This window comes from Klebsiella sp. CN_Kp100, assembly GCF_040065315.1.
Lineage (GTDB): Bacteria > Pseudomonadota > Gammaproteobacteria > Enterobacterales > Enterobacteriaceae > Klebsiella > Klebsiella oxytoca.
Genome location: NZ_JBEAIJ010000050.1, coordinates 1 through 56284, shown reverse-complemented (window position 1 = coordinate 56284; position 56284 = coordinate 1). Strand labels below are relative to the sequence as shown.

Here is a 56284-nt window from a genome sequence, read left to right as displayed (position 1 = left end):
CCACAGACTACCATTGCGGTTAGTCACAAAAGTACGCTCGCCATCGGCGGTGACCAGCCCCACATTAATGGAGGTATCGATTTCGCCATCCTGCTTCAGGCTGTGGATATCAATATTCTCCCGGCGACAGTGTGCAAGAATAAAATGTCCCGCCGCGTCGTCCCCTACCCGACTCATTAATGCCGTTCGATGACCGAGTCGGGAAATAATGGTTGCCTCGTTAATTGCGTCCCCCCCGGTGGTCATGGCGATGCGTTCTAAGGGATATGAGTCAACATCAAAGATATTTTTGCTCACCGGCTGCAGGGGAATATCAACAATGGCCGCGCCTATACAAATAACCTCGATATTATCCATGTTGTCATTCCGCTTTACCGTCAGAGCCAAACAGTTTGATTTTCTCCAGCGCGCGCGTTTTGACCGCTTTGCGCACTTCGCGCTCAACGTGCAGGAACGGTTGATTCTGGTTCTCCTGCACTGCCGCCATCGCCGCCTGGCACAGTTCGGTATGAATGTTAATTTTGGAAATACCCAGCGAAATAGCCTGCTTAATATCCGCGTCGCTAATGCCGGATGCGCCGTGCAGTACCAGCGGAACGGATACCGCCTCGCGCACGCGTTTCACCACCTCAAAGTTGAGTTTCGGCTCTGAGGTATAGACCCCGTGCTGGTTACCAATCGCTACCGCCAGGGAATCGCAGCCGGTGCGCTCGACGAATTCCGCCGCTTGATCCGGATCGGTATAGTGATAGCCCGCCAGCGCTTCTTCGTAGACCGTTTCATTGCCCACGTGTCCCAGCTCCGCTTCGATCGGAATGCCCAGCGGGTGGAAGAAGTCCACCGCTTCTTTGGTCAGACGAATATTCTCTTCGAAATCAAAGGCGGAAGCGTCGCGCATCAGGGAGTTCATGCCATGGGCCCACGCATTGTGGATAATTTCCATGCTGCGTCCGTGGTCCCAGTGCGCAATCACCGGTACCGAGGCCTTTTTGGCCATTGAAACCATCATATGCGAAAAATCTTCAAACGAGGTATTGCCCACAAATCCAGTGCCGAAAGAGATAATCACCGGCGATGTTGACTCTTCCGCGGCATCGATAACGCCCATCAGCATTTCGGCATTCCACACGTTAAAGTGGGCAATGGCATAATGTTTATTTAGCGCATCATTTTCCCAATATTTAATATCAGCCAGCATAGTTGTTTCTCCCTTTTTAATAAATTAATGGTTAACTCTAATAACGCCTTTAATCATCTCGCGTTTGTTATTAACAGATTCCTCAAACGCGCGCTGAACATCCTCGTAGTCGTAAATGTGCGTCACCATCGACTTCACATCGAAACGGCCGGAGGAGATAGCTTCAATAGTCACCGGGTAGCGGTTGGCATAGCGGAAAACGGTCTGAATCGATACTTCGCGGTTAATTTTCAGGAAGTTAATTGCCGAATCCCCGGGGACCGTACCGACGATCATGATTTTCCCTCCACGCATGACCAGATACGGTGCCTGCTTAACGGTGATGGCCGAACCGGCGGTTTCGAATACGATATCAGCCCCCATGTCGCCGGATAACTGCTGGCAGCGCGCGACGGTGTCCTCTTTTGCGCCGTTGATAACGACTTTGGCCCCGAGCTGTTCGGCCATGGCCAGGCGTTTTTCCAGCACATCAACCACCGTGATATCAGTAGCCCCCAGGCAAAGGCATGCCTGCAGGGTCATTAAACCAATACAGCCTGCGCCAAGAATGACGATTTTCTTGCCAGGCTTGACGTCCGCCAGCATTGCGGCATGCATGCCGACCGCCGCAGGCTCCACCAGCGCGCCTTCCATCGTGTCCATATTGTCGGGCAGCTTATAGGTGAAGCTCTCCGGATGGCACAGGTAGTGGGTTAACGCGCCGCGATAATTTGGCTGCGTGGCCATGAAATCAACGTCAGGACAGATATTGTATTTCCCCTCCAGACAGTAGCGGCAGTGGCCGCACGGCACCCCGGGTTCAATATTCACCCGGTCGCCGGGTTTAAATTTGCTCACGCGGTTTCCCACCGCGACCACCGTACCGGCGCATTCGTGCCCCAGACCAATTTCCTGATTGGGATCTTTCGGCGGAATAAAGGGACCTGATTCGAAACCGTGAACATCTGAACCGCAAATACCAACGTATTCAATTTTGATCAGCACTTCATGTTCTTTGGGTACCGGAATATCAGCAGCGATGATTTTCATCATACCCGGCGTTTTTAAAATCGCTTTTGAATTATTCATTTTATTTTCCGTCAATATTATTTGCTGGTAACGGCATCAATACCGAGACTTTCGACAGAGACGCCTTTAGTTTCAATTCCGATTGTGGCGATAGCGACCGCAACAATAATGGAGACGGCCCCCAGCAGCACAAATACCCCGGTTACGCCATAGCCGTTAAGTAATACCGCCACCGCATAGGGCGCGGCGATACCGCTGATGCGCCCCACCGCGTTCGCCAGGCCTGAACCACGAAGCTTCGCTTCGGTCGGCCATATTTCCGGCACATAGACCGCTGAGGCGTAGCAAACGTACATATAGACAAACGTAATCAGGAAGAAGCCAATTAATGTGATGAGCAGCATACTGGTTTGCAGAGAATAGATATATCCCAGCACGGCGATTAATACCAATAAGCCCACACCCATAGTTTTCCGCGGTATTTTATCCATCACCAGCATGGCGATGAAAATGCCAAACGGCGCGCCGAACATACTCATGGTGTTTAAAACAATGGAGTCTTTCAGATTAATGCCCTGGGTCATAAATATCGTCGGCAGCCAGTTAATTAAGGTATACTGGACGACATTCATGGCAATCAGGACGAAGGAGCCTAAAATAACCCGCTTGAGTAATACGCCGGTTAATAAGGCTGAATAAGGAACCGCGCGCGGCGCTTTACCATCATCTTCTATTACCACTGGCGGCAATGGCTTACCGGTTTGCTGCACGACCCTCTCTTCAATGGCCCGCATCACCTTTTCCGCTTCCGCGTAACGTCCGCGAGACTCCAGCCAGCGTGGCGATTCAGGGAAACTGCGCCAGGCAATAACGGTAGCAATTAGCGACAGCACCGCCGGGATCAGCAGCTGTACGCGCCAGTTCCATTCCGCGCTGATTAACGGCGTTAATCCCATCGCAATCAGCGAACAGAGCGGATAAGACCAGTTGCCGATAAACGAGACCCGACTGGACCAGGTGCCGCGATTTCTGCCGGGCATATATTCGGTGAATCCGGCAAATAAGGTCACCAGCAGCGCGCCTAACCCTACCCCCATGATAAAACGACAGGCAATCAGAAAGATCATATTCGGCGAAAACGCCCCAATGACCATGGCAATAATATGAATCGCTTCATACAGGATGAACGCATTTTTACGCCCGATCTTATCGCCGATAATGCCGCCACCGAGCGCGCCAAGAAACATTCCCGCCGTGGTAATGGCAGAAAACGTAGCGGTCGTGGAATTATCGGTCCAGCCCAGGTCTTTTAGCTGCGCGAGTATTAACCCGCCTACGGCATTACTCCAGCAGACAAGTAATCCGAAAGCGACCATGGCAAACATTGAAGCGTGCCAGCGGCAGTCGGGCAGGCGATCGAGCCTGGCGCCGCAGTGCGGTTTTGCTATCTGTTCCATCCGGGAACCTTCCTTTAATAAATGAATTATTCATCAAAGTCGTAAGTCATGATGACCTTAATCGCGGTTTTATCGACCATGGCATCAAAACCTTCGCGCCACTGCGACAGGCCAATGCGATGAGTAATCATTGGTTTGACTTTGATCGCGCCGCTGGCGAGCAGTCGAATGGCGTTGCGCCAGGAGGTGGAGTCGTAAGCCATATGGCCGATGATGCTTTTGTTCCAGGCAGTGATGTCGTTGATGGAGAAGTCCAGCGGTTTGAAGCCCATCCCCACGCGGACCACTTCACCGTTGGGGCGCAGCATTTCGATAGACTGTTTGAGGGCAATGTTGGCGCCTGAACATTCGATAACCAGACCGAGATTATCTTTGCCGCAAATTTCCTGACAGCGCGCAACTACATCTTCGCTCGAACCGTTGACCACCGCCGTCGCGCCCAACGCTTTAGCGATGGGGAAACGCACCGCGACGTCCTCTTCCAGCCCGACCATCACGATATTGACGGCCCCCATGATGCGCGCCATCTGTACGGCAAAGAGCCCTAGCGGACCGGTACCGAAGACCACCACGTCCTGACCGGGGAGAAATTGGGATTGTTGAGCGATAGATTTATAGGCGTTACAGATAGGATCCAGCACCGCCGCTTCTTCGTAATCAACGCCCGGCGGGATTTCCCACAGCGCGTGGCGATGAATTTTGAGGATCTCCCCCGGCACCAGGCAGTATTTCGAAAATCCGCCGCCCCAGGTATTGTTATCAAGACCTAAATTAACTTTTTCTGTACAACACAGAAAATCACCTTGTTCGCAGGCCGGACACACGCCGCAGACGTGCCCGCTATTATCAGAAACCACCCGCTGGCCCACTTTCCAGTCCTTAACCTTTTCGCCGACCCGGACGATTTCACCGGCAAATTCGTGGCCGCGAATGGAGTTGAATTGGTCGGATCCGCTATCGACGTTGTAGTGCTTCATATCCGCGCCGCAAATGGCTGCCGCCTTGATTTCAATCACGACATCATCCGGACCGCAGACCGGTTCCGGAACATCAATCATCTTATAGCCGCCAAAGGCCTTACCAAATCTTGCCAGTGCTTTCATTGCGTCTTCCTTTGTTTGTGGTTTTGCATCAGTGGGAGCAATACTTAACCACGAAATCTTTAAGGTCAACATTAAATCTTTAAAACACAGATATTGATCTGCATTTCACAACTTAGATCACAAATACGGCAAAATGGATGGCGGGGAGAGATGTGAAGGAAAGCTTATGGCGTTGGCATGGCGCGGCTTCGCTGATGCAGCGTGAACCCCTTCGCAGTTTTGCGCAATGGAAGATGCTAGCCTGCACGAGCTGTTTTTTCGCCACGCCATTTCCGTGGCGTGTTTGTTTTACTAAGTCACTTTTCTGTCAAAGAGGATTTGCTATGAAACTTTTGCCTTTACTGGCAGCTTTACCCCTGCTCTGCGCGAGCGTCGTTTCTGCTAATACCCTGATGTCCGTCGGCTACTTTAACGGCGGCGGCGACGTCACTGCCGGACCTGGCGGCAATATCGATAAACTTGACGTCCGGCAGATTACCCATCTCAACTACTCGTTTGGTCTGATCTATAACGACGAAAAAGGTGAAACCAACGCGGCCCTGAAAGACCCCGGCAGGCTGCATCAAATCTGGCTGTCGCCAAAAGTGCAGGCTGATTTGCAGAAAATCCCGCATCTGCGCCAGCAGAATCCGAACCTGAAAGTTTTGCTTTCCGTCGGCGGCTGGGGAGCGCGCGGATTCTCCGGCGCGGCGGCGACAAAAGAAACCCGAGCGCTGTTTATTCAGTCGGCGCAGGAGATCATTGAAAAATATGGTCTTGATGGTATCGATCTGGACTGGGAGTATCCGGTCAACGGCGCATGGGGACTGGTCGACAGCCAACCGGCCGATCGCGATAATTTTACCGCCCTGCTGAAAGAGCTGCGCGCGGCGGTGGGCAATAAAAAACTGGTGACCATCGCCGTGGGCGCTAACGCGGAGAGTCCGAAGAGCTGGGTGGATGTCAAAGCGATAGCCCCCTCGCTAGACTACATCAACCTGATGACCTACGACATGGCTTACGGCACCCAGTACTTCAATTCCAACCTGTACGACTCCTCTCAATGGCCGACGGTCGCAGAAGCCGATAAGTACAGCGCTGATTTCGTGGTCAACAACTATCTTGCGGCGGGTTTGAAGCCCAGCCAGATGAACCTGGGGATTGGTTTCTATGGGCGGGTACCGAAACGCGCCGTCGAGCCGGGCATTGACTGGAGCAAACCGGATGCGCAGAAAAATCCGGCAACGCAGCCTTATTTTGAGCCGCAGCAGGTCGAGCTGTTCAAAACGCTAGGCGTCGATCTGTCAAAAGATACCTACGTGAAATATAACGATATCGTGGCGAAGTTCATCAACGATCCGCAGAAGCGCTTTACTCAGCATTGGGATGATGAAGCGAAAGTGCCGTGGCTGTCGGTAACTTCTTCCGACGGTAAAGCGCTCTTTGCCCTCTCCTACGAGAACCCGCGCTCGGTGGCGATCAAAGCCGACTATATCAAGAGCAAAGGACTGGGAGGCGCGATGTTTTGGGAGTACGGCGCCGATGATCAAAACCAGCTAGCGAAACAGCTGGCCGAATCCCTGGGGATCAAACGCTGATCTGCGCGATGTCACCGCCTGCACAATAGGTTATGATAAGCACATTCCGCTGCGCCAGCTCCGGCGCAGCTTTTCATTTGCAACAGAAGGCATGGGTATTATGGCTTATATCCCGAAAAACTACGCCCGTCTGGAAGTCGGATATCGCGAAAAAGCGCTGAAGCTCTTCCCCTGGGTCTGCGGACGCTGCTCGCGTGAGTTTGTCTATTCGAATCTGCGTGAACTGACGGTACATCATATCGACCACGACCACTCCAATAACCCGGAAGATGGTAGCAACTGGGAGATGCTGTGCCTCTACTGCCACGATCATGAACACTCAAAATACACCGAGGCCGATCAGTATGGTTCAACGGTGGTGGCCGGCGAAGATGCGCAGAAAAGCGTCGGCGAAGCGAAATATAACCCTTTCGCCGATCTAAAAGCGATGATGAACAAGAAATAACGCTCAGCTGACGCTAAGCCCGGCGTTCAATTGGCCGGGCCGTTCAGGCTCAGGATTTAAACGTCGCGATAGGTTGCGGCGAAATACCGAAGTCCACTTTCAACTGCTGTTTACTCTTCATCACCATCTGTCCGTTGGTGTCGATGGTCATATGCTGCGCGTCAACGTTATATCGGGCCTGCCAGAGCATCACCAGCTGCAGACAGTTCTCTTTCTGCTCGGCTGTTAACGCCACGCCGTCGGGCCATTTTCCCAGCTCCACCGCCGTCGCCAGACGCTGATACACCTCCGGCGTCATGCCGTCGATAATCCGTTCAATTTCCATCGTTCTCCCGCCCCGTGTTGGAATAATTTGCTGAATCGTTTTTTCAACCCTTGGTTTGCTCACCATTTTCATCATTGGTGAAGCTTAAAGAGGCCGAATTAACACAAAAACGCTCACCGGTAGGCTGCGGGCCATCCGGGAAGACGTGTCCAAGGTGAGCATCGCAGTTTCCGCAGCGAATTTCCGTGCGCTGCATACCGTGGGAGTAATCGTTAAGATAGCGAATAGCATCATCGCTTACCGGCTCATAAAAGCTCGGCCAACCGCAGCCTGAATCATACTTGGATTGCGAGTTAAACAGCGGCGCGTCGCATACCAGGCAGTGGTAGACGCCATCGCGTTTGTTGTGGAGTAGCCGCCCGGTGAACGGCGGTTCAGTACCGTGATTCTGCGTCACGTAAAACTGCATCTCGCTCAAATTTTTTTTGAGCTCGTCCGAAGAGGGTTTATTCGACATTGGCTTGCTTCTCGCTGTGAAAGGACAACTTTTTCGGCTTAATTCTAACAAAATATTAACAATGAAGCGTGCACTTTTGTTCTAAACTTAGGCGACGCCAAAAGGCAGCCACACAATTGTGATGAATATCACATTTTTATCTCAAATGACCTTTAAAATTCCGGGCGCAGCCCCCATATGGAATTGGGCTCAAAGGGAAAGTGGGATAAATCAACCGCGCAAAGGCATGCTCCGGATTGATTTGTCGCAATGATTGACACGATTCCGCTTGACGCTGCGTAAGGTTTTTGTAATTTTACAGGCAACCTTTTATTCACTAACAAATAGCTGGTGGAATATATGACTATCAAAGTAGGTATCAACGGTTTTGGCCGTATCGGTCGCATTGTTTTCCGTGCTGCTCAGGAACGTTCTGACATCGAGATCGTTGCAATCAACGACCTGTTAGACGCTGACTACATGGCTTACATGCTGAAGTATGACTCCACTCACGGCCGTTTCAACGGTACCGTTGAAGTGAAAGACGGTCATCTGATCGTTAACGGTAAAAAAATCCGTGTTACCGCTGAGCGTGACCCGGCTAACCTGAAGTGGGACGAAGTGGGTGTTGACGTTGTTGCTGAAGCAACCGGTATCTTCCTGACCGACGAAACCGCTCGTAAGCACATCACCGCTGGCGCGAAAAAAGTCGTTCTGACTGGCCCGTCCAAAGACAACACTCCGATGTTTGTTAAAGGTGCTAACTTTGACAAATACGAAGGCCAGGACATCGTTTCCAACGCTTCCTGCACCACCAACTGCCTGGCTCCGCTGGCAAAAGTTATCAACGACAACTTCGGCATCATCGAAGGTCTGATGACTACTGTTCACGCCACTACCGCTACTCAGAAAACCGTTGATGGCCCGTCTCATAAAGACTGGCGCGGCGGCCGCGGCGCAGCTCAGAACATCATCCCGTCCTCTACCGGCGCTGCTAAAGCTGTAGGTAAAGTACTGCCAGAACTGAATGGCAAACTGACCGGTATGGCGTTCCGCGTTCCGACTCCGAACGTATCCGTTGTTGACCTGACCGTTCGTCTGGAAAAAGCTGCTTCTTATGAAGAAATTAAGAAAGCAATCAAAGCTGCTTCCGAAGGCGCAATGAAAGGCGTTCTGGGCTACACCGAAGACGACGTTGTCTCTACCGATTTCAACGGCGAAGTTTGCACTTCCGTATTCGATGCTAAAGCGGGTATCGCTCTGAACGACAACTTTGTGAAACTGGTTTCCTGGTACGATAACGAAACTGGTTACTCCAACAAGGTTCTGGACCTGATTGCTCACATCTCCAAATAAGTTGAGATGAGACCGTAATCTGTAAGAGCGACTCCGGTCGCTCTTTTTTTTGCCTAAAAATATACCCGTCATACTTCAAGTTACAGGTGTGTTGGCTACGCTCGCTCACCCGAATCACTTACTACGGTAAGCTCATCGGGATGAATCAGGGACATCCATGTCCCTGACCGAAGGCCATCTTCGGTTGTTCAAATTCGTTCCTGACGAATTTGTCGTTCACTTGCCACCTTCCTGCAACTCGAATTATTTAGGGTAAAAAGGATTGCGTAATGATTAATAAAATTTTTGCCCTCCCGGTTATCGAACAGCTTACCCCTGTCCTTTCCCGTCGCCAGCTTGATGACCTGGAACTGATCGTGGTTGATCATCCGCAGGTTAAAGCTTCCGTGGCTTTCCAGGGCGCTCACCTGCTCTCCTGGAAGCCCGCAGGCGAAGAAGAGGTCCTGTGGCTCAGCGGCAATACCCCATTCAAAAATGGCGTTGCCCTGCGCGGCGGCGTGCCGATTTGCTGGCCATGGTTTGGCCCATCAGCTCAGCAGGGTCTGCCGTCGCACGGTTTTGCCCGCAATCTGCCGTGGGCCCTGAAAGGCCACGATGAAGACGATAACGGCGTGGTGCTGACCTTTGAACTAAAAAGCAGCGATGCCACTCGCCAGTACTGGCCGCATGAGTTCACCCTGTTAGCGCGTTTCAAACTGGGTAAAACCTGCGAAATTGAGCTGGAAGCGCACGGCGAATTTGAAACCACTTCCGCCCTTCACACCTATTTCAACGTCGGTGACATTGCGGCAGTGAAGGTCAGCGGTCTGGGCGACCGTTATATTGATAAAGTGAAAAATGCCGAAGAAGGCGTATTAAGCAACGGCACTGAAACCTTCCCGGATCGTACCGACCGCGTCTATCTGAATGCAGAAACCTGCAGCTTCATTCACGATGATGCGCTCAGCCGCAACATCGATGTCGTCCATCATCACAACAGCAACGTGGTTGGCTGGAACCCGGGACCGGCCCTTTCCGTCAGCATGGGCGATATGCCCGATGATGGCTACAAAACCTTCGTTTGCGTAGAAACTTGCTGCGTAACCGAATCGCAGAAGGCCAGCGAAGAGAAACCTTCGCGCCTGGCGCAAACCATTCGCGTGGTGAACCGCTAACGCACTGAAAGAGCGCATACGGGTTAAAATCTAGTGCGCGTATTTCTACCGGGCGGCAGCTGACGCTTTGCCCGGCCTGACGCATTGATTGCGATCGTATTCATGCCTGGTGGCAGCTCGCGACCGGAGCCCCGCAGAGTCGGGGCTTTTCTTTATACCCTATTCAGACCATATCCAGCGGTGTTTTTCTTCCCGGTGCCGGGTAAGCTTTTTCCAGCAGCGCCCTCTCTTCAGCGGTTAGCTCGATGTCCAGCGCCGCAGCATTTTGCTCAACATGTTCGATACTCGATGCTTTCGGAATTGCCAGTACCCCCTGATGGCTGATAACCCATGCCAGAAGCACCTGCGCGGCGGTTACGCCCCGGGCCTGCGCAATATTTTTCACAACGGTATGATTTAAAAGTCCATTGCGCAGACGGCCGGCCTGGGCCAGCGGACAGTAGGCCATCACCGGCAGCCGCTGCTGCTGGCACCATGGCAACAAATCATGTTCAATACCGCGAGAAGCCAGGTGATAGAGTACCTGGTCAGTTGCGCACTGCTCGCCGCCGTCAACCTGCCAGAGTTCTTGCATATCAGCGTAATCAAGATTCGATACGCCCCAGCGACGAATTTTGCCCTGCGCAACGAGCGCTTCCATACCTGCCACCGTCTCCTGCAATGCGTAGTCGCCGCGCCAGTGCAGAAGGTAGAGATCGAGATAGTCGGTCTTCAGGCGGCGCAGGCTGGCTTCGCAGGCGCTGGCTATTTTGCGACCGCCAGCGTTCCACGGATACACTTTAGACACCAGCACCACGCGCTCGCGCTGGCCGCGAATGGCTTCGCCGACAACCTCTTCGGCGCCGCCGTCAGCATACATTTCCGCCGTATCGATCGCCGTGAGCCCAAGATCGATGCCCGCGCGTAGTGCAGCAGACTCCTGAGTGCGCAGCGCCGGGTTTTCGCCCATGTACCAGGTCCCCTGCCCTATGACGGGAACCGCTGGATGCTCGCCAAAACTGATTGTCCTTTGTGCCATGACTACCTCCTGTCGTTTGATTGCACCACCGTAATGCAAAACAGGGCATTACGCCCTGTTTTGATGCACAAATTGCTCTGTAATAAAGCACTATCAGAAGGAGTAAGTGATCCCGGTTGAAATCAGACCGCTCCAGGATTTGTCCACCATCGGACTATCGGTGATTTCGTCAGACAAGCGGGTGTAGCGGGCCACGCCGTATACGCTCCAGTCGCCGAGGAAACGATAGTTTGCCGACAGCTCGAGGTACGGGTTCCAGCTGCTGTCCGGATCGTAGCTGCGCATGCCGCTGCGATTCGACTCATGTTTCGAAACACCATAGTAGTACTCGTTCTGATTATCGCTATTCCATTCAACGCCAATACCCGGCGTAAGCGTCAGATTGCCGTTGGTGTAGCGATATAGCCAGGCCAGATCCCATACGATACCGTTGCTGTTATCCAGGGTGTCCCCTGACAGCGCGGTGCGCAGGAAACCGTACTGCGTATAATGTTCGTACGCAAGTCCTGCCATCACCGTGGATTTACGTTTATCCAGACGGCGCATCTGCTCGCTATCGCTGTCGCCTGGCTTAAAGTACATCGGCGACCAGTAGGCGGTCACGGAAAGCTTATCGTTGGTATCATTCCACAGGTAAAGACCACCGCCTAAACCACGAAACCAGAAGTTATCGCTCTCGTAATTGATCACCGGCACCGGGTAAACATCAGCATCATACTGCTTGTACGGATGTTCAACGACGCCTACACCCGCCCCTAAAGTGAACTTCCCTTCAGCGTGTACGGCGGATGCTGAAGTCGCAATCAACACACCAAGTGCCAGAAGTTTGATTTTAGTCACGATCCATATTCCTGTTGTCAAATTATTAGCGCAGGCAGTTTAACGTTGTATACGTCATGCCTCAAATTCTTTACCAGTCATTACACTGAATTCACCAGATTCTCATCCTCAGATGACCATTCGCTGACAGCCGAATGACAGCGTCATGACGGCGTGAAACCAGAAGTGGAAATGAGAGGCTGCTTTTCCGGATGAGTTGTTGATAAGTCATTGAAATTGATTTTCCACGCCATGCAAGTTTTCCAAATGCATCTACGCTTTAATTTAGAAGAAGTAAATGCGGGGCACGTTATCCCGAGACTTCGCCAACCTGGCATAAGGGTTGCTGGAGAATCAGAGAGCGCTGTGCAGCTTACCTCTTCCGGGGGCTCCCACTATTCATATGAACGGCTCTCAACCTGTGCTAAAAACGAAAGGACGGCATGCCATGAATATATTCGATCACTATCGCCAGCGCTATGAAGCTGCCAAGGACGAAGAGTTCACACTGCAGGAGTTTCTTACCATCTGTCGGCAAGATCGCAGTGCTTATGCTAACGCAGCAGAAAGATTGCTGATGGCCATCGGTGAGCCGGTCATGGTCGATACGGCCCTGGAACCCAGGCTATCCCGTCTCTTTTCAAACCGGGTCGTTGCGCGCTATCCGGCATTTGAAGAGTTTTACGGTATGGAAGATGCCATCGAGCAAATTGTTTCTTACTTAAAGCACGCCGCTCAGGGGCTTGAAGAGAAGAAACAGATTCTGTATCTGCTGGGCCCCGTGGGCGGCGGTAAATCATCGCTTGCCGAACGCCTTAAGTCCTTAATGCAGCGCGTGCCTATCTATGTGCTTAGCGCAAACGGAGAGCGTAGCCCGGTCAACGACCATCCGCTATGTCTGTTTAACCCGCAAGAGGATGCGCAAATTCTCGAAAAAGAGTACGGCATTCCAAACCGCTATCTGGGAACAATTATGTCGCCGTGGGCGGCCAAGCGTCTGCAGGAATTCGGCGGCGACATTACTAAGTTCCGCGTGGTGAAAGTGTGGCCGTCAATCCTGGCGCAGATTGCCATCGCCAAAACCGAGCCCGGCGACGAAAACAACCAGGACATCTCGGCGCTGGTGGGTAAAGTGGATATCCGTAAACTGGAACACTATGCGCAGAACGATCCGGATGCCTACGGATATTCCGGCGCCCTGTGCCGCGCCAACCAGGGGCTGATGGAATTTGTAGAGATGTTTAAAGCGCCTATTAAGGTGCTGCATCCGCTGCTGACCGCGACGCAGGAAGGAAACTATAACGGTACTGAAGGGATCTCCGCCCTGCCGTTTAACGGGATTATCCTCGCCCACTCCAACGAATCGGAATGGGTTACCTTCCGCAATAACAAGAACAATGAGGCCTTCCTCGACCGCGTGTACATCGTCAAGGTGCCTTATTGCCTGCGCATCTCGGAAGAGATCCGCATCTATGAAAAACTGCTCAATAACAGCGAACTGACTCACGCGCCCTGCGCGCCGGGAACCCTGGAAACGCTGTCGCGCTTCTCGATTCTGTCGCGCCTGAAAGAGCCGGAAAACTCGAGCATCTATTCGAAAATGCGCGTCTATGACGGTGAAAGCCTGAAAGATACCGACCCGAAAGCGAAATCCTATCAGGAGTATCGCGATTATGCCGGCGTTGATGAAGGGATGAACGGCTTGTCTACCCGCTTCGCGTTCAAAATTCTGTCGCGGGTATTTAACTTTGATCACGCCGAAGTCGCCGCGAACCCGGTGCATCTGTTCTACGTCCTGGAGCAGCAAATTGAGCGTGAACAGTTCCCGCAGGAGCAGTCCGAACGTTACCTGGAGTTCCTCAAAGGTTATCTGATCCCGAAATACGCCGAGTTTATCGGGAAAGAGATCCAGACCGCCTACCTTGAGTCCTACTCGGAATACGGGCAGAACATTTTTGACCGTTATGTGACCTACGCCGATTTCTGGATTCAGGATCAGGAGTATCGCGACCCGGATACCGGCCAGCTGTTTGATCGCGAGTCGCTGAATGCGGAGCTGGAAAAAATCGAGAAGCCGGCCGGGATCAGTAATCCGAAAGACTTCCGCAACGAGATTGTCAACTTCGTGCTGCGCGCCAGAGCGCACAACAGCGGACGCAATCCAAACTGGACCAGCTACGAGAAACTGCGCACGGTTATTGAGAAGAAAATGTTCTCCAATACCGAAGAGCTGTTGCCGGTGATCTCGTTCAACACCAAAACGTCAACCGATGAGCAGAAAAAACACGATGACTTTGTCGACCGCATGATGGAGAAAGGCTATACCCGCAAGCAGGTTCGCCTGCTGTGCGAATGGTATCTGCGGGTACGTAAATCATCCTGATAGACCAGCCCGGCAGGCAACTGCTGCCGGGCGAATAATAACTGCGAAGACCCAATGACATTCAGCGCCAGGCACATTCCGGCGCTTGAATGGCCGGGGCATAGTTGGCAAATGCAGTACAGGAGGGCATATGACCTGGTTCATAGACCGACGCCTGAACGGGAAAAATAAAAGCGCCGTCAACCGGCAGCGCTTTCTGCGCCGCTACAAAGCGCAGATAAAGCAGTCGATCTCCGAGGCCATAAACAAGCGCTCGGTGACCGATATTCAGAGCGGAGAGTCCGTCTCCATCCCAACGGACGATATCAACGAACCGATGTTTCATCAGGGGCGCGGCGGCCTGCGCAATCGCGTTCATCCCGGTAACGATCACTTCGTGCAGAATGACCGTATTGAACGTCCTCAGGGCGGCGGAGGCGGTGGAGGAAGCGGTCAGGGGCAAGCCAGCGCCGATGGCGAAGGCCAGGATGAGTTTGTTTTTCAGATCTCGAAAGATGAGTATCTGGATCTGTTATTCGAAGATCTTGCCCTGCCGAATCTGAAGAGAAATCAGCATCGGCAGCTGACGGAATTCAAAACCCATCGCGCAGGCTACACCGCTAACGGGGTTCCCGCCAACATCAGCGTCGTTCGCTCGCTGCAAAACTCGTTGGCGCGGCGCACGGCGATGACCGCCGGTAAGCGCCGGGAGCTGCATGCTCTGGAAGAAGATCTGGAGAGTATTAGCAAAAGCGAACCGGCGCAGCTGCTGGAGGAGGAGCGGCTGCGCAAAGAGATTGCCGAGCTACGGGCGAAAATCGACCGCGTGCCGTTTATCGATACTTTCGATCTGCGCTACAAGAACTACGAAAAACGGCCAGAACCCTCAAGTCAGGCGGTGATGTTTTGCCTGATGGACGTCTCCGGCTCGATGGATCAGGCGACAAAGGATATGGCAAAACGCTTTTACATCCTGCTGTATCTGTTCCTCAGCCGGACCTATAAAAACGTTGATGTGGTTTATATCCGCCACCATACGCAGGCAAAAGAGGTCGACGAACACGAATTCTTTTATTCGCAGGAGACCGGCGGCACCATTGTCTCCAGCGCTCTGAAACTGATGGACGAAGTCGTTAAAGAGCGCTATGACCCGGCGCAGTGGAATATCTACGCCGCTCAGGCATCGGACGGCGATAACTGGGCGGACGATTCACCGCTGTGTCACGAGCTGCTGGCGAAGAAAATCCTGCCCGTGGTCCGCTACTACAGCTATATCGAGATAACCCGTCGTGCGCACCAGACGCTGTGGCGGGAGTATGAACACCTGCAGTCGACCTTTGAAAACTTTGCCATGCAGCATATTCGCGACCCGGAAGATATTTATCCGGTGTTCCGGGAACTGTTTCACAAGCAAACCTCAAAAGCGGACGGTTAATCTCTCCCGGACAGCCAGCCTTCACAGCTGGCTGTTTTTTCCGCTTTATCCGGCCCGGGTCTGCTGTAGAGTGCCAGGGTCAATCTCCGCCATTATCAGGTCGGGCAAGCTCTCCAGCTGGTGCACCTTACCGCACTTAACGATGATCTGCCGGGCCCTATCATATCCCGGCGCCCACAGCCGATTATTCATGCGCACATCCTTATACACTGCGACCAGCGGTTTTTTCCACGCAGCCGCCATATGTACCACCGAGGTATCCGGCGAGATAACCAAATCGGCCTGCGCAATCAGCGCCATGCAGTGGTGCAGCGTTTTAAACGGATTCACGCTGACCTTCTCCGGCAGAGAAAGACGAATTTCATTGCGGTGGTCGAGCAATATAATATTGATAGCGGGATACTCTTCGCGCAGTCGGGTGAGAAGCGTGGCCAGCTGCTCCTGCGACATGCTGCGGTCCTGATGGCCGGCAAAAATATTAATGACCACATTTCGTCCACTTTTAGCCGCCAGATAATCACGCACCTCGTGCTCGACATTCTCGGGAATATGCAAGTCATAAGACTGCAGATATTTTTTGTCCAGCTGGAGATAATCGGCAATGAGCGTAAAGGTCTTGCTGACGTGCCAGTTTGCACAGTCAAAATCAAAAGAGCGGGTATAGTGATTAATAGAAGGCCATTTATTAAACCCCAGCACCGAGCGCGCTTTTATCTGCCGTAACAGCAGCATCCGGTGCACCGGAATATCAAACAGCGAGGGGTCAATAACAATATCATACTTATTATTCGCAAGCTCATTAATAACGGACTGAGGAACGTTATGGGTAAACTTACGCAGATAAGCCGCCGAGTCGACATTCTCAGCTTCATAAATATGGCGAATATGTGGATTATCACGCATGACCTGGCTGTTCGATTTCGTTAACAGAAAATCAACAGTCATACCTGCCTTATGGAGGCATTTAACCAGCGCAGAATCAACGACAACGTCGCCTATCGCGCCTTCATTGCGCATAAGCAGTACCGTTTTGGCGGACGTTAAATCTGCTTCGCGACGCGCGCGACTATCCCACAACGCTTTTGCGATATAAACCCGCAGAATATTGCGTAATTTCTTAAAAAAATAATTGCGGCGCCGGTTGAGCTCTCTTATTTTTTTAAACTTCCGGGGAGCTACCTGCACCGCTGCGTTTTCCATCATCATAACCTCGTCACCACAATCAACAACACCTCTGCTAGTCATCCTAATGACTAATGAAAATAAGAAAAGTTCTCTTGTTATATAAAATTATCCTGTTTTTGGCGCAGGGCGAATAGTAATACGTTTCGTTATTGCAGCATATCTTAATGCATGCAAAATGAGGGAAAGGTGAAGTTAATGTGGATAAAAAGGGTATAAAAGCCTACAATTAGCGTGCTTATAGTTTGCATGAATTCTGGTTTCATTTTTCACATCGCTATCGGGATCGCCATACACAAGTGAACTCTTTCTCCATTCAACACGTAATGTGGCTAAACATGCACACGCTTTTGCTAGAATCTACCGGTGACAACTGCTTAAGTTTTATCACAGCGTATCCTGATTTTTCCCCTTCATGACATGAATAGACCGTGCGCAGGTAAACTGACCTTAACGATCTGGTGAACTAACGTAATGAAATTAAAGAATAAATTACTTCGTCATTTGATTTCGGCTGGGGTAGTGGTCCTGACCTCTTCATTCCTGGTCTATGAGTTAGTCGTCAGCCATCGGGATATGTCGGAATATATGCACTATATTGTCGAAAAAGGCGAGTACGCTTTTCTCTACGATAAATATCAAAATCAGCTGGTTATCTCCCAGATCGCCCGCAAGTTAGATACCCTACCTTCTGCTGAAGTCGCTCAACAGGCATGCGACAGCGTACAAACAAAAGGCAGCGTTAGCGGTCTGAATATTACGGAGTACACCTTTCCCCTGCTTAGCGGCACGCTCAGTGCGAATCAGTCTTCCTGCCTGGCGTGGGTTAACGATCTGCCCGCGCTGCAGGCCTTTGATACCATTATCGACCATAACAGAACCCACCATGGCCAGGAAACCGGTCCTTATAAATCCGACAACAAATTACGTTACTTCATTGATTTTAAAAATAAATATGTGTATTTCCATACTCAAGTCGAGATTAAAAACCGCGCACTGGACAACTGGAACTTTCTCCACGACGGCAAATTAGGTATTACCCAGACTAACCTGAACAGCTTACTGCGCGGCCGCACGCTGATGTCCAGCATCTACGTGGACGCGGTAACCGGGCAAAATATTCTCTCGTTTTTGTCCCCGGTGTATCACCACGAAGGGCTTAAAGGGGTCGTCATGGTCGATGTCAGCCGTAAAGATATCGAAGAGCTCCTGTATACCGCTGACCGCCCGCTGGTGTGGCGTTATCTCGACATCACATTAACGGATTCGGACTCAACCTCAGAAATCATTGTTCACCGCAGCAAAACGCATCTTTTTAGCTATGCCCATTATCAACATGCGGTAGCCACAAACCTGCAGATCTCGCTGTCGCTGGACGTGATGTATTTCCTGCTCAGCTCCTGGAAGCTCTTCCTGTTTTACCTGATTTCTACCGGCGTGCTGCTTCATCTTGTTCGCATGCATTTTCGTTTGTATATCGATGTTTTTAAAGAAAATATTAGTGATTCATTAACCGGTCTTTACAACCGTAAAATTCTCTCCTCGCTGCTGGAATCGCGCATGCAAAAGCTGACGGAACAGGGGGTGAATATTGTGTTTATGGCGCTGGACTGCGACCGGCTTAAATACATTAATGATACCTTTGGGCATAACGAAGGCGACCGCGCAATTGTGATGCTTGCTCAGTCCATATCCGCCGCCATACGCAAAAGCGATTACGGTATCCGGTTGGGTGGCGATGAGTTCTTTCTGATACTGATTGATTACGCCGAAGAAGACGCCAAAAATATTACCGAGCGTATCCGCCAGCATCTGCGAACGATTGACGTCAACAAGCGCGTTAACTTCTCATGGGGCGCCTGTAGCATGGCGCCGGGAGATAGCCTGGCCGATACCATGCAAATCGCCGATGCCCGGCTGTACGAAAATAAAAAACAAAAAAAGCACGTCCATCCAGGGCGAGAGGATTAATCTTTAGCTTTAAATTTTTAAGGAACCATCAGCATGAACGCGTCTGCAGGACTCAACATTCATCAGCAGCTGATCGCGCTGCTTAACCGCTCCCATGCCCGCTACCGGGTTGTGGAACATGAAGCCGTCGGGAAATGTGAAGCGGTGTCGAAGATCCGCGGTACCGCGCTGGGTCAGGGAGCCAAAGCGCTGGTATGCAAAATTAAAGGTCATGGCGTAAATCAGCACGTTCTGGCGATTCTTGCCGCCGACCTGCAGGCGGACTTAGCCCGTCTGGCCGAGTATATCGGCGGCAGTAAAGCCTCCCTCGCCAGCCCGGCGGAAGTGGACTCCCTGACCGCCTGCGTGTTTGGCGCGATTCCTCCCTTTAGTTTCCACCCGGCGTTGCGGCTGGTTGCCGATCCGGTCCTGTTCGAGCGTTTCCCGGAAATCGCCTTTAACGCCGGGCAGCTTGATAAATCGATCATCCTGGATACCGCCGACTATCTGCGCATTGCTCGGCCGGAATTGGCGGCTTTTCATCGCCAGCCCTGAGTCTGCTCCCGCCGTCTGCAGCCCATTTCCGCTTTTTTGCGAGCTTCGCGGCGGGAAGATCGCCATCGGGCAGATGCCTGAAAACATCATTCTGAGATAAAAAAAGCCTGTTTAGTCACGCAATTATGCGTAGAGTAAACGGGCTTCTCTTTTTTGTTTTCTGGCAAGGACCTCTGCACATGCTCGACACCACCCTGTTAATACTGCTGGGCCTGGCGGCGCTCGGCTTTGTTAGCCATAACACAACCGTGGCTATTTCTATCCTGGTGTTAATTATCGTTCGCGTCACCCCGCTTAACGCTTTCTTTCCGTGGATAGAAAAGCAGGGGCTGACCATCGGTATAATTATTCTCACCATTGGCGTGATGGCGCCAATCGCCAGCGGTACGCTCCCGCCTTCAACGCTGCTGCATTCCTTCGTTAACTGGAAATCGCTGCTGGCCATCGCGGTAGGCGTTTTTGTTTCCTGGCTTGGCGGGCGCGGCGTGGCGCTGATGGGCTCGCAGCCGCAGCTGGTTGCCGGGCTGCTGGTCGGCACCGTGCTCGGCGTCGCCCTCTTCCGCGGCGTACCGGTCGGCCCGTTGATCGCCGCCGGGATAATTTCGCTGTTTATTGGGAAGTCGTAGCCAGGCTGGCAAGATAGCGTCCCGGCGTCTGCCCAAGGCCCTTTTTAAACATAGTAATAAAAGCGGTGGTGGAGTCGTAGCCCAGGCTCTGCGCCGTCTGCTGTACCGTTTGCCCGCGAATCAGCATCTGCAGGGAGAGAATAAGCTGCAGCTGATGCCGCCAGCGCCGAAAGCTCAGCCCCGTCTCGCGCACCACCAGCCGCGCCAGATTGCGTTCACTCATGGCAAACTCCGCCGCCCACTGCGCCAGGGTTTGCCAGCGGGCCGGGTCGACGGCCATCATTTCCGCCATTTGACGAATTTTGGCATGTCCGGAGACCGGTAGCTGCAGATGCTCCTGCGGCTGCTGCGGTAGCTCATCAAACAGCACCTGCACCAGCCGGTCCATCTCCGGTTTACCGAGCCAGGCCCTGCCGCGCTGGGCCATCGCGAGGATCAGCTCGCGCACCAGCGGCGAAATCTTTAACGTACAGCAGAAATCCGGCATCGGCGCCGCATCGGGTTCGATAAATAAGAAGCAGATTTGCGCCTCCGGCGTCGCGCGATTACTGTGCGGTACCTGCCCGGGCACCCACACCGCGTACTGCGGCGGCACCATCCACATGGCGTTCTCGACTTCACAGGTTAGCGCCCCGTGAAGGGCCAGTATGAGTTGCCCTTTACGATGCTGATGGCGCGGAATGTACTGTTCATCCGCGACAACCTGAATACGAAAAGCCAGCGCCGCCTCGTGGCCGCTGTCCGGGTCGTAGCCGTCCAGGCCGAGTCCGATCATAAAATTGTCCGATTTTAGCGATAATCTGTCATTTTAGCTTGATTTAAACATCCCACAAACAGGCTATTGTGAACGCCTCGTATTCTTGTTTGAGATCGCCATGAATTCTGTTTTACCTTCTGCCGGCCGCCGTCCTCTTTTGTTGATTGCCGGTATTCTGCTTATCGCCACGACCTTACGCGTGGCATTTACCGGCGCCGCGCCGCTGCTCGACGCCATTCGCAGCGAATATGGCCTCACTACCGCGCAAACCGGGCTGTTAACGACGCTGCCGCTGCTGGCCTTCGGCCTGGTGTCACCGCTGGCTGCGGGAGTCGCTCGCCGCTTCGGCATTGAACGCAGCCTGCTGCTGGCGATGATCCTGATTTGCCTCGGAATTGGTCTGCGCTCCCTGCCCTTCGTCTCGCTACTGTTTATCGGCACCGCGGTGATCGGCTGCGGTATCGCGCTGGGGAACGTACTGCTGCCGGGGTTAATCAAACGCGACTTTTCGCAGCACGTCGCCAAAATGACCGGCGCTTACTCTCTCACCATGGGTGGCGCGGCGGCATTGGGCTCGGCCATGGTGGTACCGCTGGCGCTTGCCGGACTTGGCTGGCGCGGCGCGCTATTGACGCTGATGGTTTTTCCACTGCTGGCGCTGTTTGTCTGGCTGCCGCAGTCGCGCAGACAGGCTACCGCGCCGCTGACCGGTTCGGGAGCCATCCATAACCGCGGTATCTGGCGTTCTGCGTTAGCCTGGCAGGTGACGCTATTTCTTGGCATTAACTCGCTGGTCTATTACGTTATCATCGGCTGGCTGCCGGCCATTTTGCAAAGTATTGGCTACAGCGAAGCGCAGGCGGGTTCCCTGCACGGGTTGCTGCAGCTGGCGACCGCCGCGCCGGGACTGGCGATTCCCTTAATCCTTCATCGGTTAAAAGATCAGCGCGGTATTGCGGTGCTGGTTGCCATGATGTGCGCGGTCAGCGCGCTCGGATTATGGTTTCTCCCGGGCCAGGCGGTAATGTGGACGCTTATCTTCGGCTTTGGCTCCGGCGCGACCATGATTCTGGGGCTGACCTTTATCGGACTGCGCGCCAGCTCAGCCCATCAGGCCGCTGCGCTGTCGGGAATGGCGCAGGCGGTGGGCTATCTGCTGGCCGCCTGCGGGCCGCCGGTGATGGGTAAAATTCATGACGCCTCGGGCGACTGGCATATTCCGCTGATCGCCGTGGCGCTAATTTCTGTCGTGATGGCGGTCTTCGGCGCGCTGGCTGGCCGCGATCGGGAAATTCAAGGCTAGAGGCACTCTCGCCCGGCAAACGCTGCCGGGCTTTTATTTAACGGCTCGCGGCGTGTAAAAACGCGTGAACCAGCGGCGCGGGCCGCCCCTCCAGCGCATTGCGCTCGTGCTGGAACAGCGTGGCGACAAAGAATGGATGCGTAACCAGCTCGACCGCACGAATCTCGCCGTCATCGTCCCAGCCGGTCACCCGCAGATCGCCCTGCTCCAGTTCGCGAGCAAAATCGTCGGCAATCCCATAATTACAGTGGTATCCCTCCTGAATGCTATCGCGACCGTAAGCGCGCGCGATAAGCGTATTGGCGCGCAGCTCAATATTATCCGTCTTTTCAACCAGCGAGCAGCTTAGCGGCGCGATGACCATCCGGCCTTCGGTATCGGTTTCCGCATGCGCGGCATCCTGCCAGCCCATAACGTTGCGCGCATACTCAATAATGGCGTGCTGAAACCCACCGCAGGTACCGAGGAACGGTATGCTGTTTTCACGGGCGTGGCGAATGGCGATAAATGCGCCCGCGGCGTTTTTATAGGGGCTGGCGGGTACCACCCAAATAGCATCGTAGTCAGCAAGATCCTCAGTAGATTTTATCTCACTGGTTGCCAGCCAGTCATAGCGCAACGAAAGCTCGAGGACGGCTGCAGCATCATCTATTGCCAGGGGAATCGCTTTGTGGGCGACAACATCGGGGTTGTAATCACCAACCAGGGCAATACGCAGGGGGGAGTTCATAGCAGGATCCTTATGTCAGAGCGATTATCAGGCAACACAAGGAACCTCAGATTAGCGATCTCACATGCAGAAAACAATCCTTATTTTCTCTGCGCCTGAAGACGGGCATTTTGCGCCGACTGGCGGTATGGTATAGGACAGAAGAATGGCTATGGATACACGATGAAGAGCAAAATTCTGGTTAGCGCCTGCCTGATGGGCTTTCAGGTTCGCTATAACGGCAGCCACAAGGCCCGCTTGACTGACGCATTGACTCGCTGGCAGCGTGAGGGACGGCTGGTCACCCACTGTCCGGAGCTGGCGGCCGGATTGCCTGTACCGCGACTACCGGCTGAGATCCTCAACGCCCAGGGCGCAGAGGTGATGCAAAATCGCGGGCAAATTGTTGAAAGCGACGGCAAGGATGTCACTGCTCATTACCAGTTGGCCGCCTGGCTGGCGCTAAAAGCGGCGCAAGAAGAAGGGTGCGCTGCGGCTCTGCTTACCGATGGTAGCCCCACCTGCGGCAGCCAGTTTATCTATGATGGTACCTTTAAAGGCCAGCGCAAACCCGGTGCTGGTGTTGCCGCAGCCCTGCTTCGTGAGCACGGCATTAAGGTATTTTCTGAGCAGCAGCTCCCGCAGCTGCTGGCGTGGATGGAACAAAGGGAGGGCAATGATGATTCAGTGTAAACGCGTTTATGACCCGCAGGAAACGAGCGACGGCTACCGGATACTGGTCGACCGTCTGTGGCCGCGCGGGATAAAAAAAGAAGCGCTGAACTACGATGAGTGGTGTAAAACGCTGACGCCATCAGCAGATTTACGCAAGGCTTTTCACAGCGAGACCATCGATTTCGCCCACTTTAGCCAACTCTATCGCCAGGAGCTTGAGGCTCAACGGGAGGAAGGCAAACGCCTGGCTGCCCTGGCCAGTCAACAGCCGCTGACGTTACTCTATGCGGCGAAAAACACCCGGCAAAACCATGCGCAGGTGCTGGCTGACTGGCTAAAATCGCTACAATAAACGCTACGGCTTATTCGGGTGATCGCGCCGCCAGAGCGCCCATTCATCTAACGTTTCCCCGCTGGGCAGCTTACATTCAGTGCGTACGCCCTGCGGGCTTTGGATGGGAACCTGCGTGCCGCCGAGCTGCTGACAGTAAACCGAAGCCGGGTTAGCCATCCCCACCGGATGCGCAGGTTGCGTCGGCTGAGTCTGCGTACATCCGGTCATCGCCAGAGGCAACATAGCTATCATCCACTTCATTTCTACTCCTTAATTGATCAAAACGGACTTTCGCCCTGAATCTCCACCTTTTCTCCATTTTAGCTGCACTTTTGCATCGTAGAGTAGCCCTGTTCTCGAACTGACCAGAGAACAGATCATTCCATAATCAATGAGTTTTTCCCCGTCGCCCCCGACGGGGCTTTTTTCCCACCCTCGATGCAGGTATTCTCCCGACAGATGTGTTAAATTTTGTGTATCTCTGTTAATTCTGCGCTAATTGTCGTTTCGCATAGCTTGCCGGTAGTTACGATTAGCGTTCGGGAGCCGTATTCCTCATGTCCGATTTTCTCCTCGCTCGCGTTTCGCAAACGCTCGCCAATGAACACACCCTGGAAACATTGGTTCGACAGCTGCTTGAGATGCTGGAGCTTGTTACCCGAATGGAATCTACCTACCTGACTCGTATTGACTTCGAGGCGCAGCGCCAGCAGATTATGTACGCGCACAATAGCAGCGAAATGCAGATCCCTGAAGGTTTCTCCGTTCCCTGGAATGACTCCCTGTGTAAACGTGCGCTGGACGACCGCTGCATATTCAGCAACGATGTCGCCGAGCGCTGGCGTTCGTGTATCGCCGCCCAGGATTTGGGTATCGCTACCTTTTTCAGCATCCCCGTGCGCCTGACCGATGGCTCATTATTCGGCACGCTCTGCGCCACCAGCCGGGAAAGACAACCCTATAACATTGAGGGTGAGCAGGTGATGAATCTGTTTGCCAACCTCATTTCGCACTATGTTGAGAAAGAGACCCTGGTGCAGCAGCTTCGGGCAGCAAACGTCGCGCTGGAGATGCACTCGTACACCGATGAGCTCACCGGTTTGCCGAATCGCCGCTCGTTGTTCAAGCATCTTGCCGCACAGTTTGCGCAGGCCAGAGAACGCCAGCGCAGCGTACTGCTCATTTTTATCGATCTCGATGATTTCAAGGCAATCAACGACCGATTCGGTCACCCCTGCGGTGACAGCTTTCTGATTCAGGTTGGAGAACGCCTGTTGGCCCGCGCCCGCCGCGGCGATATTGTTGGCCGCCTGGGCGGCGATGAATTTTTACTGGTTGGCCTATGTTCCGAAGCGGAGGAACAACAGGAGTATATTGCCGCTTTACGTAAAGAGCTAACGGGGATCTATTTCCTTGGCGCGCACCGAATTAACTATCCCGGCGCCAGCTTTGGCGTGATTGAAGCCGACCCACAGGCAATGGACGTTGAGCAAGCGCTACGAAGCGCCGACGACGCGATGTATCAGGATAAAAAGTCACGTCGCCAGGGAACATTTTTTCATATTGACTAATATACGGTGAAATCCCGTATCATATTAAGCACGATTCGCACCTACAGGGGCTCAATAATGAGACTGGGTATTCTATTTCCGGTGGCTATTTTTATCGTCGCCGTTGTTTTTCTGGGCTGGTTTTTTGTCGGCGGCTATGCGGCACCGGGCGGGGCGTAATGAAGAAAAGCACCATTATTATGCTTATTGTCGCAATTGTGGCCGTGGCGGGTACGCAGCTGGGCTGGTGGTAAAACCAGGAATATTCGCCCTTCAGACTGGCAAACATTGCAGAATTTTCTTATCTACTCAATAACTTAAAAGAATAGACTCACTTCATCAGCCGTTTGCGCTTGTCGCCGTTCGCGGACAGATTTAACTGGAGAAGTGAGAAATGAAAAAATCGATCGTGTTGCCGTTAGTGCTCGCGCTTTGCACGCTATTATCGGGATGTATCGTCGACAGAGGCTATCACCACGGGCACCGTCATCATCATCACGACGACAGAGGCTGGCGATAAAGCGCAAAACATCACAAGGCGAACTTCGGTTCGCCTTGTCGCATACGATTAGTCCCGGCGGTCGGAGCCCAAAAAAAGGAATCCCAGCGGAATGGAGAACAGCAGCGTAAACACGATGCTATAAACCGTCACCATCGCCCCTTGCAGGAAAAACATTGAAGTCGTCCACTCTGAGTACGGCATATTGTACTCGCTCACCACGCCGCCAAAGGTTGCACGTCCTACCACGATAAGCGCGATGGCAAATATCGCCGCTATCGACATAAAGAACTTCTTGCTGTTTTTATTGCTGGTGAGTTTCTGCAGAATCATCCGGGTTCCCTTTTTTCTGAGCGATAATCGGCTGTATATGTAACACCAATGCAATCAAAATTGAAGGGAATTTGTTACAAAGCACAGAGAGTCAGCGGCGGGCCGGTGGCATATACCGGCCCCAACGATTACGACTGTAGCGTTGCCAGACGAGCGGCAAAACCGACAAACACGAGGCCAATCAGGCTATTACCGATTTTCGCCAGTTTCTTTTTCGTTTTTACGTAGCGCGTGACGAAAGAGCCGGAGACGATAAGGAAGCTCATGTAAATAAAGCTAATTATCTCCAGGGTCAGCGCCAGAATAAAGAACGCCAGCCCGGGCGTTCTGGCATTGACGTCAATAAACTGCACGAAGAATGAGACATAAAAAAGAATCGCTTTCGGATTCGTCAGGCTGAGGGTCAGCGAACGCTTAAGAATCGCGCTCCCCGGCTCGGAATCAGAAGACGAATGCCCATCGCGCTGCGTCAACACCGCGTAGAGCATCTTCCCGCCCATCCACAGTAGATAAATCGCCCCCAGGTAGCGGACGATATTGAATAATACCGGCGTGGTCTTGATGAGGGTCGCGACCCCGGCAAACGCCAGAAACATCAGAATGGCATCACCGATAAACACGCCCGCTGCCGCGAGATAGCCTTTTTTCACGCCGTGAGCGACGCCCGTCTTGAGGACAAAAAAGGTATTGGGACCGGGCACCAGAATGATAAAGATAGCCCCAACCAGATAGGTCAGGTAATTTAGTACACCAAACTCAGCGAACACAACGCACTCCTTCGCTTACAACAAAAATATGATCCCGCGCACGTTAACGCAACCGGGACCATTTTGAAAGCGCCGAGAGTGCGGAGGGCTTAATAGAGCGAAGTTTCGCCCAGCGGACGGGTTTTAAAACGGCGATGAACCCACAGATATTGTTCAGGGGCGCGCAGGATCTCTTTCTCGATAATCTTGTTGATATAGCTCGCCGCATCCTGTTTATCTTCTCCAGGATAGTCGCGCATCACATCGCTGATATGCAGGCTATAACCTTTGCGGTCCGCTTTACGCACCATGCTGATCGTCAGCATTTTTGCGCCTGACAAACGAGAAAGCACGTAGGTGCCGTTGGTCGTCGCCGCTTGCTGGACCGAGAAGAACGGGGCAAATACGCTCCCCTTCGGGCCGTAGTCCTGATCCGGCGCGAACCACACCGCTTCGCCCGACTTTAACGCATGCACGAGTCCGGATAAATTTCGGCGGTCGATCATCGCCTTGTTCGAGCGCAGGCGGCCGCGCGTCTGCACCCACTCCATCAACGGACTGTTATGCGGACGGTAGGTTGCCATCATGGGGCGACACAGCCCCATCGTGCGGCCACCCAGTTCAAGAGACATAAAGTGGACGCCGACAACCATCACGCCTTTCCCTTCGCTCAGCGCATTGTTGAGGTTGACCATCCCCTCGACGTCAAACCATTTTTTCACTCGCTCATCGCTCCAGAACCATGCCATACCGGTTTCAATCAGCCCCATTCCCAGAGACATGAAATTTTGCTCGATCAGCTTTTCGCGCGCCGCTGGCGGCATTGTGGGGAAGCAGAGTTCGAGATTACGTCTGGCGATATGCTCACGACGTTTAAGGAAGCGCCGGGAGGCGCGTCCCGCGCTGGTGCCGATAAGATGCAAAACGGGATAAGGAAGCTGGACAATCAGCCAGAGTACGCCCAGGCCAAACCAGGTACCCCAATTACGAGGATGAAGAAGACTTTTATTAAAAGCGTAAGACATGTTTTTTCCTGTAAACATTAGAACATGAGGTAACGCTTAAGGAAAAAACGAGTCCCTTCATCTGTCATTAGGCGGTACGTGTAGCAGTTCAGACAATAATAATCCTGTTAAATTCACTGCGGCAAGTAAAAAACTACGCCAACAGAAAAAAACACATTACCCGCACACCTGTAACAAAATGTAAAACAAAAAATGAATAAATCATTACAAATATCCACCACAAGAATGATTAACACGCTAATCATTCATCATAAGGCAAGCTGTTCTCAAAGCAGGAGAACGCTGCGCTCCCTGCAGGCAACGGCGGAGGCCGCGTCAGGACAGGGCTGCGCAGCAATGGTACCGGGATAATTTTGGTTTTCCGTTATCCCTTTAACCACGTCAGCGCTTGCGCTACCCATTCATCTCTCTTAACGCTTTTTGATTTAACAGAAGAATATAAGAAAGCTTCCCGAAGCCAAAGTTGAAATAAGAATCACCTTATTTTACTTTCCTGACAATAATTAATAATTATCGACAATTATCCATTTCGTCACCCTTATTTCGGACTTTTTACCTGAATTGCTTTAACCGAGCAGCAGGCAATAAAGTTTAAATGCTTTTTATGACGTTGAAAAAAGCGCAGCATTGATAAAAATCTCGGACGATTCTCGCGCTTTAGCAAGCCATTGCAGACAATTTTTAGCGCCTGTATAAATCCTTCGTCTTTCATTAACCCTCGCGGCGACATCAGCGACATCGGTCCATGATGAATGCTTACGGCATCAAAGCCGCTCCGTTGGAAAAGGGCCCGCCAGGCGGCAGCGCTCAGCGGGCTGACGTTGGATTTCACGACCCCCTGCAGCTGCCGCCGGGCTTCCTCTCCCAGCGTATCATGCGTATACATGATATCGTGCGTCAGCAAACGGCCACCGGGCTTGAGAACGCGAAAATATTCTGCCACCAGTTTTTCTTTGGCTTTATCCGCATACATGGTGAGCATCGCTTCATTTATCACCACATCAAACGTCTCGTCGGCAAATGGCAGCCGACCCGCATTCGCCTCCATCACTATCACCCGATGATCCACACCTTCGCGAACGATATTTTGCCGGGCTTTCGCCAGCGCGCCTTTATCCATATCGATGGCGTAAACGGTACAGTGAAAACGCTGCGCCAGCTCAATAGAGGTTGTCCCCATATTACAGGCCACCTCCAGGACTTTATTGTCGGCGCTAAACCCTGCCTGCTTAAATAGCCACTCAGTGGCCTCAATGCCGCCGGGACGTAAGCGGGTTTTCCCCAAACTTGCCAAAAAAGTATGTCCGGCTTTTTCGCTAGCGTTCATCTGACTCTCCTTACCTCATAAAATGCATTATAAATACAACATTAAAGTGAGAGAGGGAATAATGATAATGAATTTTATTTGCATTAAGGACGAGGTTAAAGAAAAGGTGCAATGAGGGATAAAATATATTCAATGTTTAACAATTACTTATCGTTACTAAAGTTCTGTATGGCCCGTATTGCTGGCGCGACTTATTGAAATGATAACCATTCTCATATTAGCATGTGCCGTATTGATCAACTCTCCTGAACCTGGCTATGCCCTCTTCTTCCGCCATCGCCTCTCCGCTAACGCTTGCCTCGCTCTATAGCGATCATCATGGTTGGCTGAAAAAATGGCTTACTTGTAAGCTGCAATCCGCTTATGACGCCGACGACGTAGCGCAGGATACCTTTGTCCGAATTATGGCCAACGAGTCGCTGCTGACGATTCGCGATCCAAAATCCTTTCTCTGCACGATTGCTAAACGGGTGATGATCGACCTGTTCCGCCGTAACGCCCTGGAGCGTGCATGGTTAGACATGCTTTCGCAGCTTCCCCCAGAGCTCTCTCCCTCACCGGAGCTACGGCAGAGCCAGCTCGAACTGTTACAGCAGATTGATGCCATGTTGGACGGGCTTAACGCAAAAGTCCGGGAAGCGTTTTTGCTCTCGCAGCTTGAAGGGCTGACCTATGCCGAAATCGCCAGCCGCCTGGCGGTTTCCGTAAGCTCGGTTAAGAAATATATCGCGAAAGCCACCGAGCACTGTCTACTGTTTCGTCTGGAGAATGGCCTGTGAAACCGACGCTGAGCGAATCTCGTCGTCAGGCGCTGCGCTCCGCCTCGCACTGGTACGCGGTGCTCAGCGATGGATGCGTGAGTCCGCAGCAGGAGGCCCGCTGGCAGCAGTGGTATGAGCAAAACAAAGAAAATCAGTGGGCCTGGCAGCAGGTAGAAAACCTGCGACAGCAGATAGGGCAACTGCCGGGCGGCCTGGCCAGCCGTGCCCTTAACGATAGCCGACTGGCGCGTCGCCACGTACTGAAGGGTCTGATGCTTTTGCTGGTCATCGGAGGCAGCTGGCGGCTCTGGGATTCCGAACTGGCGGAGGGCCTGGGCGCCGACTACCGTACGGCGAAAGAAATACCTCGCCAGCAGCAGCTTGCCGACGGTTCGCTCCTAACGCTGAATAGCGAAAGTGCCGCCGACGTCCGTTTTGACAGACGACAGCGCATGGTTCATTTACGCTACGGCGAAATCGCCATCAGGACCGCTCACGACAGCCTGCAGCGTCCTTTCCGCGTGCAAACGCGGGAAGGCACGCTCACCGCGCTCGGTACCGAATTCACCGTCCGTCAGTTTGCCGGCGGCACCCGGCTGGCGGTACAGCAGCATGCCGTGGAGGTGGTTTTACCATCCGGCAGCGTCCAAATCGTCAACGCCGGGGAAAGCCTGTGGTTTACCCGCAATCGCTTCTTCGCCCTGGTTAAGTTCAACGACGGCGAGGATAGCTGGATCAGAGGCGTGCTGACCTTCCGCGACGCCCCGCTAAGCGAGGTGGTCGAAACCCTCGCCCGCTATCGCTCCGGGGTGTTGCGCTGCGATCCCGCGGTGGCCGAATTACGCCTTAGCGGCACCTTTCCGCTGGAGGATCCTGACGCCATTCTGAAGGTTATTGCGCAAACGCTGCCGATTTCATTACGGTTTGTCACTCGCTACTGGGTGACGCTCGTTCCAGCCTGAAAAGAAAAATCGAAAAAATTCTCATTATCTATTGTCCCTTTTCCCGGCTCGTTCGACTTATTAGATGAATATAACCATAAACGTTCGTGGAGAAGAGATGACGCCTTTACTCGTTTTACGCACACCGATGCCTCTGGTAATAGCAATCCGTTTAACGCTGCTGCCGCTAGCAGGGCTGGCTGCCGCGCCGATATACGCCGCCGCGCAGTATGACATCGCCGCCGGGGGATTAGACAACGCCCTGAACCAATATGCCGCCCGCAGCGGTATCACGCTTTCCGCCGACGCCAGCCTGACGCGCGGCAAGCATAGCCCGGGCCTGCACGGCAGCTTCGAAACCGAAGAGGGGTTACGCAGGCTGCTGAACGGCAGCGGATTACGGCTAAAGCCGCTGGGCAAGAATGCCTGGACCCTGGAGCCCGCTCCTGACAGTTCAGACTCCACCCTCACCGTCGTCGGGGACTGGCTTGGCGACGCGCGCGAGAATGATGTCTTTGAACACGCCGGCGCCCGCGACGTTATCCGTCGGGAGGATTTCGCCAAAACCGGAGCCGCCACGATACGCGAAGTGCTGAACCGGATCCCCGGCGTCAACGCGCCGGAAAATACCGGTACCGGCAGTCACGATCTGGCAATGAACTTCGGTATTCGTGGCCTCAACCCGCGGCTTGCCAGCCGTTCCACGGTGCTGATGGACAGTATCCCGGTTCCCTTTGCCCCCTACGGCCAGCCGCAGCTTTCGCTGGCGCCGGTCTCGGTCGGCAATATGGACGCCATCGATGTCGTGCGCGGCGGCGGCGCGGTGCGCTACGGGCCGCAGAGCGTCGGCGGCGTGGTGAACTTCGTCACCCGCGCAATCCCCGAGGATTTTGGCATTCAGGGCGGCATGGAAGGGCAGCTCAGCCCCACCTCTTCACAAAACAACCCGAAAGAGACGCATAACCTCGCGATCGGCGGCACGGCGGACAACGGTTTCGGCTCCGCCCTGCTTTACTCAGGCACCCGGGGCAGCGACTGGCGCGAACACAGCGCCACGCGGATTGATGATGTGATGCTGAAAAGCAAATACGCGCCTAACGAAGTCCATACCTTTAACAGCCTGCTGCAATACTATGACGGAGAAGCCGATATGCCCGGCGGCCTCTCCCGCGCCGACTACAACGCCGACCGCTGGCAGTCCACGCGTCCTTATGACCGTTTTTGGGGGCGCCGCCAGCTCGCCAGCCTCGGCTACCAGTACCAGCCGGATGCGCAGCATAAATTTAATATTCAGGGGTTCTATACCCATACCCTGCGCAGCGGCTACCTGGAACAGGGTAAGCGCATTACCCTCTCCCCGCGCGAATATTGGGTCCGCGGCATCGAACCGCGCTACAGCCAAAGCTTTATGATCGGTCCATCCGCCCACGAGGTCGGCGTCGGCTATCGCTACGTCAACGAATCGACCCACGAGATGCGTTACTACACCGCAACCACCAGCGGCGAGCTGCCCAGCACCGCCAGCCCCTACGATCGCGATACCCGTTCCGGTACCGAAGCCCACGCCTGGTATATCGACGATCGCGTGGATATTGGCAACTGGACGATTACGCCAGGAATGCGCTTTGAGCACATTGAGTCTTATCAGGACAATAATCTGCTGGGCACCCGCGAACGGGTCAGCTATAACGCTCCGCTCCCGGCGCTGAATGTTCTTTATCACCTCACCGACAGCTGGAATCTTTATGCCAACACAGAAGGCTCATTCGGCACCGTACAGTACAGCCAGATTGGCAAGGCTGTACAAAGCGGCAATGTGGAACCAGAAAAAGCGCGTACCTGGGAAGTCGGCACCCGCTACGACGACGGCGCGCTGACCGCCGAAATGGGGCTGTTCCTGATTAACTTCAACAATCAGTACGATTCCAACCAGACCAATGACACGGTTACCGCCCGCGGTAAAACGCGTCATAGCGGCCTGGAAGCGCAAACCCGTTACGCCCTCGGCGAACTCTCACCCGCGCTTGATAATCTCTCGGTCTACGCCAGCTATGCGTACGTTAATGCTGAAATCCGCGAGAAAGGCGACACCTACGGTAACCAGGTTCCCTTCTCGCCGAAGCACAAAGGCACCCTTGGCGTCGATTACAGCCCCGGCAGCTGGACGTTTAACCTTAACGGCGACTTCCAGTCCAGCCAGTTTGCCGATAACGCCAATACCGTTGCCGAAAGCGCCGATGGCAGCACCGGTCGTATTCCCGGCTATATGCTGTGGGGCGCCCGCGTGGCCTATGACTTTGGCCCACAAATGGCCAATCTCAACCTCGCGCTGGGGGTGAAAAACATCTTCGACCATGCGTATTACACCCGCTCATACGACGATAACAACAAAGGGCTTTACGTCGGTCAGCCGCGCACGCTGTACCTGCAAGGATCAATGAAGTTCTGATTGATCGAGCGTTGCCGGACAGCGCTATTCGCGCCCTGTCCGGCAAGCTGGAGGAAAATCATGTTTAGCCTTGTTCGTCAGTGCATTTTAGCCCGCTGTTTGCCGCCACCGTACAGGATGAGCGCGGTCGCTTTACGCTTGATAAAACGCCGCAGCGCATCGTGGTGCTTGAACTCTCCTTTGTTGACGCGCTGGCGGCGGTCGACGTTAGCCCAACAGGCATGGCCGATGACAACGATCCGTCGCGTATTCTGGCGGACGTACGCGCACGTCTGAAGCCCTGGCAGTCGGTGGGCACCCGTGCCCAGCCCTCGCTCGAGGCCATCCGCGCGCTGCATCCCGATCCGATCGTCGCCGATAGCAGTCGCCATGCCGGAATCTACGCCGCCGAGCGTATTGCCAGCGACATGGTTAAAATCGTCCATCACCGGGCGGTAGATATCACGCCATGAAACCGTTCCGGCACGCTTTTTTTATCTGGGGATGGCCGCTGCTGGCACAGGATAACCCGCTGGTGCTACTTGATGAACCAACAACCTGGCTGGATATTAATCATCAGGTGGAGCTGATGAAGCTGATGCGCGAGCTACAGACGATGGGCAAAACCGTGGTCACCGTACTGCACGATCTGAATCAGGCCAGCCGCTACTGCGACCATCTGGTGGTGCTTGAAGGGGGTCAGGTGCAGGCTCAGGGCCTGGCGGAAACGGTACTGACGCCGGAGATGCTGCGGGAGATTTTTCACCTGGAAGCGGAGATTTACCCGGAGCCGGTTGTCCCGGCGCCCGATGTGCGTGGTGAAATAACCCGGGTAAGGCGTACTGCGCCCTACCCGACGTTAATCAGTAAGTGTGGAAATATTGCTGAATCAACTGCGGATTTTTCGTTTGCGTCAGCGCGGTCATCAGCAAAATACGCGCTTTTGCCGGATTGAGAGAATCGGCGACCAGCCCCGGCTGGCCGCCATCTACCGGCACCACGCCGCTGCCGGTACGCGAGGCGCGAACCACCACGATGCCGGCTTTTTCCGCTTTTTCAATTCCTGCCGCACTGCGTACGGAGACCGACCCCGCGCCGGTACCTGCGTAAATAATCCCGTCAGCATGGTGAGCGATCGCCGCGTCATACATATATTCAGGGTCATCCTGGTAGCCATAAATAATGACCACTTTCGGCAGCGCGTTCAGGTTACGGACGTCGAAAACTGAACGCACGGTGTGAATTTTGTCCACGCGGGTTTCGAACTGCGGCTTACCGCTGACGATCACGCCGAGGTAGCCCTCTTCCGGCGCCCGGAAGGTATCCAGCGTCGTGGCGTTGGTTTTAGTGACAAAACGCGCTGCCCCGATGCGATCGTTAAGGACCACCATCACCCCACGGCCTTTCGCTTCCGGGTCAGCCGCCACGGTCACCGCTTCCAGCAGATTCATCGGGCCATCGGCGCTGATGGCCGTTGCCGGGCGCATTGCCGCCGTGAAGACCACCGGCTTATTGCTTTTTACCGTCAGGTTGAGGAAATAAGGCGTCTCGTCGAGGGTATCGGTACCGTGGGTAATGACTACGCCGTCGACATCCTCGCGGGCCAGCAGTTCATTGACGCGTTTGGCCAGCTTGAGAATAATATCGCTGGTCATATTTTCGCTACCGATATTGGCAACCTGCTCACCGTCAACGCGGGCGACTTTACTCATTTCAGGTACGGCGTTAATCAGCGTCTGTACGCCAATAGCGCCGGCTTTATATCCGGTTGTCTGGGTGTTGCTGGCCGCCGAACCGGCAATGGTTCCTCCGGTTGCCAGGATCACAATATGCGGCAGACGCGTGGCGCTGAACGCGAAAGCACTTATCGACAGTAACGCAATGGTCAGTAATGCTCTAAAATTCATAATTACCTATCCCCAAATAGATTTTAATCAAATTCGCCCGGTGATAATGCAAAGGGCTTGCCAGGATTTAATGTATTTTGCCGGGCAAAAGTGGTTAACTATCGGACAAAAAAGGATTTTTATTTCGCCAGGAGCGCGACATTGGTGCACAGATGCGCTAAAAACGGGCATCATAAAATGCAAAATCAGAAACAACTCATGCAATCTGTTCTGTCTTGATGGCATCGCGAGTAACCAAATAAGCCATAACGACGCGGGTAACCCGAGAGAGAAAAACGATGCGTATCGCCTTAAAATCAGCATTGATGCTAACAACCCGCGTCATACAAATCATTAATCCTGAACTGCAGCTGCATATGCAGCGAACGGCGCTGATCGCACTGGAGCTGGCGCAGGCATCAGGGCTTTCGCGCCCGCAGCAGCAAACGGTCTTTTGCGCCGCGCTGCTGCACGATATTGGCGTTCTGGGTGACAAAAGGGCTTTCTCCTCGCTGAACGCTATCGATAATCTCAATGACCCCCATCAGCATCGGGGAGCAGAAATGCTGGCCGGATTAACCACCCTGGCCCCAATCCTGCCGATTATTCGCGATCATCATTTTAGCCCACACCACAAGGGCAGCCTCGAACAGCATATCGTCTATTTTGCCGATGTTTTTGAGCGCCTGCTGGCCGGTGATAAAGGCGGTTCGGCTTATCAACCCGATATTATTATTACGCAATTTCGTACGCTCTATCAGGCGATCGACCCGTCGCTGTGTCAAACCTTGTGCCAGCTCGCACAAAAAGAGCATTTCTGGCTGCATCTTAATCCTGGACATATTCAGCGAATGCTGGAAATTATCGGCCCAATAAACGATGTCTATATGGGTATTGATGGCCTGAAAGATATCTGTCTGTTAATCGCCAACATTGTCGATACCTACAGTAGCTTTACCGCCAGCCATAGTCTGAAGGTTGGACAAATTTCGCGCGCCCTTGCCGCCTGGATGAATCAGCCGGAGCTGGAGTGCCGGAAGATTGAAATTGCCGGCTATTTGCACGATATCGGTAAAGTCTACATACCGCTGGCCATCCTCGAGAAACAGGGCGAGCTCAATGACGAAGAGCTGCTGCAGGTTCGGGAACACAGCTATATGACCGGCGAAATTCTTAGCGCATTTAGCGAACTCGGCGATATCGTGAACTGGGCGGCCAATCATCATGAAAAACTGGATGGCAGCGGTTATCCTCTGCATCTGAGTGGCGATTACCTGCAGCTGGCAGATCGCATCATCGCCATCGCGGATATTTTCACCGCCCTTACCGAAGACCGCCCTTATCGCCCCGGAATGAGCCGTCAGCAAGCGTTACGGCTGATTGAGTGTGATGTGACAAACGGCGCGCTGGATAAAGACGTTTACCGCGTTTTACATCAGCATGCCGAAGCGCTGCACGCTATTATTACTCACACGCTGCCCTCTTAATTTGCCGGCTCTCTGCTGGTGAAGCCGGAGCGCAGCGACAAAAAATATAATTAATTCATCTGCACGCAAGGATATATCCGGTGAGAATCGCCACCATGACCAATTGGGCCTACGGGATCACCGTCGCCCTGACCCTCGCCTCAGGCATGGCAATGCTGATGGCCTCAAGTGCGGATAATGCTGAACGCCGCGCCGTCGAACAACGTCAGGTGTTCGACCAGTTGAGTGAAGAAGTCGAAAGCGGCGCCTGGGAGCTTTCCGATCTGGCGCGGCTCTATATCATCCAAAAAAATCAGGATGTGCTACGCGAATACCGGCAGCAGGCGCAGACCATTGCCGCCATTGAACACCGGCTGGTTAAACTCAAAGATAATGGCGCAACCGCTGAAGAACTGGCGCTGCTGCGGGAGGGTTTACAGATTGCCGATGAACTCCAGGATGAGCAGCAGGCGGCGCTGGCGCAGGTTGCCCGGGGGGAAGAAAAAGCGGCGGTAAGCCTGCTTTACGGCGCGGCCTACGAACAGGAGCTTGAGCGGGTACAAACTCAGCTTGACCACTTTCGCCTGCTGCTCGAAGGCCGGGTGAATAAAATCATCACTCAGGCCACGGAGAAATCACGTATCTGGCGTACGCTCTCTGAAGTCATGGTTGGCCTCACCGCCCTGATGTTTCTGTTTGTGCTGGGATTTATCCTTAAGCGGCGGGTGCTCTATCCCGTCGTCCGTCTGAGCGATGTGGTACAGCGGCTGGCATCGCAGGATTATGCGGTCGAGACGCCGCAGTTCACCCAGATAGATGAAATTGGCGATATGGCCCAGGCGATTCGTATCTTTCGCGAGAACGGGCTGGCGCGGCAGCGGCTGGAACAAGAGCGCGATGCCGACTGGGCCGTCCGCGAGCTGCTGGCGCGGATGACCCAGCGTCTGCAGGGCTGCGAATCATTCGAGGATGTGATCAAGGTGGCCGAGCGCTTTGCCCCCAGCATCGCCCCGCAGATCCCCGGCCGACTCTATATCCTCGACACCGATCCCTGGCAGATGCGCTGCGTTGCGCAGTGGCTTTCTCCGCCGCAGGAAACGGATGTCTTTCATCCCGATAACTGCTGGGCCGTTCGGCGCGGACTGAGTCATCCTCCGGTTAACGGTGAGCCGGATATCGCCTGTTACCACCTGACGGAACCACAGGCCAATCAGTCGCTATGCGTGCCGCTGATTGCGCAAGGAGAAGCGATTGGCCTGCTCTCCTTCAGCAACGTCACCGCCGCAACCGCGCCTTCCCGCGCCTATCTTGAACTGATGGCCGAAGCGCTGGGTCTGGCTCTGGCGAATCAGCGTTTACGCAACGCGCTGCTGGAAAAGGCGCTGTTCGATTCATTAACCGGCCTGCGCAACCGTCACCATCTGGATGATGCTCTGCATACTCAAATGAATCTGGCGGTTCGCAACGGTACGCCGCTGAGCTGCCTGATGATCGATATCGATCACTTCAAGGCAATTAACGATAATTACGGCCACGAAGCGGGCGATCTGGTCATTAAAAACGTCGCCGCAATTATACAGCGTGCGGTGCGTGATATCGGGATGGCCTTCCGCTACGGAGGCGAAGAGTTCCTGGTGCTGCTGGGCGGAACCCATGAAGAGGCGGCAATGGCCTGCGCGACCGAGATCTATCACAGCGTTCAGCATCTGACTTTGCGCTATGGCCTTGCTGAGATTGGTCAGATCAACGTCTCCATCGGCATCGCCAGCTACCCGCAGCATACGCATAGCGACAGCCTGCTGCGCGCGGCAGACGCTGCGCTCTACCGGGCAAAAGAGTTGGGCCGGTCAAGAATTGTGAGCTTTGGGATGTTGAAGGCGGATTGAGTCGATATTCGCACCGTTATGTAAAAGGAGCCGTGCGCTCCTTTTGCCCAGTGCAATCATCAGGACAGCGTAGCAAACTTTGGCGCGCCGGATTTTCTATCCTCTTGAAAAGTAAGCCGCTTGATCCAGGGCAAAGTCATAACTCCGTCATTGAGTAAAATTCATCGCCTGATTTGAACAAGGCTATGTCGTTTTCATGTTTTTAAGGTTTACGCTGTTCTACCTACTTTTTATCCCCTTGCAGACTTTTGCGCTTAATTACTCTTCAACCTTTTTAAGGCTCAATTGCCCGCAGAGAGGCCTCGTGGAGGTCATTTTGCATGTTTACGATCATACCCAGGAAAAATGGCAGAATAATTTTGAGACCGGCGCAGGGCACAAGCGCTCAGGCGATATGGAACTGATCCCCTTTGCCAACGGGGATATTCTCTTCCACTCGGTGTCAACAGATGCATTTAGCTATCTCTACAGCGGCGAAGAGAAGCTTTACCGCTGTTTAAAATTGGATGAAAGACCGCTATACCCTTCCTTTTAACCCTGCGTAGGCGACGCGATCCAACCCGGGACGTTGTCCGCAGAGTAAAAAAAACGGGAACCCATCGGCTCCCGTTTTGTTTAACCCAGAGACTGGATTACATATTCGCGATAATCGCGTCGCCAAACTCTGAACATTTCAGCAGCTTAGCGCCTTCCATCAGACGTTCAAAGTCATAGGTCACGGTCTTGGCGGCGATTGCGCCTTCGGTGCCTTTAACAATCAGGTCTGCGGCTTCGAACCACTGCATGTGGCGCAGCATCATTTCGGCGGACAGGATGATGGAACCTGGGTTCACTTTATCCTGGCCGGCATATTTCGGCGCAGTACCGTGGGTCGCTTCAAACAGCGCGCACTCGTCACCGATGTTTGCACCCGGGGCAATACCGATACCGCCAACCTGCGCCGCCAGGGCGTCAGAAATATAGTCACCGTTCAGGTTCATACAGGCGATGACATCGTACTCCGCCGGACGCAGCAGGATCTGCTGCAGGAAGGCGTCGGCGATAACGTCTTTAACGACAATCTCTTTCCCGGTGTTCGGGTTTTTGATCTTCATCCACGGGCCGCCGTCAATCAGCTCACCGCCGAACTCTTCGCGTGCCAGCTGGTAGCCCCAGTCTTTAAACGCGCCTTCGGTGAATTTCATGATGTTGCCTTTGTGCACCAGGGTCAGAGAATCGCGATCGTTGGTGATAGCGTATTCGATGGCGGCGCGAACCAGGCGTTTGGTGCCTTCTTCAGAGCACGGCTTGATGCCGATGCCGCAATGTTCCGGGAAGCGAATTTTCTTCACGCCCATTTCATCACGCAGGAATTTGATGACTTTATCCGCTTCAGCAGAGTCTGCTTTCCACTCGATACCGGCGTAGATGTCTTCGGAGTTTTCGCGGAAGATAACCATATCGGTCAGTTCAGGATGCTTAACCGGGCTCGGTGTCCCCTGGTAGTAACGAACCGGACGCAGGCAAACGTAGAGGTCCAGTTCCTGACGCAGGGCAACGTTCAGAGAACGAATGCCGCCGCCGACTGGCGTAGTCAGAGGGCCTTTGATAGCAACACGATATTCACGAATCAGATCAAGAGTTTCGGCAGGCAGCCAGACATCCTGGCCATAAACCTGGGTCGATTTTTCACCGGTGTAAACTTCCATCCAGGAAATTTTACGCTCGCCCTTATAGGCTTTCTCAACGGCAGCATCAACCACTTTCAGCATCGCCGGAGTGACGTCAACACCGATACCATCGCCTTCGATGAACGGGATAATCGGGTTATTAGGGACGTTCAGCTTGCCGTTTTGCAGGGTGATTTTTTGACCTTCCGCCGGAACTACTACTTTGCTTTCCATTAACCTCTCCTTCGAGCGCTTCTGGTTCTGCTCTTCCCTCTTCACGCTAGCCGGGCGTTGGCTTTATTCGCCCACTCCCGTCAGTGGAATATCCCGCTAACCGGAGATTTCGCGTCCGTGTCGCCTTCCTGTAATGCGAATCGGTTTGAGCAACCTTTTTGTTAATAAGTTGTAATGAGCATGTCAATACTACCTGAATGTTTGCGTCCATGAAAGGCATTCGTAATTAGGCTATAATGCGGCAATTGATAGAGTCTGAAAATACCATGCAAAAAACTTCATTTAGAAAACATCGCGTTGAGCGATTCAGCACGCAACAAGTCACCAGACAACGTAAAGAACGCCAGCCAAAAACTGTGATCTTGTTCAATAAACCATACGATGTATTGCCGCAATTTACCGATGAAGCCGGGCGCAGCACGCTAAAAGATTTTATTCCGGTTGCCGGCGTCTATGCCGCCGGTCGACTGGACCGCGATAGCGAAGGCCTGCTGGTGCTGACCAACGACGGCGCGCTGCAGGCGGCTCTCACCCAACCGGGTAAGCGCACCGGTAAAGTTTATTACGTTCAGGTGGAAGGTGAACCCACGGCGGATGCGCTGACCGCGCTCCGCGACGGCGTCACGCTTAATGACGGCCCCACTCTGCCAGCGGGAGTGGAGCGTGTAGCGGAGCCAGAGTGGCTCTGGCCGCGTCATCCCCCCATCCGCGAGCGTAAATCCATTCCTACCAGCTGGCTTAAAATTACCCTCTATGAAGGGCGCAATCGCCAGGTGCGGCGGATGACCGCCCACGTCGGCTTTCCCACGCTGCGCCTGATTCGCTATGCGATGGGAGGCTATACGCTGGATGGTCTGGCCAACGGCGAATGGCGCAAAATTGATTAACAGTAGCCTAAGGAAAAACAATGTTTAAGCCGCACGTCACCGTCGCCTGCGTGGTTCACGCTAAAGGCAAATTCCTGGTTGTTGAAGAGACGATCAACGGTAAAGCGTTATGGAACCAGCCGGCAGGCCATCTCGAAGCCGATGAAACCCTGGTTCAGGCCGCAGAACGCGAGCTTTGGGAAGAGACCGGCATTCGCGCGACGCCGCAGCACTTTCTCCGCCTGCATCAGTGGATAGCCCCGGATCGCACGCCATTTTTGCGCTTCCTCTTTACCATCGAGCTTAACGATACGTGCGCCACCGAGCCCCACGATAGCGATATCGATCGCTGCCTGTGGCTCAGCGCGGAGGAAATTCTTAGCGCGAGCAACCTGCGTTCGCAGCTGGTTGCCGAGAGCATTCGTAGCTATCAGCAGGATCCGCGCTACCCGCTGGCGCTCATCGGCGAATTTAACTGGCCGTTTACAGGGGGTGCCTCAACGGAGGACGCGTGCTAGAATACGCCGCCTCGAAGTTCAATGTAGTGAGTAATCCAATGTCAGAAAGCCAGAAAAAAGTGATCGTCGGCATGTCCGGCGGGGTTGATTCCTCAGTTTCCGCCTACCTGCTGCTCCAGCAAGGGTATAAGGTGGAAGGCCTGTTCATGAAGAACTGGGAAGAAGACGACGGCGAGGAATACTGCACCGCAGCGGCGGATCTTGCCGACGCGCAGGCCGTTTGCGATAAGCTCGGGATTGAACTTCACACCGTCAACTTTGCCGCAGAATACTGGGACAACGTGTTTGAATTGTTCCTTGCAGAGTATAAAGCCGGACGCACGCCCAACCCGGATATTCTGTGCAATAAAGAAATTAAATTTAAAGCCTTCCTCGAATTTGCCGCAGAAGATCTCGGCGCTGATTACATCGCCACCGGCCACTACGTGCGCCGGGCCGACGTCAACGGCAAGAGCCAGCTGCTGCGCGGCCTCGACGGTAATAAAGACCAGAGCTACTTCCTCTATACCTTGAGCCACGAACAGATCGCGCAAAGCCTGTTCCCGGTGGGGGAGCTGGAAAAGCCGCAGGTGCGTAAAATCGCCGAAGAGCTGGATCTCATCACCGCGAAGAAAAAAGACTCGACCGGTATCTGTTTCATCGGCGAACGCAAATTCCGCGAATTCCTGGGCCGCTACCTGCCTGCTCAGCCGGGTAAAATTATCAGCGTTGACGGCGACGAAGTTGGCGAGCATCAGGGTCTGATGTACCACACGCTGGGGCAGCGTAAAGGTCTGGGCATCGGCGGTATCAAAGACGGCGGCGAAGACCCGTGGTATGTGGTCGACAAAGATGTCGAAAACAATATTTTGATTGTCGCTCAGGGCCATGACCATCCGCGCCTGATGTCCGTGGGGTTGATTGCTCAACAGCTGCACTGGGTTGACCGCGAGCCGCTCACGGGCACGCTGCGCTGCACGGTAAAAACCCGTTACCGTCAGACCGACATCTCCTGCACCGTGAAAGCGCTGGATGATGACCGCATTGAAGTGATCTTTGATGAGCCTGTAGCCGCCGTCACGCCGGGCCAGTCTGCGGTCTTCTACAACGGCGAAGTATGCCTCGGCGGCGGGATTATCGAACAGCGCTTGCCGCTGCAGGCCTGACAGACATATCAGCCGCTGAAGGCCCCAACCGGGTATTTGGCGGTTACAAGGAGAATGTGTGGCGAAGAATTATTATGACATTACGCTGGCGCTGGCCGGCGTTTGCCAGGCCGCGCGTCTGGTTCAGGAACTGGCGCACCAGGGGCACTGCGATAGCGACGCCCTGCATGTGTCGCTGAACAGCATCATCGATCTCGACCCGGAGTCTACGCTGGCGGTGTTCGGTGGTAGTGAAGCCAATCTTCGCCTCGGGCTGGAAACCCTCATCGGCGTGCTGAATACCAGCAGTCGCCAGGGGCTGAACGCCGAACTCACCCGCTATACTTTAAGCCTGATGGTGCTGGAACGTAAGCTTGCCGCCAGCAAAGGAGCCATGGATACCCTCGGCAACCGTATCGGCGGTCTGCGCCGTCAGCTTGAACATTTCGATCTGCAATCCGAGACGCTGCTTAGCGCAATGGCGGGCATCTATGTGGATGTTATTAGCCCGCTGGGCCCGCGTATTCAGGTCACCGGCTCTCCAGCCGTGCTGCAAAGCCCTCAGGTTCAGGCAAAGGTTCGCTCTGCCCTGCTGGCGGGTATTCGCTCTGCGGTGCTCTGGCACCAGGTCGGCGGCGGCCGTCTGCAGCTAATGTTTTCTCGTAATCGTCTGGTTAACCAGGCCAAACAAATTCTTGCTCATTTAACCCCGGAGTTGTGATCTATGGAATTATCCTCACTGACCGCCGTTTCCCCAGTCGACGGCCGCTACGGCGACAAAGTCAGCGCGCTGCGCGGTATCTTCAGCGAATTCGGTTTGCTGAAATTCCGCGTTCAGGTAGAAGTGCGTTGGTTGCAAAAACTGGCCGCGCACGCAGCGATCAAGGAAGTTCCTGCTTTTGCTGCCCACGCAAACGGTTACCTTGATAAAATCGTCGCCGATTTTAGCGTAGAAGATGCAGAGCGCATCAAAACTATCGAGCGCACCACCAACCACGACGTCAAAGCGGTTGAGTATTTCCTCAAGGAAAAAGTCGCCGACGTGGCTGAGCTGCACGCGGTCTCCGAGTTTATCCACTTTGCCTGCACCTCCGAGGACATCAACAATCTGTCCCACGCGCTGATGCTGAAAACCGCTCGCGACGAAGTGATCCTGCCATACTGGCGCAAGCTCATCGACGCGGTGAAAGAGCTGGCGGTACAGTATCGCGATATCCCACTGCTTTCCCGTACTCACGGTCAGCCGGCTACGCCGTCCACCATGGGTAAAGAGATGGCCAACGTCGCTTACCGTATGGAGCGTCAGTATCGTCAGCTGAACCAGATCGAAATCCTTGGCAAAATCAACGGCGCGGTGGGTAACTATAACGCCCATATCGCTGCCTATCCGGAAGTTGACTGGCATCAGTTTAGCGAAGAGTTCGTGACTTCTCTGGGCATCCAGTGGAACCCGTACACCACCCAGATTGAGCCGCACGACTATATCGCCGAGCTGTTCGACTGCGTCGCCCGCTTCAATACCATCCTGATTGATTTCGACCGTGACGTGTGGGGCTACATCGCGCTCAATCATTTCAAGCAGAAAACCATTGCTGGCGAAATCGGCTCCTCAACCATGCCGCATAAAGTCAACCCGATCGACTTCGAGAACTCCGAAGGCAACCTCGGTCTGGCCAACGCGGTTATGCAGCATCTGGCAAGTAAACTGCCGGTTTCCCGCTGGCAGCGTGATCTGACCGACTCCACCGTCCTGCGCAACCTCGGCGTGGGCATCGGCTACGCGCTGATCGCCTACCAGTCAACCCTGAAAGGCGTGAGCAAGCTGGAGCTGAATCAAGACCGTCTGCTGGATGAGCTGGACCACAACTGGGAAGTTCTGGCCGAGCCGATCCAGACCGTCATGCGTCGCTACGGCATCGAGAAGCCGTACGAGAAGCTGAAAGAGCTGACCCGCGGCAAGCGCGTCGATGCCGAAGGCATGCAGCAGTTTATTGACAGCCTGGCGCTGCCGGAAGATGAAAAAGTTCGCCTCAAAGCCATGACCCCGGCTAACTACATCGGCCGCGCGACCACGATGGTTGACGAACTGAAGTAAGCCTTTCGACCCTCTTTCCGCCGGGAAAGAGGGGTATTTTTCCTCCCCCTCATCTGCTCGTCGTCATCCCCAGGGTTATTAACCAGAATAGCAGCGCCAGCAGGCTAACTGATGCTCCCAGCAGGCAGACGCCTTGCCATCCTGCGCTGGCATATACCGCAGTCGTACTTATCGCTCCCAGCGCGCTTCCGAGAGCATAAAACAGCATATACAGACCGACCAGTCTGCTGTGAGCCTCAGGACGGCTACGGAAAATCATGCTCTGATTAGTGACGTGCAGCGCCTGGCCGCCGAGATCCAGCATGACAATGCCAATCAACAGCGCCGCTGGCGACCATGCCATCAGTGATAAAGGCCACCACGCCATCAGTAATATCACCAGGGCCGCGGCGCTGGTGCGCTGGGCATATCCGCGGTCGGCCCATTGACCAGCGCGACCTGCCGCCAGGGCGCCGATCGCGCCCACCAGGCCCAGGGCACCAATCTCGGTATGAGAAAAGCTAAAGGGTGGCGCGCTTAACGGCAAAACTAACGCGCTCCAGAAGATATTGAACGCGGCAAACATCAGTAATGCCAGCATGCCTCGCACCTGCAGGTTTTTCTCCTGACGCAGCAGCGCCAGCATGGATATCAGAAGCTGAGGATAGCTCAGTGGGCGCGATGCAACCGCCAGTACCGGCAGACGACGCCACAGGGGAAGCGCGATGCCTAACATCAGCAAAGCGGCAAAGATATATACCCCACGCCAGCCGAATAGATCGCTGATGCTTCCCGAAAATACCCGCGCCAGCAGCAATCCAATAAAGACCCCGCTTTGCGCTGCGCCCACTACCCTGCCCTGTTCAGAGGGGGCGGCCGCGCTTGCGGCATAAGCAATCAACCCCTGCGTCATGGCGGTACCCAGCAGACCAACGGCAAGCATGCTGGCTATCAGCATTACTGTCGATGTTGCCAGACTGACGGCAAATAGCGCAGCGATCAGTAATATCACCTGCGTCGCCATCAGTCGGCGGCGATTCAGCCTGTCTCCCAGCGGTACCAGCAATAACAAAGCCAGCGCGCAGCCAAGCTGAGTTGCCGCGATCGCGCCACCGATCGCGGCGTGGCCGATCGCAAAATCGCGCGCCAGGGCATCAAGGAGCGGTTGTGCGTAATAAACATTTGCCACGCTCAGGCCGCTGGCGATAGCAAACAGCAGCACCAGACTACGCGGCATGACCGTTGGCGGCCCCTCTGGCGATGGCGATAATAATGTCGCTTTCATCCTTCCCCCCTGGAGCATTCTGGTTTCAAAACAAAACTCATTGCAGTCTGGAGCATGAAGTTTTAAAATGCAACTAGTTTGCCACTTCCTCAGGAGCGCCTGTGTCCTCATCAGAAAACAGGGAAAACACAACCTGCCCCGTCGCCCGAAGTGTGGATATTATCGGCGACCGCTGGTCGCTGTTGATTGTGCGCGATGCCTTTGATGGCATGAGTCGCTTCAGCGATTTCCAGCGAAGCCTTGGTATAGCGCGTAATATTCTCTCCGACCGTCTGCACAAATTGCTAAACTCGGGTATTCTCACTACCCAATCCGCCTCAGACGGCACGGCCTATCAGGAATACGTACTGACGGAAAAAGGCCAGCGCTTGTTCCCTGTCGTCGTTGCGCTACGCCAGTGGGGAGAGCAGCATCTCTTTGCCGATGGCGAACGCCACTCGGTACTGATCGATAAACGTACGCAGCGCCCGGTTCCCGTGATGACGCCGATGGCCGAGGACGGATTACCGTTGAATTTTCATGAGGCTAAGGTACAAAAAATTAAATAAAATTCTTTATTTAACAGCTGTTTATATTAAAGGTGTATAATTAGCGCTAAACTATTCAAATCATAAATAAAATGGAGAACGGGCATGCGCGTACTCGTGGTTGAGGATAACGCTCTGCTGCGCCATCACCTGAAAGTTCAGCTACAGGAGCTTGGCCATCAGGTAGATGCGGCGGAAGACGCAAAGGAAGCGGATTACTATCTGGGTGAACACGTTCCGGACATCGCCATTGTCGATCTTGGCCTGCCGGATGAAGACGGCCTCTCGCTGATTCGCCGCTGGCGCAGCCACGACGTATCGGTACCGGTTCTGGTCCTCACCGCGCGCGAAGGCTGGCAAGATAAAGTCGAGGTTCTGAGCGCCGGAGCGGATGACTACGTCACCAAGCCGTTTCACATCGAAGAGGTCGCCGCGCGTATGCAGGCGCTTCTGCGGCGCAACAGCGGCCTCGCATCGCAGGTGATCTCAATACCGCCATTCCAGGTAGATTTATCGCGTCGCGAGCTGTCGGTTAATGACCAGCCCATCAAGCTGACGGCGTTTGAATACACCATTATGGAAACCCTGATCCGTAACCGGGGCAAAGTAGTCAGCAAAGATTCATTGATGCTGCAGCTCTATCCCGACGCCGAGCTGCGCGAAAGCCATACTATCGATGTGCTGATGGGACGATTGCGTAAAAAAATCCAGGCTGAGTATCCGCAGGATGTGATTACCACCGTGCGCGGCCAGGGCTATCTGTTCGAACTGCGCGGATGAAAGGGCTACTGCGGCACATTTTACCGCTATCGTTACGCGTCCGCTTTCTGCTGGCGACGGCCGCAGTGGTGCTAATCCTGTCGCTGTCCTACGGCATGGTCGCGCTGGTCGGCTATAGCGTAAGCTTTGATAAAACCACCTTCCGCCTGCTGCGCGGCGAGAGCAACCTGTTCTATATGCTGGCAAAGTGGGAAAACAACGCCATCGACGTTGATATTCCCGACAACCTCAATATGCAAAGTCCGACGGTGACGCTGATTTACGACGCTCACGGTCGGTTATTATGGGCGCAGCGCGATGTTCCCTGGCTGGTGAAGCGTATCCAACCGGAATGGCTCAAAAACAACGGCTTTCATGAAATTGAGGCCGACGTGGACAGCAGCAGCATGCTGCAGCACAACAATCATGAGATCCAACAGCAGCTGAACGCCATTCGGGAAGAGGACGATAGCTCCGAAATGACCCACTCGGTGGCGATCAATATCTATCCGGCCACCAGCACCATGCCGCAGCTCAGCATCGTGGTTGTCGACACCATACCGGTGGAGCTCAAGCGCTCGTATATGGTATGGAGCTGGTTTATCTACGTACTGGCGGCCAACCTGCTGCTGGTGATCCCGCTTTTGTGGGTGGCGGCATGGTGGAGCTTGCGCCCTATTGAATCGCTGGCCAAAGAGGTGCGCGAACTCGAGGAGCATCACCGTGAACTGCTCAATCCCAACACCACCCGGGAGCTTACGCGGCTGGTCAGCAATCTCAACCGCTTGCTGAAAAGCGAACGCGAGCGTTATGACAAATACCGCACTACCCTGACCGACCTGACCCATAGCCTGAAAACGCCTCTCGCAGTGATGCAGAGCACCTTACGCTCCATGCGCGGCGAGAAGCTCAGCGTCAACGAAGCAGAGCCGGTAATGCTGGAGCAGATTAGCCGTATCTCGCAGCAGATCGGCTACTACCTGCACCGTGCCAGCATGCGCAGCGGCGGGTCGCTGCTGAGTCGCGAGCTGCATCCCATCGCTCCGCTGCTCGATAGCCTGACCTCGGCGCTGAATAAAGTTTACCAGCGCAAAGGCGTGAATATTAGCCTGGATATTTCGCCGGAAATCAGTTTTGTCGGCGAAAAGAATGATTTTATGGAGGTGATGGGCAACGTGCTTGATAACGCCTGCAAATACTGTCTGGAGTTTGTCGAAGTCTCCGTCCGTCAGACCAACGACAACCATTTACACATCCTCGTAGAGGATGATGGCCCCGGGATCCCCCACACGATGCGCAGCGCGGTATTCGATCGCGGCCAGCGCGCCGACACGCTGCGTCCCGGCCAGGGCGTGGGGCTCTCCGTCGCGCGAGATATCGTTGCCCAGTACGATGGTCGAATTCTCGCCGAAGAGAGCCTGCTCGGCGGCGCCTGCATGGAAGTTATTTTTGGCCGCCAGGCCCTGGAAGATAAAGAGAGCTAAAACAGTCGGTTTTTTAACGGCGCCTGCATCATGCTGGTGCCGCATCCGTTATAATCCCTGACAGACACCTGCTGTGGAATATAAATATGGATTATCAATTAACGCTTAACTGGCCCGACTTTATCGAACGCTACTGGCAAAAACGCCCGGTAGTGCTGAAACGGGGCTTTGCTAATTTCGTCGATCCGTTAAGCCCGGACGAGCTGGCCGGACTGGCGATGGAGAGCGAAGTCGACAGTCGCCTGGTCAGTCATCAGGACGGTAAATGGCAGGTCAGCCACGGTCCGTTTGAGAGCTACGACCATCTGAGCGAAAATAACTGGTCGCTGCTGGTACAGGCGGTCAATAACTGGCACCAGCCGACGGCGGCGCTGATGCACCCGTTCCGCGCCCTTCCCGACTGGCGCATTGACGATCTGATGATCTCGTTTTCCGTTCCGGGAGGCGGCGTCGGCCCGCATCTCGACCAATACGACGTGTTTATCATTCAGGGTACCGGTCGCCGCCGCTGGCGCGTGGGCGAAAAGGTGCCGATGAAGCAACATTGTCCGCACCCGGACCTGCTGCAGGTCGACCCGTTTGAAGCCATTATCGATGAAGAGATGGAGCCAGGCGATATTCTGTATATCCCGCCGGGGTTCCCGCACGAAGGCTACTCGCTGGAAAACTCGCTCAACTATTCGGTCGGCTATCGCGCGCCTAACGCCCGCGAGCTGTTCAGCGGCTTTGCCGATTATATTCTGCAGCGTGAACTCGGCAGCCAGCGCTACGCCGACCCGGACGTGCCGTCGCGCGAGCATCCTGCGGATATTCTGCCCGTCGAGCTGGACCGCCTGCGCGATATGATGCTGGGTTTAATTAATCAGCCAGAGCACTTTAAGCAGTGGTTTGGCGAATTTATTACTCAGTCCCGCCACGAGCTGGACGTGGCGCCGCCGGAGCCGCCGTACCAGCCGGATGAGATTTACGATGCCCTGCAGCAGGGGGATAAGCTGACACGTCTCGGCGGCCTGCGCGTGCTGCGAATTGATGGTGAGGTGTTCGTCAATGGCGAGAAAATTAACTCTCCGCACCGCCCGGCGCTGGACGCGCTGGCAACCCACCTGACGCTCAATGCAGAGCATCTTGGCGATGCGCTGGAAGATCCCTCCTTCCTCGCCCTGCTGGCCGCGCTGGTCAACAGCGGCTACTGGTTCTTTGAGGACTAAGTCTTCGGTTCGCCCGGTAGCGGCTAACGCCTTACCGGGCTTGTACGTTACGCGCCTCGTTTTGCCGTTAGCTCGGCGATGCGCACAATCACCTGCACCGCCTTCTCCATGCCTTCGAGCGTCACAAACTCATGCTTGCCGTGGTAGTTATAGCCGCCGGTAAACAGGTTCGGGCACGGCAGACCCATAAAGGAGAGCTGGGCGCCGTCGGTACCGCCGCGAATCGGCTTCATCTGCGGATCGATTTGGCAATCCACCATCGCCTGACGGGCAATCTCCACCACGTGCGGATGCGCCATCACCTTCTCATGCATATTGTAATAGCTGTCTTCGATGACCAGCTCAATATAACAATCCGGATGCAGCCCTTTGCCGACCTTTTTGGCGATCTCCATCATTTTGCGCTTGCGGGCTTCAAACTGCTTACGGTCAAAGTCGCGGATGATGTAGTGCATGTCGGCGCGATCTACGGTGCCTTTGATACTGGCCAGATGATAGAAGCCCTCATAGCCTTCGGTGGTTTCCGGCGCTTCGTCAGCAGGCACCTCGGCATGGATACGCGCCGCCAGCGACAGGGCGTTGACCATCACCCCTTTCGCGGTGCCGGGATGCACATTATTGCCCACGATCTTAATCGTAACCGACGCGGCGTTAAAGTTCTCAAACTCCAGCTCGCCCACGCCGCCCCCGTCGACGGTATAGGCCCAGCGGGCATCAAACGCGGCGACATCAAAATGCTTCGCCCCTTTGCCCACCTCTTCGTCTGGCGTAAAGGCCACGCGGATATCGCCGTGGGGAATCTCCTTCGCCTTCAACGTCGCCAGCGCGGTCATGATCTCCGCGATACCGGCTTTATCATCGGCGCCGAGCAGCGTTTTACCATCGGTGGTAATCAGCGTCTGCCCCAGCAACTGGTGCAGTACCGGGAACATCACCGGCGAAAGCACCTCATCGCCAATACCGAGTGCGATATCACCGCCGCGATAGTTTTCTACGATCTGCGGATTGACGTTCTTGCCGCTGAAGTCAGGCGACGTGTCGACGTGGGAAATAAAGCCAATCGCCGGAATATCGCCCGCAACGTTAGCTGGCAGGGTGCCCATGACCGTCCCTTTTTCACTCAGCGTCACGTTCACGAGTCCCATTTCTTCAAGCTGCGCCTGAAGCAGCCGTAACAGCTTCCACTGTCCTTCCGTGCTCGGTACCTGCCGCACGCCAGGCTTCGACTGCGTGTCCAAAGAAACGTACTGCAAAAAACGCTCAAGCAATTTATCCATGTAGCCACCCTCTTCTTTTGTGACAACATTATTGATAAGCCGGAAAAGACAAATATTGCGTCAGGTCATTTTTAGCCCGGCAAATGAGAATTTAATACATTTCGAACGATAATGTTGTAAAGGTAGCTCATCATGGCGCATCAATCATTGGCGATTACAGGCGTTTGCCGTAGAATGCTCGGCCTTATTATTTTATGTGCAAACCCAAAGGTGGTTAACCACAAACCCCGCATCGGTAAGCTTTCCGCTGCGTCTACATGGGACAGAGTCAAAAATTGAATATACAACCGCGTTCGCGTTCTCCGCTGGTTCAGCTGACGGAAATTCGCAAAAGCTTTGATGGTAAAACGGTAATCTCCGGCCTCAATCTGACCATCAACAACGGTGAGTTTCTCACCCTGCTTGGCCCCTCTGGCTGCGGTAAAACAACCGTTCTTCGTCTTATCGCCGGACTGGAAACCGTCGATAGCGGCCGAATCCATCTCGAAGATCAAGATATCACCCATATCCCGGCGGAAAACCGCCACGTGAACACCGTCTTTCAAAGCTATGCGCTCTTTCCGCACATGACGGTGTTTGAGAACGTCGCCTTCGGCCTGCGGATGCAGAAAACCCCGGCGGCGGAAATCGCTCCCCGCGTCCACGACGCCCTGCGAATGGTGCAGCTTGAAGAGTTCGCCCAGCGCAAACCGCATCAGCTTTCCGGCGGACAGCAGCAGCGCGTGGCGATTGCCCGCGCGGTGGTTAACAAACCGCGCCTGTTGCTGCTGGATGAATCCCTCTCAGCGCTTGATTATAAACTGCGTAAACAGATGCAGAACGAGCTGAAGGCGCTGCAGCGTAAACTCGGCATCACCTTCGTCTTCGTCACCCACGATCAGGAAGAGGCGCTGACCATGTCCGACCGTATCGTGGTGATGCGCGATGGCAAAATCGAGCAGGACGGCACGCCGCGCGAAATCTATGAAGAGCCGAAAAACCTGTTTGTCGCCAGCTTTATTGGTGAAATCAACATCTTCAACGCCACGGTCATCGAGCGGATTGACGAGCAGCGGGTGCGCGCCAGCGTAGAAGGCCGCGAATGCAATATCTACGTCAACTTCGCCGTTGAAAAAGGCCAGCGGCTTAACGTGCTGCTGCGCCCGGAAGACCTGCGCGTTGATGAGATCCACCACAGTAATGAAGCCGATGGCCTGATAGGCTATATCCGCGAACGCAACTATAAAGGAATGACGCTGGAATCGGTGGTCGAACTGGAAAACGGCAAAATGGTCATGGTCAGCGAATTCTTCAATGAAGACGACCCTGATTTTGACCACTCTCTCGACCAGAAAATGGCCATTAACTGGGTAGAAAGCTGGGAGGTTGTGCTGGCCGATGAAGAACACCAGTAAATTCCAGAATGTGGTGATTGCCACCATCGTGGGTTGGCTTGTGCTGTTTGTCTTTCTGCCCAACCTGATGATTATCGCCACCAGCTTTCTGACCCGCGACGATACCAACTTCGTCAAGCTGGTCTTTACGCTGGATAACTACGCGCGCCTGCTCGATCCGCTCTACTACGACGTGCTGCTGCATTCGTTGAATATGGCGTTCATGGCGACCCTGGCCTGTCTGGCGCTTGGCTACCCTTTCGCCTGGTTTCTGGCAAGGCTGCCGGAGAAGGTACGCCCGCTGATGCTGTTTCTGCTGATTGTGCCGTTCTGGACCAATTCGCTGATTCGTATCTACGGACTGAAAATTTTCCTCAGCACCAAGGGCTATCTGAACGAATTTTTACTATGGCTGGGCGTCATCGATACGCCGCTGCGCATCATGTATACGCCATCGGCGGTCATTATCGGCCTGGTCTATATTCTGCTGCCGTTTATGGTGATGCCGCTCTACTCCAGCATCGAAAAGCTCGATCGTCCGCTGCTGGAAGCGGCGAAAGATCTCGGCGCCAATAAACTACAAACCTTTATCCGCATCATCATTCCGCTGACCATGCCGGGCATTATTGCCGGCTGCCTGCTGGTGATGCTTCCGGCAATGGGGCTGTTCTACGTGTCTGACCTGATGGGCGGCGCGAAAAACCTACTGATTGGTAACGTCATTAAGAGCCAGTTCCTCAACATCCGCGACTGGCCGTTCGGTGCGGCGACCAGCATTACGCTAACGCTGGTGATGGGCCTGATGCTGCTGATTTACTGGCGCGCAGCGCGTTTACTGAATAAAAAGGTGGAGCTGGAATGATCGGTCGACTGCTGCGCGGCGGCTTTATGACCGCTATTTACGCGTATCTCTACATTCCCATTATTATCCTGATCGTTAACTCGTTTAACAGTTCGCGCTTCGGCATTAACTGGCAGGGTTTTACCACCAACTGGTATAGCCTGCTGATGAATAACGACAGTCTGCTGCAGGCAGCGCAGCACTCGCTGACCATGGCGGTGCTGTCGGCGACTTTCGCTACGCTTATCGGATCGCTGACCGCCGTCGCGCTGTACCGCTATCGCTTTCGCGGCAAGCCGTTCGTCAGCGGGATGCTGTTTGTGGTGATGATGTCCCCGGATATCGTGATGGCGATTTCGCTGCTGGTGCTGTTTATGCTGATCGGTATTCAGCTGGGATTCTGGTCGCTGCTGTTTTCCCACATCACCTTTTGCCTGCCCTTCGTGGTGGTCACGGTGTTTTCGCGCCTGAAAGGTTTTGACGTGCGGATGCTGGAAGCAGCGAAAGATCTCGGCGCCAGCGAAATGACGATTCTGCGAAAGATCATTTTGCCGCTGGCGCTGCCCGCAGTGGCTGCAGGGTGGCTGCTGAGCTTCACCCTGTCGATGGATGATGTGGTGGTCTCTTCGTTTGTAACCGGGCCGGGCTATGAGATCCTGCCGCTGAAGATCTATTCGATGGTCAAAGTTGGGGTATCGCCAGAGGTCAATGCGTTGGCGACGATTCTGTTGGTTCTGTCGCTGGTGATGGTCATTGCCAGCCAGATAATTGCACGTGATAAAACTCAGGGGACGTTAAAATGAAAAAATGGTCACGCCACCTGCTCGCTGCGGGCGCTCTGGCAATCGGGATGAGCGCCGCGCACGCGGACGATAGCAAAACGCTCTATTTCTACAACTGGACCGAATATGTCCCGCCGGGGCTGCTGGAGCAATTCACCAAAGAGACCGGCATCAAGGTGATCTATTCGACCTACGAGTCGAACGAAACCATGTATGCCAAGCTCAAAACCTATAAAGACGGCGCTTATGACCTGGTGGTACCTTCCACTTACTTCGTCGACAAAATGCGTAAAGAGGGCATGCTGCAGAAGATCGATAAGAGCAAGCTGAGCAACTTCGGCAATCTCGATCCTGAAATGCTCAATAAACCGTTCGACCCGAATAACGATTACTCGATTCCGTACATCTGGGGCGCGACGGCCATCGGAATCAATAGCGATGAGATCGATCCGAAAACCGTTACCAGCTGGGCGGATCTATGGAAGCCAGAGTATAAGAGCAGCCTGCTGCTGACCGACGACGCGCGCGAAGTGTTCCAGGTCGCGCTGCGTAAACTGGGCTACTCCGGCAATACTACCGATCCGAAAGAGATTGAAGCGGCCTATAACGAGCTGAAAAAACTAATGCCAAACGTCGCGGCGTTCAACTCCGATAACCCGGCGAACCCGTATATGGAAGGCGAGGTAAATCTCGGCATGGTGTGGAATGGCTCCGCGTGGGTTGCGCGTCAGGCCGGTACGCCGCTGGAAGTCGTGTGGCCAAAAGAAGGCGGCATCTTCTGGATGGATAGCCTGTCGATTCCGGCCAATGCCAAAAACGTCGACGGCGCGCTGAAGCTGATCAACTTCCTGCTGCGCCCGGAAGTGGCCAAACAGGTTGCAGAAACTATCGGTTACCCGACGCCAAACCTGGCCGCGCGTAAAATGCTGAGCCCGGAGGTCGCCAATGATAAATCGCTCTACCCGGACGCCGCGACGATTCAGAAAGGCGAATGGCAGAACGATGTCGGCAGCGCCAGCACGCTTTATGAAGAGTATTATCAGAAGCTAAAAGCGGGTCGTTAATCATCTCACAGGCCGGGTAGCATTACCCGGCCTCTTCGGGAGGACCGCCGCTAGCTTCTCAACGGATGTATTCTCGACTTTATTAGCGCTTCCTCAACGTCAAAATCGGCCAGCGAATAGTTGGTCGCCACCAGATAAAATCGTCCATCCTGCGCCGGATATTCATGTACTTTGTAGTTCGCCATTTTTGGCTGCGCAGCAGAAGCGTCTCCCCTGCCGGAACCGGCGGCGTATTTCGAACGGACCCGCAGAGAGTGGCTTTTAATATCCCGATGGATTTCGCCGTGATGCTCGTCGCCGAGGATCAGGTAGTCAACATACTCAGTGGTCATGGTGTTATTCCTTCTCTGTTGTCCGAGTTAAGAAACATGCCACAAATGTCTGTCTGATACTGTTTTGTTAATCACAACGTTACATATATGTGAAATAGACAATCAACATTATAACGGCCCTCCCACCAGACAGCGATGAGGGGCCGGATTTTAACGGTCGAAAATAACAACAGTGCTTTTACTCTGGCAACCGCGTTTTTCACGGTGATACCAGATGCTTTTCCCGCTGGCGGTGCCGCGCACCGGTCCGGACTA

Annotated in this window: 56 protein-coding genes and 2 pseudogenes (1 of these 58 cut by a window edge); 36 read left to right on the top strand and 22 right to left on the bottom strand. The window is 54.1% G+C overall.

The genetic code is table 11. From position 1 onward, the window contains the following. The 5 genes in view from ABLV12_RS22915 to ABLV12_RS22895 are tightly spaced (at most 26 nt apart) and all read right to left on the bottom strand, a layout consistent with a single transcriptional unit that may run on beyond the window. Positions 1-357: the start of a sugar kinase gene (locus ABLV12_RS22915; protein ID WP_348867371.1), read on the bottom strand. 591 nt of this gene lie to the left of the window's left edge; 357 of the gene's 948 nt are visible here — the first part of the coding sequence; it begins with the start codon at positions 355-357; its stop codon lies off the left edge, out of view. A gap of 4 nt (positions 358-361) precedes the next feature. Then, the gene (locus ABLV12_RS22910; protein WP_325905773.1) at positions 362-1198 is read right to left on the bottom strand and encodes a ketose-bisphosphate aldolase; all 837 of its coding nucleotides are present in this window, start codon (positions 1196-1198) and stop codon (positions 362-364) included. Between the two features lie 24 nt (positions 1199-1222). Continuing rightward, positions 1223-2266: an NAD(P)-dependent alcohol dehydrogenase gene (locus tag ABLV12_RS22905; protein WP_064370415.1), complete on the bottom strand. Its 1044-nt coding sequence runs from the start codon at positions 2264-2266 to the stop codon at positions 1223-1225. 17 nt (positions 2267-2283) lie between these two features. Then, complete coding sequence (locus ABLV12_RS22900) at positions 2284-3663, bottom strand: MFS transporter (RefSeq protein ID WP_017146094.1); 1380 nt, start codon at positions 3661-3663, stop codon at positions 2284-2286. Positions 3664-3689: 26 nt separating this feature from the next. Beyond that, a complete protein-coding gene (locus ABLV12_RS22895) occupies positions 3690-4766 on the bottom strand; it encodes a zinc-binding dehydrogenase (protein WP_064398432.1) in 1077 nt (358 codons plus the stop codon). 323 nt (positions 4767-5089) lie between these two features. Between ABLV12_RS22895 and ABLV12_RS22890 the strand changes: the two genes are divergently transcribed. Both ABLV12_RS22890 and yajD read left to right on the top strand, forming a co-directional pair. Further along, positions 5090-6343, top strand: coding sequence for a glycoside hydrolase family 18 protein (locus ABLV12_RS22890; protein ID WP_032728094.1), 1254 nt, complete (start codon positions 5090-5092; stop codon positions 6341-6343). A 100-nt stretch (positions 6344-6443) separates the two neighbouring features. After that, entirely contained in the window at positions 6444-6788 is a 345-nt protein-coding gene (gene yajD / locus ABLV12_RS22885; protein ID WP_004101273.1) for an HNH nuclease YajD, read from the top strand. A gap of 49 nt (positions 6789-6837) precedes the next feature. Here yajD and ABLV12_RS22880 read toward each other — a convergent pair whose 3' ends face one another. Further along, on the bottom strand, positions 6838-7113 hold the full coding sequence (locus ABLV12_RS22880) for a YeaC family protein (RefSeq protein WP_004101272.1): 276 nt from the start codon (positions 7111-7113) through the stop codon (positions 6838-6840). Between the two features lie 43 nt (positions 7114-7156). Continuing rightward, complete coding sequence (gene msrB / locus ABLV12_RS22875) at positions 7157-7570, bottom strand: peptide-methionine (R)-S-oxide reductase MsrB (protein WP_004101271.1); 414 nt, start codon at positions 7568-7570, stop codon at positions 7157-7159. Between the two features lie 339 nt (positions 7571-7909). Here msrB and gapA point away from each other — a divergent pair, with 339 nt between their 5' ends. Both gapA and ABLV12_RS22865 read left to right on the top strand, forming a co-directional pair. After that, entirely contained in the window at positions 7910-8905 is a 996-nt protein-coding gene (gene gapA, locus ABLV12_RS22870) for a glyceraldehyde-3-phosphate dehydrogenase (RefSeq protein ID WP_004101269.1), read from the top strand. A 269-nt stretch (positions 8906-9174) separates the two neighbouring features. Beyond that, the gene (locus tag ABLV12_RS22865) at positions 9175-10059 is read left to right on the top strand and encodes a D-hexose-6-phosphate mutarotase (RefSeq protein WP_348867370.1); all 885 of its coding nucleotides are present in this window, start codon (positions 9175-9177) and stop codon (positions 10057-10059) included. Between the two features lie 163 nt (positions 10060-10222). Here ABLV12_RS22865 and ABLV12_RS22860 read toward each other — a convergent pair whose 3' ends face one another. Then, a complete protein-coding gene (locus ABLV12_RS22860) occupies positions 10223-11077 on the bottom strand; it encodes an aldo/keto reductase (RefSeq protein WP_004101265.1) in 855 nt (284 codons plus the stop codon). Between the two features lie 93 nt (positions 11078-11170). Further along, on the bottom strand, positions 11171-11917 hold the full coding sequence (locus ABLV12_RS22855; protein ID WP_004101263.1) for a MipA/OmpV family protein: 747 nt from the start codon (positions 11915-11917) through the stop codon (positions 11171-11173). A 427-nt stretch (positions 11918-12344) separates the two neighbouring features. Between ABLV12_RS22855 and yeaG the strand changes: the two genes are divergently transcribed. After that, a complete protein-coding gene (yeaG, locus tag ABLV12_RS22850; protein ID WP_004101257.1) occupies positions 12345-14279 on the top strand; it encodes a protein kinase YeaG in 1935 nt (644 codons plus the stop codon). A 130-nt stretch (positions 14280-14409) separates the two neighbouring features. After that, entirely contained in the window at positions 14410-15693 is a 1284-nt protein-coding gene (locus ABLV12_RS22845; RefSeq protein WP_004101255.1) for a YeaH/YhbH family protein, read from the top strand. A 45-nt stretch (positions 15694-15738) separates the two neighbouring features. On the opposite strand, the gene ABLV12_RS22840 is transcribed toward ABLV12_RS22845, so the two are convergent. After that, a complete protein-coding gene (locus ABLV12_RS22840) occupies positions 15739-16896 on the bottom strand; it encodes a glycosyltransferase family 9 protein (RefSeq protein ID WP_348867377.1) in 1158 nt (385 codons plus the stop codon). A 453-nt stretch (positions 16897-17349) separates the two neighbouring features. Between ABLV12_RS22840 and dgcJ the strand changes: the two genes are divergently transcribed. The 3 genes from dgcJ to ABLV12_RS22825 all read left to right on the top strand — a co-directional run bounded on the left by dgcJ (position 17350) and on the right by ABLV12_RS22825 (position 20006). Further along, positions 17350-18846 carry a diguanylate cyclase DgcJ gene (dgcJ, locus tag ABLV12_RS22835; protein WP_049592078.1) on the top strand — a complete coding sequence of 499 codons (1497 nt, stop codon included), beginning with the start codon at positions 17350-17352 and terminating at the stop codon, positions 18844-18846. 33 nt (positions 18847-18879) lie between these two features. Beyond that, positions 18880-19380: a YbaK/prolyl-tRNA synthetase associated domain-containing protein gene (locus ABLV12_RS22830; RefSeq protein ID WP_004112261.1), complete on the top strand. Its 501-nt coding sequence runs from the start codon at positions 18880-18882 to the stop codon at positions 19378-19380. A 179-nt stretch (positions 19381-19559) separates the two neighbouring features. Beyond that, a complete protein-coding gene (locus ABLV12_RS22825) occupies positions 19560-20006 on the top strand; it encodes a DUF441 domain-containing protein (RefSeq protein WP_004101248.1) in 447 nt (148 codons plus the stop codon). Here the strand turns inward: ABLV12_RS22825 and ABLV12_RS22820 are convergent. After that, positions 19990-20781: a helix-turn-helix transcriptional regulator gene (locus ABLV12_RS22820; RefSeq protein WP_160887595.1), complete on the bottom strand. Its 792-nt coding sequence runs from the start codon at positions 20779-20781 to the stop codon at positions 19990-19992. The genes ABLV12_RS22825 and ABLV12_RS22820 overlap by 17 nt on opposite strands. 100 nt (positions 20782-20881) lie before the next feature. Between ABLV12_RS22820 and ABLV12_RS22815 the strand changes: the two genes are divergently transcribed. Next, entirely contained in the window at positions 20882-22066 is a 1185-nt protein-coding gene (locus ABLV12_RS22815; protein ID WP_134882630.1) for a CynX/NimT family MFS transporter, read from the top strand. A gap of 37 nt (positions 22067-22103) precedes the next feature. On the opposite strand, the gene ABLV12_RS22810 is transcribed toward ABLV12_RS22815, so the two are convergent. Beyond that, on the bottom strand, positions 22104-22796 hold the full coding sequence (locus tag ABLV12_RS22810) for a CTP synthase (RefSeq protein WP_004112256.1): 693 nt from the start codon (positions 22794-22796) through the stop codon (positions 22104-22106). A 162-nt stretch (positions 22797-22958) separates the two neighbouring features. Between ABLV12_RS22810 and ABLV12_RS22805 the strand changes: the two genes are divergently transcribed. Then, the gene (locus ABLV12_RS22805; RefSeq protein ID WP_016808475.1) at positions 22959-23468 is read left to right on the top strand and encodes a DUF523 domain-containing protein; all 510 of its coding nucleotides are present in this window, start codon (positions 22959-22961) and stop codon (positions 23466-23468) included. After that, positions 23455-23802 (top strand): DUF488 domain-containing protein, encoded by a 348-nt coding sequence (locus tag ABLV12_RS22800; protein WP_004112251.1) that lies wholly within the window; start codon positions 23455-23457, stop codon positions 23800-23802. Before ABLV12_RS22805 ends, ABLV12_RS22800 begins: the two co-directional genes overlap by 14 nt. Before the next feature lie 3 nt (positions 23803-23805). Here ABLV12_RS22800 and ABLV12_RS22795 read toward each other — a convergent pair whose 3' ends face one another. After that, positions 23806-24045, bottom strand: a complete 240-nt coding sequence (locus tag ABLV12_RS22795; RefSeq protein ID WP_335270446.1) for a DUF333 domain-containing protein — start codon at positions 24043-24045, stop codon at positions 23806-23808. A gap of 296 nt (positions 24046-24341) precedes the next feature. Here ABLV12_RS22795 and ABLV12_RS22790 point away from each other — a divergent pair, with 296 nt between their 5' ends. The 3 genes from ABLV12_RS22790 to ABLV12_RS22780 all read left to right on the top strand — a co-directional run bounded on the left by ABLV12_RS22790 (position 24342) and on the right by ABLV12_RS22780 (position 25854). Next, positions 24342-25355, top strand: coding sequence for a sensor domain-containing diguanylate cyclase (locus tag ABLV12_RS22790; RefSeq protein WP_004101236.1), 1014 nt, complete (start codon positions 24342-24344; stop codon positions 25353-25355). Between the two features lie 57 nt (positions 25356-25412). Next, a complete protein-coding gene (locus ABLV12_RS22785; RefSeq protein ID WP_004101234.1) occupies positions 25413-25514 on the top strand; it encodes a YoaK family small membrane protein in 102 nt (33 codons plus the stop codon). Positions 25515-25728: 214 nt separating this feature from the next. Continuing rightward, entirely contained in the window at positions 25729-25854 is a 126-nt protein-coding gene (locus tag ABLV12_RS22780) for a hypothetical protein (protein ID WP_085955747.1), read from the top strand. Positions 25855-25902: 48 nt separating this feature from the next. Here ABLV12_RS22780 and ABLV12_RS22775 read toward each other — a convergent pair whose 3' ends face one another. The 4 genes from ABLV12_RS22775 to ABLV12_RS22760 form a co-directional block, all read right to left on the bottom strand. Next, entirely contained in the window at positions 25903-26166 is a 264-nt protein-coding gene (locus tag ABLV12_RS22775) for a DUF2534 family protein (RefSeq protein WP_004101230.1), read from the bottom strand. Positions 26167-26294: 128 nt separating this feature from the next. Beyond that, the gene (leuE, locus tag ABLV12_RS22770; protein WP_004101229.1) at positions 26295-26933 is read right to left on the bottom strand and encodes a leucine efflux protein LeuE; all 639 of its coding nucleotides are present in this window, start codon (positions 26931-26933) and stop codon (positions 26295-26297) included. 89 nt (positions 26934-27022) lie between these two features. Next, positions 27023-27937, bottom strand: a complete 915-nt coding sequence (gene lpxP, locus ABLV12_RS22765) for a kdo(2)-lipid IV(A) palmitoleoyltransferase (RefSeq protein WP_160887591.1) — start codon at positions 27935-27937, stop codon at positions 27023-27025. A gap of 538 nt (positions 27938-28475) precedes the next feature. Then, positions 28476-29264 (bottom strand): class I SAM-dependent methyltransferase, encoded by a 789-nt coding sequence (locus tag ABLV12_RS22760; RefSeq protein WP_348867369.1) that lies wholly within the window; start codon positions 29262-29264, stop codon positions 28476-28478. Between the two features lie 257 nt (positions 29265-29521). Between ABLV12_RS22760 and fecI the strand changes: the two genes are divergently transcribed. From fecI to ABLV12_RS22735, 5 genes and pseudogenes are all read left to right on the top strand, one after another. Next, positions 29522-30043 (top strand): ferric citrate uptake sigma factor FecI, encoded by a 522-nt coding sequence (fecI, locus tag ABLV12_RS22755; RefSeq protein WP_004101219.1) that lies wholly within the window; start codon positions 29522-29524, stop codon positions 30041-30043. Further along, on the top strand, positions 30040-30987 hold the full coding sequence (gene fecR, locus ABLV12_RS22750; RefSeq protein WP_016808471.1) for a ferric citrate uptake sigma factor regulator FecR: 948 nt from the start codon (positions 30040-30042) through the stop codon (positions 30985-30987). Before fecI ends, fecR begins: the two co-directional genes overlap by 4 nt. A 97-nt stretch (positions 30988-31084) precedes the next feature. Next, complete coding sequence (fecA, locus tag ABLV12_RS22745; protein ID WP_348867368.1) at positions 31085-33415, top strand: TonB-dependent Fe(3+) dicitrate receptor FecA; 2331 nt, start codon at positions 31085-31087, stop codon at positions 33413-33415. A 60-nt stretch (positions 33416-33475) separates the two neighbouring features. Further along, positions 33476-33816: pseudogene (fecB, locus tag ABLV12_RS22740) on the top strand (Fe(3+)-dicitrate ABC transporter substrate-binding protein FecB); the annotation flags it as partial. Positions 33817-33905: 89 nt separating this feature from the next. After that, a pseudogene (locus ABLV12_RS22735) lies at positions 33906-34221 on the top strand (ferric citrate ABC transporter ATP-binding protein FecE); the annotation flags it as partial. A gap of 36 nt (positions 34222-34257) precedes the next feature. Here ABLV12_RS22735 and fraE read toward each other — a convergent pair. Further along, positions 34258-35301, bottom strand: a complete 1044-nt coding sequence (gene fraE, locus ABLV12_RS22730) for a fructose-asparagine asparaginase (RefSeq protein ID WP_160887587.1) — start codon at positions 35299-35301, stop codon at positions 34258-34260. 278 nt (positions 35302-35579) lie between these two features. Between fraE and ABLV12_RS22725 the strand changes: the two genes are divergently transcribed. The 3 genes from ABLV12_RS22725 to ABLV12_RS22715 all read left to right on the top strand — a co-directional run bounded on the left by ABLV12_RS22725 (position 35580) and on the right by ABLV12_RS22715 (position 39167). After that, positions 35580-36767 carry an HD domain-containing phosphohydrolase gene (locus ABLV12_RS22725; RefSeq protein WP_064398449.1) on the top strand — a complete coding sequence of 396 codons (1188 nt, stop codon included), beginning with the start codon at positions 35580-35582 and terminating at the stop codon, positions 36765-36767. Between the two features lie 80 nt (positions 36768-36847). After that, on the top strand, positions 36848-38632 hold the full coding sequence (locus ABLV12_RS22720) for a diguanylate cyclase (RefSeq protein WP_064398452.1): 1785 nt from the start codon (positions 36848-36850) through the stop codon (positions 38630-38632). A gap of 316 nt (positions 38633-38948) precedes the next feature. Next, positions 38949-39167: a hypothetical protein gene (locus tag ABLV12_RS22715; protein ID WP_016808465.1), complete on the top strand. Its 219-nt coding sequence runs from the start codon at positions 38949-38951 to the stop codon at positions 39165-39167. Between the two features lie 97 nt (positions 39168-39264). Here ABLV12_RS22715 and icd read toward each other — a convergent pair whose 3' ends face one another. Next, the gene (icd, locus tag ABLV12_RS22710; protein WP_004101197.1) at positions 39265-40515 is read right to left on the bottom strand and encodes an NADP-dependent isocitrate dehydrogenase; all 1251 of its coding nucleotides are present in this window, start codon (positions 40513-40515) and stop codon (positions 39265-39267) included. Between the two features lie 236 nt (positions 40516-40751). Here icd and rluE point away from each other — a divergent pair, with 236 nt between their 5' ends. From rluE to purB, 5 genes are read left to right on the top strand one after another with little or no spacing between them, the layout of a single operon-like run. Beyond that, positions 40752-41402, top strand: a complete 651-nt coding sequence (gene rluE / locus ABLV12_RS22705) for a 23S rRNA pseudouridine(2457) synthase RluE (protein WP_023320724.1) — start codon at positions 40752-40754, stop codon at positions 41400-41402. 20 nt (positions 41403-41422) lie between these two features. Beyond that, the gene (locus tag ABLV12_RS22700) at positions 41423-41899 is read left to right on the top strand and encodes an NUDIX hydrolase (protein WP_004112222.1); all 477 of its coding nucleotides are present in this window, start codon (positions 41423-41425) and stop codon (positions 41897-41899) included. A gap of 38 nt (positions 41900-41937) precedes the next feature. Next, positions 41938-43044 (top strand): tRNA 2-thiouridine(34) synthase MnmA, encoded by a 1107-nt coding sequence (gene mnmA / locus ABLV12_RS22695; protein WP_032728076.1) that lies wholly within the window; start codon positions 41938-41940, stop codon positions 43042-43044. Between the two features lie 58 nt (positions 43045-43102). Continuing rightward, entirely contained in the window at positions 43103-43744 is a 642-nt protein-coding gene (hflD, locus tag ABLV12_RS22690) for a high frequency lysogenization protein HflD (RefSeq protein WP_004101185.1), read from the top strand. Between the two features lie 3 nt (positions 43745-43747). Next, positions 43748-45118 (top strand): adenylosuccinate lyase, encoded by a 1371-nt coding sequence (purB, locus tag ABLV12_RS22685; protein ID WP_004101184.1) that lies wholly within the window; start codon positions 43748-43750, stop codon positions 45116-45118. A gap of 49 nt (positions 45119-45167) precedes the next feature. Here purB and ABLV12_RS22680 read toward each other — a convergent pair whose 3' ends face one another. Continuing rightward, positions 45168-46382: an MFS transporter gene (locus ABLV12_RS22680; protein ID WP_348867367.1), complete on the bottom strand. Its 1215-nt coding sequence runs from the start codon at positions 46380-46382 to the stop codon at positions 45168-45170. Positions 46383-46483: 101 nt separating this feature from the next. Here ABLV12_RS22680 and ABLV12_RS22675 point away from each other — a divergent pair, with 101 nt between their 5' ends. The 4 genes from ABLV12_RS22675 (at position 46484) to ABLV12_RS22660 (ending at position 50360) form a co-directional block, all read left to right on the top strand. Then, positions 46484-46930 carry a helix-turn-helix domain-containing protein gene (locus ABLV12_RS22675; protein ID WP_004101182.1) on the top strand — a complete coding sequence of 149 codons (447 nt, stop codon included), beginning with the start codon at positions 46484-46486 and terminating at the stop codon, positions 46928-46930. An 84-nt stretch (positions 46931-47014) separates the two neighbouring features. After that, a complete protein-coding gene (gene phoP / locus ABLV12_RS22670) occupies positions 47015-47689 on the top strand; it encodes a two-component system response regulator PhoP (protein WP_004101181.1) in 675 nt (224 codons plus the stop codon). Next, complete coding sequence (gene phoQ / locus ABLV12_RS22665) at positions 47686-49152, top strand: two-component system sensor histidine kinase PhoQ (RefSeq protein ID WP_004101180.1); 1467 nt, start codon at positions 47686-47688, stop codon at positions 49150-49152. Before phoP ends, phoQ begins: the two co-directional genes overlap by 4 nt. Positions 49153-49238: 86 nt before the next feature. Continuing rightward, positions 49239-50360 carry a cupin domain-containing protein gene (locus ABLV12_RS22660; protein WP_004101179.1) on the top strand — a complete coding sequence of 374 codons (1122 nt, stop codon included), beginning with the start codon at positions 49239-49241 and terminating at the stop codon, positions 50358-50360. Positions 50361-50407: 47 nt separating this feature from the next. Here ABLV12_RS22660 and pepT read toward each other — a convergent pair whose 3' ends face one another. Continuing rightward, positions 50408-51637 (bottom strand): peptidase T, encoded by a 1230-nt coding sequence (pepT, locus tag ABLV12_RS22655; RefSeq protein WP_004101177.1) that lies wholly within the window; start codon positions 51635-51637, stop codon positions 50408-50410. A gap of 257 nt (positions 51638-51894) precedes the next feature. On the opposite strand from pepT, the gene potA reads away from it, so the two are divergent. From potA to potD, 4 genes are read left to right on the top strand one after another with little or no spacing between them, the layout of a single operon-like run. Continuing rightward, on the top strand, positions 51895-53031 hold the full coding sequence (gene potA / locus ABLV12_RS22650; RefSeq protein ID WP_004101175.1) for a spermidine/putrescine ABC transporter ATP-binding protein PotA: 1137 nt from the start codon (positions 51895-51897) through the stop codon (positions 53029-53031). Beyond that, entirely contained in the window at positions 53015-53872 is an 858-nt protein-coding gene (gene potB / locus ABLV12_RS22645) for a spermidine/putrescine ABC transporter permease PotB (protein ID WP_004101173.1), read from the top strand. The genes potA and potB overlap by 17 nt, the downstream gene beginning before the upstream one ends. Next, on the top strand, positions 53869-54654 hold the full coding sequence (gene potC, locus ABLV12_RS22640) for a spermidine/putrescine ABC transporter permease PotC (RefSeq protein WP_004101171.1): 786 nt from the start codon (positions 53869-53871) through the stop codon (positions 54652-54654). Before potB ends, potC begins: the two co-directional genes overlap by 4 nt. Beyond that, positions 54651-55697 (top strand): spermidine/putrescine ABC transporter substrate-binding protein PotD, encoded by a 1047-nt coding sequence (gene potD, locus ABLV12_RS22635; RefSeq protein WP_004101169.1) that lies wholly within the window; start codon positions 54651-54653, stop codon positions 55695-55697. Before potC ends, potD begins: the two co-directional genes overlap by 4 nt. Before the next feature lie 50 nt (positions 55698-55747). Here the strand turns inward: potD and ABLV12_RS22630 are convergent, their stop codons facing one another. Then, entirely contained in the window at positions 55748-56029 is a 282-nt protein-coding gene (locus ABLV12_RS22630) for a hypothetical protein (protein ID WP_348867366.1), read from the bottom strand. Between the last annotated feature and the right edge of the window lie 255 nt (positions 56030-56284).

Excerpts from the sequence above, each read along its gene's own strand:
- ABLV12_RS22910 (WP_325905773.1), bottom strand. The coding sequence starts at position 1,198 with ATGCTGGCTGATATTAAATATTGGGAAAATGATGCGCTAAATAAACAT.
- ABLV12_RS22905 (WP_064370415.1), bottom strand. The coding sequence starts at position 2,266 with ATGAATAATTCAAAAGCGATTTTAAAAACGCCGGGTATGATGAAAATC.
- ABLV12_RS22900 (WP_017146094.1), bottom strand. The coding sequence starts at position 3,663 with ATGGAACAGATAGCAAAACCGCACTGCGGCGCCAGGCTCGATCGCCTG.
- ABLV12_RS22895 (WP_064398432.1), bottom strand. The coding sequence starts at position 4,766 with ATGAAAGCACTGGCAAGATTTGGTAAGGCCTTTGGCGGCTATAAGATG.
- ABLV12_RS22890 (WP_032728094.1), top strand. The coding sequence starts at position 5,090 with ATGAAACTTTTGCCTTTACTGGCAGCTTTACCCCTGCTCTGCGCGAGC.
- yajD (WP_004101273.1), top strand. The coding sequence starts at position 6,444 with ATGGCTTATATCCCGAAAAACTACGCCCGTCTGGAAGTCGGATATCGC.
- ABLV12_RS22880 (WP_004101272.1), bottom strand. The coding sequence starts at position 7,113 with ATGGAAATTGAACGGATTATCGACGGCATGACGCCGGAGGTGTATCAG.
- msrB (WP_004101271.1), bottom strand. The coding sequence starts at position 7,570 with ATGTCGAATAAACCCTCTTCGGACGAGCTCAAAAAAAATTTGAGCGAG.
- gapA (WP_004101269.1), top strand. The coding sequence starts at position 7,910 with ATGACTATCAAAGTAGGTATCAACGGTTTTGGCCGTATCGGTCGCATT.
- ABLV12_RS22865 (WP_348867370.1), top strand. The coding sequence starts at position 9,175 with ATGATTAATAAAATTTTTGCCCTCCCGGTTATCGAACAGCTTACCCCT.
- ABLV12_RS22860 (WP_004101265.1), bottom strand. The coding sequence starts at position 11,077 with ATGGCACAAAGGACAATCAGTTTTGGCGAGCATCCAGCGGTTCCCGTC.
- yeaG (WP_004101257.1), top strand. The coding sequence starts at position 12,345 with ATGAATATATTCGATCACTATCGCCAGCGCTATGAAGCTGCCAAGGAC.
- ABLV12_RS22845 (WP_004101255.1), top strand. The coding sequence starts at position 14,410 with ATGACCTGGTTCATAGACCGACGCCTGAACGGGAAAAATAAAAGCGCC.
- ABLV12_RS22840 (WP_348867377.1), bottom strand. The coding sequence starts at position 16,896 with ATGATGGAAAACGCAGCGGTGCAGGTAGCTCCCCGGAAGTTTAAAAAA.
- dgcJ (WP_049592078.1), top strand. The coding sequence starts at position 17,350 with ATGAAATTAAAGAATAAATTACTTCGTCATTTGATTTCGGCTGGGGTA.
- ABLV12_RS22830 (WP_004112261.1), top strand. The coding sequence starts at position 18,880 with ATGAACGCGTCTGCAGGACTCAACATTCATCAGCAGCTGATCGCGCTG.
- ABLV12_RS22825 (WP_004101248.1), top strand. The coding sequence starts at position 19,560 with ATGCTCGACACCACCCTGTTAATACTGCTGGGCCTGGCGGCGCTCGGC.
- ABLV12_RS22820 (WP_160887595.1), bottom strand. The coding sequence starts at position 20,781 with ATGATCGGACTCGGCCTGGACGGCTACGACCCGGACAGCGGCCACGAG.
- ABLV12_RS22815 (WP_134882630.1), top strand. The coding sequence starts at position 20,882 with ATGAATTCTGTTTTACCTTCTGCCGGCCGCCGTCCTCTTTTGTTGATT.
- ABLV12_RS22810 (WP_004112256.1), bottom strand. The coding sequence starts at position 22,796 with ATGAACTCCCCCCTGCGTATTGCCCTGGTTGGTGATTACAACCCCGAT.
- ABLV12_RS22805 (WP_016808475.1), top strand. The coding sequence starts at position 22,959 with ATGAAGAGCAAAATTCTGGTTAGCGCCTGCCTGATGGGCTTTCAGGTT.
- ABLV12_RS22800 (WP_004112251.1), top strand. The coding sequence starts at position 23,455 with ATGATTCAGTGTAAACGCGTTTATGACCCGCAGGAAACGAGCGACGGC.
- ABLV12_RS22795 (WP_335270446.1), bottom strand. The coding sequence starts at position 24,045 with ATGAAGTGGATGATAGCTATGTTGCCTCTGGCGATGACCGGATGTACG.
- ABLV12_RS22790 (WP_004101236.1), top strand. The coding sequence starts at position 24,342 with ATGTCCGATTTTCTCCTCGCTCGCGTTTCGCAAACGCTCGCCAATGAA.
- ABLV12_RS22785 (WP_004101234.1), top strand. The coding sequence starts at position 25,413 with ATGAGACTGGGTATTCTATTTCCGGTGGCTATTTTTATCGTCGCCGTT.
- ABLV12_RS22780 (WP_085955747.1), top strand. The coding sequence starts at position 25,729 with ATGAAAAAATCGATCGTGTTGCCGTTAGTGCTCGCGCTTTGCACGCTA.
- ABLV12_RS22775 (WP_004101230.1), bottom strand. The coding sequence starts at position 26,166 with ATGATTCTGCAGAAACTCACCAGCAATAAAAACAGCAAGAAGTTCTTT.
- lpxP (WP_160887591.1), bottom strand. The coding sequence starts at position 27,937 with ATGTCTTACGCTTTTAATAAAAGTCTTCTTCATCCTCGTAATTGGGGT.
- ABLV12_RS22760 (WP_348867369.1), bottom strand. The coding sequence starts at position 29,264 with ATGAACGCTAGCGAAAAAGCCGGACATACTTTTTTGGCAAGTTTGGGG.
- fecI (WP_004101219.1), top strand. The coding sequence starts at position 29,522 with ATGCCCTCTTCTTCCGCCATCGCCTCTCCGCTAACGCTTGCCTCGCTC.
- fecA (WP_348867368.1), top strand. The coding sequence starts at position 31,085 with ATGACGCCTTTACTCGTTTTACGCACACCGATGCCTCTGGTAATAGCA.
- fraE (WP_160887587.1), bottom strand. The coding sequence starts at position 35,301 with ATGAATTTTAGAGCATTACTGACCATTGCGTTACTGTCGATAAGTGCT.
- ABLV12_RS22725 (WP_064398449.1), top strand. The coding sequence starts at position 35,580 with ATGCGTATCGCCTTAAAATCAGCATTGATGCTAACAACCCGCGTCATA.
- icd (WP_004101197.1), bottom strand. The coding sequence starts at position 40,515 with ATGGAAAGCAAAGTAGTAGTTCCGGCGGAAGGTCAAAAAATCACCCTG.
- rluE (WP_023320724.1), top strand. The coding sequence starts at position 40,752 with ATGCGGCAATTGATAGAGTCTGAAAATACCATGCAAAAAACTTCATTT.
- ABLV12_RS22700 (WP_004112222.1), top strand. The coding sequence starts at position 41,423 with ATGTTTAAGCCGCACGTCACCGTCGCCTGCGTGGTTCACGCTAAAGGC.
- mnmA (WP_032728076.1), top strand. The coding sequence starts at position 41,938 with ATGTCAGAAAGCCAGAAAAAAGTGATCGTCGGCATGTCCGGCGGGGTT.
- purB (WP_004101184.1), top strand. The coding sequence starts at position 43,748 with ATGGAATTATCCTCACTGACCGCCGTTTCCCCAGTCGACGGCCGCTAC.
- ABLV12_RS22680 (WP_348867367.1), bottom strand. The coding sequence starts at position 46,382 with ATGAAAGCGACATTATTATCGCCATCGCCAGAGGGGCCGCCAACGGTC.
- phoP (WP_004101181.1), top strand. The coding sequence starts at position 47,015 with ATGCGCGTACTCGTGGTTGAGGATAACGCTCTGCTGCGCCATCACCTG.
- phoQ (WP_004101180.1), top strand. The coding sequence starts at position 47,686 with ATGAAAGGGCTACTGCGGCACATTTTACCGCTATCGTTACGCGTCCGC.
- ABLV12_RS22660 (WP_004101179.1), top strand. The coding sequence starts at position 49,239 with ATGGATTATCAATTAACGCTTAACTGGCCCGACTTTATCGAACGCTAC.
- pepT (WP_004101177.1), bottom strand. The coding sequence starts at position 51,637 with ATGGATAAATTGCTTGAGCGTTTTTTGCAGTACGTTTCTTTGGACACG.
- potA (WP_004101175.1), top strand. The coding sequence starts at position 51,895 with ATGGGACAGAGTCAAAAATTGAATATACAACCGCGTTCGCGTTCTCCG.
- potB (WP_004101173.1), top strand. The coding sequence starts at position 53,015 with ATGAAGAACACCAGTAAATTCCAGAATGTGGTGATTGCCACCATCGTG.
- potC (WP_004101171.1), top strand. The coding sequence starts at position 53,869 with ATGATCGGTCGACTGCTGCGCGGCGGCTTTATGACCGCTATTTACGCG.
- potD (WP_004101169.1), top strand. The coding sequence starts at position 54,651 with ATGAAAAAATGGTCACGCCACCTGCTCGCTGCGGGCGCTCTGGCAATC.
- ABLV12_RS22630 (WP_348867366.1), bottom strand. The coding sequence starts at position 56,029 with ATGACCACTGAGTATGTTGACTACCTGATCCTCGGCGACGAGCATCAC.